We start from the raw sequence: 55,746 nt of genomic DNA, 5'->3' as shown, positions 1-55,746 counted from the left end.
CTAGGTAGTTTCCCGTAGGGACATAACCGAATTTCGCCACCCACGGATTCGCGCGATTGCTGTGTCGCGGATCAACCGGGAAAACAGCCATGCACACCTACACGACCTCGAGAATTGCACTGCCGTCACGGTCCCCCCAGCCTGCCCTGCCAGAGGCTTTCGAGCCCGCATTGCTGCAACCGCTCAGCTTCTTTCCCGCCGGCGCGGAAATCTATGCCCAGGGCGAGAAGGCCGGGCCCTTCTACCAGGTCGAGTTCGGCGCCGTCCGCATCTACCGCCTGCTGGCCGATGGCCGTCGCCAGATCAGCGCCTTTCACCTGGCCGGAGAAACATTCGGCTTCGAGGCCGACAGCACGCATCATTTCTTCGCCGAGGCAATCAACGCCACCGGCATCCGCGTCTTCCGCTTCGCCACGGGGGCGGACATCTCCCGTCAGTTGCTGCCGCTGGCGCTCAAAGGGCTGACCAGGGCGCAGGAACACCTGTTGGTCCTCGGCCGCCAGAATGCCATCGAACGCGTCGCCGCCTTCCTCCTCGACATGGCCGAGCGGCAGGGTGGATTGCAGCCGATCGAGCTGCCGATGTCGCGCATGGACATCGGCGATTATCTCGGCCTCACCATCGAGACCGTGTCGCGCGTGCTGACCCGGCTGAAGGACAAGGGCGTGATCCGCCTCACCAGCCTGCGCAGCATCGAAATCGTCAAGCAAGACGCGCTTCAAGACATGAGTGAATGAGACTGGACCTGGTGATTTGCGCGAGCGCCGCGGACTGGAGACGGTGACTGGTAGCGCCGTCGATCCGCCCCTCGGGATTTCTTTCCGGGGCAAGCGTCCGCTTCCACACCCGCCTCGCGTTTCAGGGCTTCCGGGCCGGCAGTGGTGGAGAGGGTTGGATTCGAACCAACGTAAGCTAAGCTAACGGATTTACAGTCCGTCCCCTTTAACCACTCGGGCACCTCTCCAATCTGCCGCCGGAGCCATGCAACGAGGCATTCGCGCCAATCCGGACCCGAGTTGTGTCTTCTCCGAAACCAGCGAAGCGCCTTATGGCGGCAAGGCTGGTGGGTGTCAACCGCGCAGCCAGGGTTTTTCAACCTTGTTCGCCGACTGCGGCGACGGGCCATATCCTTAGTCGGAGGAGACGGCTATAGAAGCCGGCCATGAGCAACAAGATCAACACTCCCAAAGACACCCACTACGCCAAGCTGCGCCGCGCTTATCGCGACGAGAAAAGCGGCGGCGCGCCGGCATTCCGGCCACGCCAGCCCGTGCCACCGGGCGAAAACGCCGCGGACGGCCTGGTACGACTCTACGGCCTGCACACGGTGCGGGCGGCACTCGACAATCCGCGCCGCAAGATCAGGAAGATGCTGGTGACGCGCAATGCGGCCGAGCGCCTGGAGATAGCCGATCTCGCCGCCCTGCCCTTCAAGGCGGAACTGGTCGAACCCAGGGATATCGACAAGATCACCGGCTCGGACGCCGTGCATCAGGGCGTGCTGATCGAAGCAGAGCCGCTGAAGCCCAAGCGACTTGATGCACTTGGGGACGCAAAGCTGGTTCTGGTGCTCGACCAGGTCACCGATCCGCACAATGTCGGCGCCATCCTGCGCTCGGCGGTCGCCTTCGGCGCTGGCGCGCTGATCACCACGGCTCGCCACAGCCCACAAGAATCGGGCGTGCTGGCAAAATCCGCCTCTGGTGCGCTGGAGCATATCGACCAGATCGAGGTGAAGAACCTGGCGGACGCGCTCGGCCAGTTGCACGAGGCCGGCTTCCGCACCATCGGGCTTGATTCGGATGGCCCAGCGGAACTCGAAAGGAGCTTTGCCGGAGAAAAGATCGCCCTGGTGCTGGGCGCCGAGGGCAAGGGCCTGCGCCAGAAGACGCGCGAGACGGTGACGACCTTGGCGCGGCTCGACATGCCGGGCGCGATCCGTTCGCTCAACGTGTCGAACGCCGCGGCGATCGGCCTCTACGCAGCGCGGGCATTCCTGAAGCGAGGCTGAGCCGGAGCGGGCAAACCGTTTGCCGAGAACCATCTCCAGACGAGAAACGGGTTCCGGCGACAGGCGCAGGAACCCGTTCTCCGACAGGGAAGAGTTGGCGGCTTGGGAACGTTGCGCCGCCTTCTCCTGACCTATGCCGCTTTGCCTTTGATCTCGGCTGCGTCGCCGCCGACCTCGAAATTGGCCATCCGCTCCAGGGCGCGAACCAGCGCGGAGTGATCTTCCTTCGCACCGCCATTGGCGGCGCAGGAATTGAACAGCTGCTGAGTGGTGGAGGTGTTGGGCAGCGACACGCCGAGCGCTTTCGCGCCCTCCAGCGCGAGATTGAGATCCTTCTGGTGCAGTTCGATGCGGAAGCCCGGCGCGAAGGTGCGCTTGACCATGCGCTCGCCATGCACTTCGAGAATGCGCGAGGCCGCCAGCCCCCCCATCAGCGCCTGCCTGACCTTGGCTGGATCGGCACCGGCTTTCGACGCAAAAACAAGAGCTTCGGCGACGGCTTCAATGGTGAGTGCAACGATGATCTGGTTGGCAACCTTGGTGGTCTGGCCAACGCCGTTCGGTCCGACCAGGGTGATGTTCTTGCCCATCTTCTCGAAGATGGGTTTGGCGCGCTCGAACGCCTTTTCCTCGCCGCCAACCATGATGGTCAGCGATGCCGCCTTGGCGCCGACTTCACCGCCCGAGACCGGCGCGTCGAGATAGTCGCAGCCCAGCTCATTGATCCTTTTGGCGAAGGTTTTGGTCTCGATCGGCGAGATGGAGCTCATGTCGATGACCAGCTTGCCCTTGGACAGACCGGACGCGGCGCCGTTGTCGCCGAACAGCACATCGGCCACCTGCGGTGTGTCCGGCACCATTGTAATGATGATGTCGGCGGCCTTGGCCACGGTGGCATGGCCGGCGACTGACTTCAGGCCCTTGGCGACGAGATCAGCCGGCGGCTTGGAGCGGTGATCGCTGGCGATGACATGATAGCCCGCGTCCAGCAAATTCTCCGCCATCGGCGCGCCCATGATGCCGAGACCGATGAAGCCGATGGTTTCCATAGTTTCTCTCCTGAAATTCATAGTTAGAACTCATCCAGAGGTAAGCGCTGAGCAATTCCCAGCAGCTACGCTGCAGCGCTCCCCTGCCCGGCCAGATCCCGGAACCAACCCAGTCCGGCCTCGGTGCCCGCCTTCGGCTTGTACTCCGCTCCGACCCAGCCGGAGTAACCGATGCGGTCGATGTGATCGTAGAGGAAGGGATAGTTGATCTCGCCCGTCCCCGGCTCGTGACGGCCGGGATTGTCCGCAAGCTGGATATGAGCGATGCGGCCGAGGTTTGCCTCGATGGTACGGGCGAGATCCCCCTCCATGATCTGCATGTGATAGATGTCGTATTGCAGGAACAGGTTCTTCGATCCGACACGATCGATAAGCGCCAGCGCCTGATCCGAATAGTTGAGGAAGAAGCCCGGAATATCGCGCGTGTTGATCGGCTCTATCAGCAGCCTGATCCCGGCCTGCTCCAGCTTCTCTGCCGCGAAGGCGAGGTTTTCGGCAAAGACATCCTCAAGCACCTTGCGGTCGGCACCCGCTGGCGCGATGCCGGCCAGGCAGTTGACCTGCTGGCAGCCGAGCGCCTGCGCATAGGTGATCGCCTTGGCGATGCCCTGGCGAAATTCCGGCACGCGATCCGGCAGCACGGCGATGCCACGCTCGCCCTTGCCCCAGTCGCCGGCGGGCAGATTGAACAGCACCTGCGTCAGGCCGCTCTTCTTCAACCGCGCGGCGACGACATCGGGCGCATGATCGTAAGGGCCGATATATTCGACGCCCTTGAAGCCGGCGCGGGCGGCGGCATCGAAACGGTCGAGGAAGTCATGCTCGCCAAAGAGCATGGAAAGATTGGCTGAAAACCGTGGCATAGTGCAATTTCCTCACGAGATGAATCAGTCGAGCATGACGATCGACGTCGGCGCGTCTTCGTGGCTTTCGGCAAGTTCCTCGAATTCGGTTACCTTGTCGATCTCGGTGCCCATGGAGATGTTGGTGACGCGTTCGAGGATGAATTCGAGCACGACCGGAACCTGGTGCTCTTTCATCAGCCGATGCGCCTCCTTGAAGGCGGCGGCGAATTCCTCGGGCTTGCGTACCCTGACCGCCTTGCAGCCCATGGCTTCGGCCACCGCAACGTGGTCGACGCCATAGCCGGCCTCGGGATCGTTGGCGCGGTTGATGTTCTCGAAGGCGAGGCTCACCTCATAATCCATCGAGAAGCCGCGCTGCGCCTGGCGGATCAGGCCGAGATAGGCGTTGTTCACGACAACGTGGAGGTAGGGCAGCTTGTGCTGCGCACCGACCGCCAGTTCCTCGATCATGAACTGGAAATCATAGTCGCCCGACAGCGCCACGATGGTGCGGTCGGGATCGGCGGCGCGAACGCCAAGCGCCGCCGGCAAGGTCCAGCCGAGCGGGCCGGCCTGGCCGCAATTGATCCAGTTGCGCGGCTTGTAGACATGCAGGAACTGCGCGCCGGCGATCTGCGACAGGCCGATGGTGGTGACATAGGTGACGTCGCGGCCGAATGCCTTGTTCATCTCCTCGTAGACACGCTGCGGCTTCAGCGGCACCTGGTCAAAATGCGTCTTGCGCTTCATCGTCCTCTTGCGGCCCTGGCATTCCTTCGCCCAGCCGGACCAGTCGCGCAGCTTGCCGGCCGTCTTCCACTCGGTGGCGACGTCGAGCAGCATCTTCAGTGCCGCACCCGCATCCGAAACCACGCCGAGGTCCGGCGCGAAGACACGACCAATCTGCGTGGGCTCGATGTCGACATGGATGAACTTCTTGCCCTTGGTGTAGACATCGACGGAACCTGTGTGGCGATTGGCCCAGCGGTTGCCGATGCCGAAGACGAAATCGGCTTCAAGCATCGTCGCATTGCCATAGCGATGCGAGGTCTGCAGCCCGCACATGCCGGCCATCAGCCGGTGGTCGTCGGGGATCGCGCCCCAACCCATCAAGGTCGGAATGACCGGCACGCCTGAGATTTCGGCGAATTCGATGAGTAGATCCGACGCATCGGCATTGATGATGCCGCCGCCCGCGACGATCAGCGGCTTTTCGGCCGCGTTGAGCATCGCAAGGGCCTTTTCGGCCTGCGCGCGCGTCATCGCCGGCTTGAACGGCACCATCGGCTCATAGGCGTCGATGTCGAACTCGATCTCGGCCAGTTGGACATCGACCGGCAGGTCGATCAGCACCGGCCCCGGCCGCGACGAGCGCATCAGATGGAACGCCTTCTGCAGCGCCATCGGCACCAGATAGGGTTCCATGACGGTGACCGCCCATTTGGCGACAGGCGAAGCGATGGTGGCGATGTCGACGGCCTGGAAATCCTCCTTGTTCAACCGCGCGCGCGGCGCCTGGCCGGTGATGCACAAGATCGGAATCGAATCCGCCGCGGCCGAGTAAAGCCCGGTGATCATGTCGGTGCCGGCCGGGCCTGAGGTGCCGATGCAGAGCCCGACATTGCCTGATTTGGCGCGGGTGTAGCCTTCAGCCATGTGCGAGGCGCCCTCGACATGACGGGCAAGGACATGGCGGATCGTGCCCCTCGCCTTCAGCGCCGAGTAGAGCGGATTGATCGCCGCGCCTGGCACGCCGAAAGCGCAGGAAATACCTTCCTTTTCAAGAACGAGAACCGCGGCATCGACAGCGCGCATCCTGGCCATTTTTCCGGCCCTCCACAGGGTTTGTCATTGTTGGATGGCCGATGATGTCAGCAAGCCGGCTATTTTTCAATTTTTTCAGAATATTTTTTCATTTCTAGAAAACGGCGCCTATGCTCTGATTTTATTCGATTTTTGGTTTTCCAAGAATTATTCCCATTGCCCGAGTGGAAAACTTTTTCATTGCGTGTTTGGTGAAATCAGCAAGAATGACGGCATGGAAACGACCGAGAAACGCCAGCGCGGCCGGCCGCGCGCCTTCAACGGGCCTTCCGAGGCCAATTCAGTGCAGTCGCTCGATCGGGCTTTGCGCATCCTTGCCATTGTCGCGGAGGGCAGCGGCCTGTCTCTGAGCGAGATTGCCGCGCAGAGCAGCCTAGCCGCCTCCACCGCCTACCGCATGCTGACGACGCTGGAAAACCACGGCATGGTCGAATTCGATACAAGCGACCAGCTGTGGTCGATCGGTGTCGAAACCTACCGCATGGGCGCGGCGTTCCTGCGCCGCCGCAAGCTGGTCGACCGCGCCCGTATCGTCATGCAGGAACTGATGGAGAGGACCGGCGAGACCGCCAATCTCGGCGTCGCCGAGGATGATTGCGTGGTGTTTGTCAGCCAGGTCGAGACGCACCAGGCGATCCGCGCCTTCTTCCGGCCGGGCACGCGCAGCCCGTTCCATGCGTCCGGCATCGGCAAGGCGGTGCTGGCGCATCTCGAGCCGGAGCGCGTCGGTACCATTTTGCGCAAGGCTGGCCTGCAGCGCTTCACCGACAAGACGCTGTCCGACATTTCCGCCCTCGCCCACGATTTGGCGACGATCAAGCTGCGCGGCTGGTCGGTGGACGACGAGGAGCGGCACCCAGGCATGCGCTGCGTGGCCGCCGCCATCTTCAACGAATTCGGCGAGCCGATCGGCGGCGTCTCGGTCTCGGGGCCGACCGTGCGGGTGACGCCGGAGCGGCTGGCCGAGATCGGGCCGATGGTGCGCAGCGCCGCGGCCGAAGTGACAAGGATGATCGGCGGCGTGCAAGCCGGCTGATCATCCTGCCCCGGGCAGCGCTCTTGGTCGCAATATCGAAGAAATCCAGCAGGATCGCCAGCCCTACTCCGCAGGCGGTCAGGATGATGCCGGCCATGAAGATGCGGTTGGCGCGTTCGTAGATCTGCCGGCGCAGCGAATCCACGTTGAGCAGCAGCGACAGCGCCCGCATCTGGAGCGCGATGCCGACCAGGATCGGCAGGACGGCGACAAGATGGTATCGGGTTGGCCGCCCAATGCGTGATGAAGCCCAGCGAGAACGCCAGCAAGATGCCGACGGTGGTGACCGTGCCATTGCGGAAAACCGGCTCGATCAGGTCTTCCTTCGGGTCCTGATTGTCGAAGCCACCCTCCTTCAGTTGGCCATCGGAGTAGACTAGACGCTCCGAAAATCGCTGTATAGCGCCCGCTACGTGGGATTTCACCGTCTTGCTGTGGCGTTCGAATGCATGCGAAAGGGCACGGATGAGGAATACGGCTCAGCTTCTGCTTGCCGCTTCACTTTGCGGATGCGTAACGACACCGCCCAAACCCGATCCCGGCGACCAGCGCGTGAAACCCATCCCGATCTCGCTCGCCTTGGAGGAGATCGTCACGACCGGCATTCGTCAGCGGCTGCAGGACCCTGCCTCCGCCAAGTTCGGAACGATGCTTGCCGGCGAGCGGACCCTCAGCGGACGCCGGGAGATCGTGGTCTGCGGCCATGTCATCGTCAAGAAATCTTCCGGCGGCTATGGAACCGACGCACCTTTCGCCGCCAGGATCTATCCAGATGCGGGAAGTACCTTCGATCTCGTCGCGATAGGTAATGAGTCGCCGAATACGAGTCTCATTGGTGACGCCTGCCGCGCGGCCGGATTGGCGATCCAGGACTCCAAGCCGAAGGCTGATCTTTAAGCGCGGTCTTCAGGCGCGTTCAAACGAGAGAAAAGGGGCTGCGTACAGCCCCTGTTTCCTGTGTTGGTGCCCCTCCGCTCAAAGCCGGCAGTAGTGGCGATAGCCATCGTAGCCGACATAGGTATCAGAGTCCGGATCGTAGCTCGAATAGCGATCGAAGCAGCGGCGGACATGCCATGAGCCGCCGTCTTCTTCGACATAGACGGTACGCGGCTGCTGCTGGGCGAGCAGGCTGCCCAGGACAAACCCGCCGACGCCGGCGGCGATGCCGACGCCAAGGTCGTGGTGATGCGAATGAGCCGCCGAGGGCTGGACGGTGCCGACCAACGTGGTGGCGGCGACGGAGGTGGCGATGAGGCCGGAAACGAGTGTGCGCTTGAACATGATGATCTCCTTGCTTCGTTGACCGAGGCGATCCATCCGCCTCTTGATCATCAGTCGTTGCCGCGATGAGAAAGGTTCGAATCTTTTTCCATTTTTTTTTGGAGCGCCCCCCTCACCCGGCGTTTCCAATGTCGCCCCCGTCGATCAAAGGCCCCACCAAACGCAAAAGGGCGGCCGAAGCCGCCCTCTCGGGAGAACTGGGTCCCTCAATCAAAGGAAAATGATCACCTTGCCATGGCCGTGGTGATGATGGTTGTGGTGCCACCACCAATGCTTCTTGAAATGGTGATGATGGTGATGATGGAAGCCGTGAGCCGAGGACGACTGGACAGTGCCGGCGAGCGCGCCGGTGGCGACGAAAATGGCGACGAGGCCCGATGTCAGAGTGCGCTTGAACATGATGATCTCCTGGATCCTTGATCGAGGCGACCCATTCGCCTCTGGAGATCAGTCGGCGCGGCACGGGAAAAGGTTCGAAAGGTCGAGGAGATTTATTCAGGGGGTGGGTAGGCAGTAGGCAGATGTGAAATGGCACCATGCAGATACGAACGATGCAATTCCCTATTCCCTACTGCCTCATCCCATGCCCGTGACATGGCGAAGCCAAAAGGCGAGCGCGATGAAGCCGATGATCGTGGTCACGCCGGTCCAGTCGACATTGGCCTTCTTCAGATCGTTGATGAGCTTCACCAGCAGCATCCAAGCGATGACGACGATAGGGAGAATGATGACAAATCTGATCATGCGACACCCCGGTTCGAAGCGATTGCACCTTTCTGATATGTAGGAAGCGGGTTTGCGGATTTCAGCATGCGCGTTCGCTCCGTCATCCACCACGGCGGGTAACCGAAAACGGAGTTTTGTCTTTACTGGCGCAACAAATATGCTAACCGGAGCGCCGTGCCCTTGTAGCTCAGCTGGTAGAGCAGCGGTTTTGTAAACCGAAGGTCGGCGGTTCGATTCCGTCCGGGGGCACCAGCGGCCCATTTGAGAGGGTCATAAGTTGCTGGTAGCCGTCGGCAGAATTGGCAAAGTCGGCGAGTGTGCGCAGCGGTGACAATGCCTGACCGATCGCCAGCAACATCAGCCAGCCGCCGAAGCCCACAAGAGCCTCAGGATTCTGTGACGGCTTCGCGGCTGATCGAACAGCAAGGAAAACAGGCACGCCGATCAACAGCAACACTATCGCCCAATGCCAGATTGAAAACGTTCCCATTTACCCCTCCCCTTTTTTATGCCCCTATAAGTTGTATCAGATTTCAAACTCAACTCAAGAGGCGGGTCTCGTGTGAAACGACGTCTGATGCCGAAGCGACGATTTCTCCTGTCTGCTCCTGACTCCCTCACACCCCGATCGCCGCCACCAGGATCCGGTTCTGCCGGCGTATCGCCGTGCGCAGTTCCGGTATCCTTGCCTCGTCACGTTTCACGAACTCGATGAACATCATGTTCATGTTGTTGAAAATCAGTTCGCCGAGCGCCTGTCCGTCGATATCCTGCTTCACAAGGCCGAGCGCCTGCAGGCGGGCGATCAGCGCGCGGATCTGTTCGGTCAATGAGCGGTCGAGCGCGGTGTAGGCCTGGCCGAACGGGCCGTCGGGCAGTTGCGTCGAGATCGCCATCGCCTGCCGCCACATCTCCTTGCTGAGATAGTGCAGCGAGTGCTCGATATAGATGCCGAGCAGCGTATCCAGCGCATCGCCGACATTGGCCGGCGGGTTGGCAACGACGCCGCGCCCGGCATTGAGCACCTCATTGACCTCCAGCGAGACGATGGCGCCGAGGATATCGCCCTTGTTCTCGTAGTAGTTGTAGATCGTGCCGACCGAGACCTCGGCCTGGGCAGCGATCGCCTCGATCTTGGCGCCCTCATAGCCGGCCTCGCGAAAAAGCTCCGCCGCCGCCTCGATGATGCGGCGGTGCCGGTCCGCCTTTTGCCTTGCCCGCAATCCGCTCATATCAGCCTCTTGCCATAAAAACAGAATTGACTCAATTTTAGAATTGGTTCAATTTTTTGCAAGAAGCCACAAAGGCAAGGGAGAACACTCGATGTCCATGAAATCCGCATCCAGGAATCCGCTTTCCATCCTGAAGAGCCATCTGCACGCCGCGTGCGCCGCCACGGCACTGCTGCTCGCTACGGGCGCCCAGGCCGCCGATCTCAACGCGCTGATCTGGTGTGACCACTCCGATCCGGCATTGCTGCAGCCCTTCGAGGAGGCCAACAACGTCAAGGTCAACGTCAAGGAGTTCGAGGGCACCGGCGCCGGCCTCGCCATCGTCGAGCAGTCACAGCCCGGTGACTGGGACGTGATGGTGATCGATAGCATCGACGTGCCGCGCGGCGTCGAGAAAGGCCTGTTCGAGCCGCTGCCGGAAGACAAATTGCCCCTCGCCGATCTCTTCCCTGAGGTGAAGATGGACGGCTCGACCGTGGTGAGCGGCAAGCGCTACGGCATCACCGAAAAATTCGGCTACAACACGATCGGTTACAACAAGACCAAGGTCGACCCGGCCGACATGCAGTCGATGGCCGCGCTCACCGGCGACAAGTACAAGGGCAAGGTCGCCATCTACGACTATTACCTGCCGGTCATCGGCATGGCCGCACTGGCCATCGGCAAGAAGACGGCCGACCTCACCGAAGCCGACCTGCCCGCCATCAAGGCCGAGCTTCTCAAGATGAAGGCCAATGCCAAGCTGGTCGGCGAAGTGACCGCCAGCCAGACAGCGCTGGCCACCGGCGAAGTCGACATCCTGGTCGGCGGCGGCGAATGGGTGACGGCGGGCCTGGCCAAGGAGAACCCGGCGCTGGATTTCTCGATCCCCAAAGAAGGTGCCGTGCTGTGGTCGCAGTCGCTGGCCATGTTCAAGGATTCCAAGAACAAGGACATGGCGCTGAAATTCATCCAGTACATCATGAGCCCGGAAGGCCAGGCGCGGCTTGCCACCTCGTCCTGCTACTGGGGCATGCCCGCCAACACCAAGGCGGCGCTGACCGACGACCAGAAGAAGATCCTGCGTTTCGATGAGCAGCCGGGCTTCCTCGCCCGCGCCCAGGCCTATCCGGCGCCGAATGCCGATCTCGACAAGAAGATGCAGGACATGTGGACCGAAATGCTGCAGGCGAAGTGAGCGACTGCCGCTCATGAGCTCCGCTGATAACAATGGACGTGCCCTGCCCCGGGCGGGCCGCGCCTTGCCCCGGGCGGGCCGCGCCCTGCCCTGGGCGCTGGTCACGCCGGCGCTCGGCTGGACGCTGCTGTTCTTTGTCCTGCCTTTCATCGCCATGGGGTTTTCCAGCCTCACGGCGCATGAGGGCGGCGGCTTCACGCTGACGAACTACAGCCAGTTCTTCACCAATCCCTCCTATTGGCAGGCGATGGTGAACTCGCTGCAGGTGACGGCGATCGTCACCGTGGTCTCGGTGCTGCTCGCCTATCCCTTCGCCTGGATCCTCGCCGAACAGGTGCCGGAACGCTGGCAGCGGCTGGCGCTGATGCTGGCCGTGCTGCCATTCTGGACCTCGTATGTCGTGCGCTCCTACTCCTGGCTGCTGGTGCTGGCGCAGAACGGCGTCATCAACCGGGCACTGATCGGCTCCGGCCTGTTCAGCGAACCTGTGCAACTCGCCAATACGCGTTTCGCCACCGTCACCGGCTTTGTGCATTTCTTCGTCATGCTTCTGACGCTGACGATCTTCGCCAATCTGAAGCAGTTGAGCCCGAGCTACCGCAAGGCCGCCGCCGATCTCGGCGCCGGGCCGGTGCGAACCTTCCTGCATGTGGTGCTGCCGCTGACCTTGCCCGGCATCATGGTCGGCGCCTTCCTCACCTTCGTGCTGTGCATCGGCGACTACATCACGCCGCAGATCCTCGGCGGCAACAACGAGCTTCTGATGCCGCAGCTGGTGATGATGCAGATCGGTCGGCGCGGCGACTTTCCGCTGGCCTCGGCGCTGTCGATCATCCTGATGGCGGTCGTCACCATCGCCTACCTCGCCTGCGCCCGCTGGCTCAAGATCGAGCGGGCTTGAAATGCGCCAGATCGTCCGCGTCGCTTCCTGGCTCTATGCACTTGCCGTCTACGGCTTCATCTTCCTGCCGGTGGTCGTGCTGGTGCTGTTCTCGCTGCAGGCGACGTCGTTTCCGATCCCGCCCTTCACCGGCCCGTCGTTGCGCTGGTACAACGCCGTTCTCTCAGACCCGCGACTGACTTCGGCGCTGGTCAATTCGCTGCTGGTGGCATCCATCTCGTCGCTCACCGCCGTCACGCTCGGCTTCCTCTCGGCCTGGGGCTTTGCGCGCTTTGTCCTGCCTGGCTCGGGCCTGCTGCGCGGCCTGATCACGTTGCCGCTGACGGTCAGCTATCTCATCATCGGCATGGGGCTTTTGGTGCTGTTCAACTGGGCCGGCGTGCCGAAGTCGCTGCTTGCCGCAGGGATCGGCCATGTCGTGATCAACCTGCCGCTCTGCTTCGCCATCATCTACAGCCAGATGGGCGACCACCAGATCAACATCGAACGCGCCGCGCGCGATCTCGGCGCGCCGGAATGGAAGGTGCTGCTCCTGATCACCGTGCCTGTCATGGCGCCGGCCATTTTCGCCGGCTTCTTCCTGTCGATGACATTCTCCTGGGACGAGTTCGTGATCTCGTTCCTGTTGACCCGCTTCGACACGACGCTGCCGGTGGAGATCTGGAACCTGCTGCGTTCCGGCCTTAACCCCAAGACCAATGCGGTCGGCTCTCTGGTCTTTGCCGTCTCCATCATTCTCGTCGTGCTGTTTGAACTGACATTGCTGCGCAGGAGAAAAGCATGACCGCCCCCCTGGTCGACATCAGCTCCGTCTCGCATCGCTTCGGCCACCAGACGGTGCTGAAGAACGTCTCGCTGCAGATCGAGCCCGGCAGCTACACGATCCTGCTCGGGCCATCCGGATCCGGCAAGACGACGCTGCTGTCCATTCTGGGCGGCTTCGTCACCCCGAGCGAAGGCAAGGTGTTCATCCGCGGCGAGGACTGCACATCGGTGCCGCCGGCAAAGCGGCCGACGACAACGGTGTTCCAGGACTATGCGCTGTTTCCGCATATGAGCGTCGGCAGCAATGTCGGCTTCGGCTTGCGCATGCAGGGCGTGGACGCAACCACACGCGCCGCACGGGCGCGCGAGGCGCTGGCCCTGGTTGGCCTCGCCGCCGCCTTCGACAAGAAGCCGCACCAGCTTTCCGGCGGCCAGCGGCAGCGCGTGGCGCTGGCGCGTGCGCTGGTCATCGAGCCGGCGGTGCTGCTGCTCGACGAGCCGCTCGGCGCACTCGACCTCAAGCTGCGCCGGCAAATGCAGGACGAGTTGAAGGCCATCCAGAAGCGCGTCGGTACCGCTTTCATCCATGTTACCCACGACCAAGAGGAGGCGATGGCGCTGGCCGACCACTGCGTGGTGATGAACGATGGGCGCATCGAGGATGAAGGACCGCCCGAGCGCGTTTATGCGCGGCCGGCGACGCGTTTTTCCGCGACCTTCATGGGCGAAAGCACGATTCTTCCAGGCACAGTCACGGAGGCCAAGAACAGGACAAGCGCTGTCGCGACGGCGGTTGGACAAGTGTCACTGCCCAGCGCGTTGGCGGTGGGGTCAGCCGTTGCGCTGGGCATCCGGCCGGAGCATCTCGTCCTCGGCGCGATCGGGGGCACGGCAAGGCTGGGTACGGCCAGGGTGAGCGACGTCGTCTTCCAGGGCAGCTTCAAGCGCGTGCTCGCGGTTTCCGTCGAAGACCCCTCGCTGCAGTTCATCGCCAGGCTGCCCGCGACAGCCACCGTCCAGCCGGGCGACATGGTCGCGGTTTCGTGCGATACCGATGAGATCATCCTGCTGACGGATTGAACATGGGCACGCTTCCGGTCATCGACGCTCCAGACTGGTACGAGACCATCCGCATGGCTGACGGCGTGACGCTGATCCACGAGCCGTGGATCAAGCCGTTCTTCCGCTGCAACATGTGGCATGTGCGCGGCCGAGACCGCGATCTTCTCTTCGACACCGGCCTCGGCCATTTCAGCCTCAGGCGACAGGTGACGCTGGTGAGCGAGCGAGAGCTCACCTGTATCGCCAGCCACACCCATTTCGACCATATCGGCTGCCATCACGAATTTCCCGACCGCTGCGTGCATCGCGCCGAGGCCGAAATCCTCGCCGATCCGCGCAACGAATGGACCGTTGCCGACCGCTATGCGAACGACGACATGTTCGATCGATTGCCGCAAGGCTGGGATACGGGGCGCTACCGGATTCTGCCGGCGCCCGCCGGCCGGCTGCTCGAGCATGGCGACGTCGTCGATCTCGGCGACCGTGCCTTCGAGGTGATCCACACGCCCGGCCATTCGCCCGGCGGCATCGCGCTCTACGAGAAGAAGACCGGCATCCTGCTCTCTGGCGACATCATCTATGACGGCCCGCTGATCGACGACGTCTATCACTCGGATATCTCTGACTATGTCGCGACATTGCTCGGCATGCGCGACCTCGATGTCTCGGTCGTGCATGGCGGCCATTTTCCGAGTTTCGGCAAGGTGCGCTATCGCCAGCTCGTCGACGAGTATCTGGCGCAAAAACGGCAGGCCGGCTGCCATCTGCGGCGGAGCCGGTAAGGGGCAGCTAATAAGCGTCCTGTCGCCGCCGACCTCGTCATGATATCGTCAAACACGAGACCGTTGATGAATTTGGGGCAAGTCGAGGCATGACCGCCGCGGCCTGCGGGGCTTGGATCAAGGTCATGCGCCTACTAGTGGCGGCCGTGCTGCTGATGACCATGGCGCTCTTCTCCGTCGCGCGCGGCGAGGAGCGCTTCGCGCTCGTCGTCGCCAACCCGACCTACGACAATGCGCCGGCCATCGCCAACGCCGGGATGAGCGCCGAACTCGTCGCGACTTGCCTGCGGTCGCTCGGCTTCACCGTCCGGCAAGTGACGGACGGCGACCGCGCCGATGTGGCGCGTGCCATGTATGATTTCGCCAAGTCGCTCGCCGCGCCCGATGCTGTCGGCATCTTCTACTATGTCGGCCATACGGCTCAGGCCAATGACAGGAACTATCTGCTGACGCGCGGCACACGGACCGATTCCAAGGAAGCGGTGGACCAGACGGCATTGCCTCTCGATCTGTTCACACAGGCGCTCGAGGCCACACCTACATTGAAATTGGTTTTGCTGGATAATCCCGGCGACGGGTACAACCCTTCCCCAGGCGTGATGCAAGGTTTGGCGGCAGTTGTTCCGCAATCCAATGCCATCGTCGCCTTTTCCGCCAAGCCGGGAAGCGTCGCGTTGAACGAAACCAGACCCGTCACGGTGTTTGCCGATGCGCTCACGGCTGCGCTAACCAGGCGGGGCGTGGACATCGGCACCATACTCGGCTCGGCCGCGCAGACCGTCACGGACAAGACATCCGGTGCGCAGCAGCCGTGGGTGGCATATGGCCCTTCGGCAGACAGAAATTTCGTGTTGATGGCGGATGCGCCGGCCCCTGCCACATCGGCGCCGACCGAAGCGCCGCCGGCGCCCGTCGAAGCACCGCCGGAGGCGGCTGCGCCCGAACCCACGCCGGTGCCACCGATGGCAAGCGGCGGCGGCTACGATTCCGGGAGTGCCGGCTGGGGTACCGGCGGCAGTGACTATGGCAGCTTCGATGGCAGCGGCCAGGAGCCACCTCCGATGGACGTCGCGCCAGGCTCCAGCAATCCGGATGCCTGGACTGGCGACAGCGCCGATGAGGCTGCCACATCCGAGGAATACAAGCGCCAGGAGTTGCAGCGCCAACAATATGAGGAACAGGCTCGACGACAGTACGAAGAGCAAAGGAAATATCAGGAAGACGCCGCCAAGGCCGCAGCCGCGGCGCAGAACAATCTTGGCGACACCTATCCGAAGGACGGCGACGCCGCCGACACGGAGCCCGCCCCACCGGCCACTCAGCCACCTTCCCTGTTGCCCGATGTGGCGGCCGATGCGCCGTTGGAGGCGCCTCCCGCCGCGATTTCCCCAACCGTCGACAACAATGCGATCAAGGTCGTGCGCCATCCCACCATCGATGCCCCCGACGACGTCGTGGCCGGCGAGACGGTGACCGTTTCGATCGCGCTGACCGAAGAGCAATTGACGCCGGAGGTGAAGGTGAAGGCCGCTCCGGGCTCGTCGGTGACGGCCGACGGCGCCTTGGCCATGGCAATGCCGGCCGGGGCCGAGCAATGGCCAATCGATATCGACCTCTTCGCTTCCGGCTTTGACCTTGCCGATGGCGGCAAATGGAGCCGGCGGACGACGCTCTACCGCGAAGGCGACAGCGACGTCGTCCGCTTCGACCTCAAGGCGCGGCCAATTGCGAAAGACAGCAAGCCCGGCCAGTTCATCGCCCGTATCTACAGCGCCGGACGGTTCCTGGGATCGGCATCGCGACCCGTCATTGTTCGCCGAACAGCGTCCGTTGAAGCCGGCGCCCAAGGTGCCACCGCCAATCGCGCTGCCGCATCGCTGATGGCCTCCGTGCCGCCGCAGCAGGCGGTGACAGGCACTGTGCAGCTCGACGCAGCAGCCTCCGACGCAGTGGCCGATCTCGATGTCACCATTCTTTATGATGACCCAAGCGGATTGGGTCCGGGCCAGATCATCATCCATTCGCCGCACCTGGCTGGCCCGGTGACCGATACCTTCTCGACGCCACCGCAGATGGCGGCATGGCTGGACTCCGAATACCGACGCCTGTTGCAGCTCGGCATGAGCCTGCGCGGCGCGGTGTCGCTCCAGCAGCCTGCCGCAAGCAGCGATCCGGAAGCGCAGAAACGTTTTGTCACGCTGGCCGCCGAAGGTTTTGGCGATGCGCTCTACCGGGATTATGTGCCCGAGGCGTTCAAGGATGTGTTCTGGTCGCTGCGCGACAAGGACGAATTGCATTCGATCCAGATCACCTCGAACAGCCCCACCCTGCCCTGGGAGCTGATCCGCCCGCAGAGCGCCGACGGAGCCACCCGCGACGGCTTCCTTGGCATGAGCTACCGGCTGGCGCGTTGGGCACCGCGCAGCACGTCCTCGCAGGTCGACAATCCGCTGGACCGGATGGCGTTCACAGGCGTCGCGGCCGTCGCGCCCTCCTATGTCGACAAGCAGTCGCTACCGTTCCAGGAGGTCGAGATCGACGCGCTGAGCAAGCTCGCCGGCTACCGCCGCTTCGATGGTGATTTCATCTCTTTCGAAAGGTTGGTCAGCGAGGTGTCGACCGGCTTCATCCATTTTTCCGGCCACGGCGAGGTCAATCAGCCAAGCAGCGGCCGGCCGGTCTTTGCCATCGATCTCGTCGACCATTCGCTCGATCCCGACACCTGGCGCGCGCTGGTAGCGGCCGCGCATGGCAAGGGCAATCCCTTCTATTTCTTCAATGCCTGCGACACAGGCAAGTCGCAGATGCTCGGCGGCTTCGTCCAGGGCTGGGGGCCGGCGGTGCTTGCTGGCGGCGCGTCCGGCTTCATCGGCGGCATGTGGCCGCTGACCGACCGTGCCGCGGCCGCCTTCTCGAGCGATTTCTACGGCGGCATCAGCGCCCGACTCAAGGATGGACCGGTTTATCTGGCCGACGTCCTTCAAGGTGTGCGCAAGCGCTTCTATGAAACCGGCGACCCGACCTACCTTGCCTACACATTCTACGGCAATGCCAACCTGGAGGTGGTAGCGCAGTGAGCCGCAGGTCGGCGGGAGGAACCGGGCCGAAGCTTGGACGTCAGCCGGAATTGGCTGCCGGAAGTGAGATTGTGTAGCGCGGTGGTGTTGATGCCCTCCGGCCTCTTCTCCACTGCTTAAACCTGTCTCTCAAGCGGATCGGAGGTTTCTCGTAGATTGGCGGAGCCAGGCCGGTGAGCCCATAGTAGCCGTCGAGAATATTGGTTCGCAGCAATTGGCGTTCCTGCGGATAGAAGCTGAAATGCGCAACGATCAGGTCGCCAAAAATCTTGCCCGGCCGATCCAGTTTCATCGGCAGCGTTGCCGACAGCCACTCTTCCTCATCGCCTGACGGCGGGTGAAAGCGTTCCCCCAGACTGACGATGTCTGATCCGAAAAACCCGAGGGCGTTGATCGAAAACCGCGACAGCCTGATCTCCCGGTCCGGCACGCGGAAGTCATCAAGCCGGTTGGTCCGGACCGCTTCGATGAAGACCGGATGAAGCGCCTGCGGGAAGCTGGCATGGGCCCAGGAGAATTCGCACGAGGCCTGACAGGTGAGCGGGCCGTCCACCAGAACCCGGGAAAGCTGCTTGATCAGTGAATTGCAGATGGCGTTGTTGATGATCAACGGCGCGTACCAGATCGCCGAGCCTCTTTCAGCCATGACCCTTGCCATGAACTTTTGAAAGAAGCCGTCCTCGACAAAAACCACATCGTCATCGAGGCGCAGGTAGAAAGCTTCGGCATCGTCGCAGAAACGATAGAAATCGCCGATGACATTGAACCCACCATCGGCATGTGGAAGTTTTTTGATCCTGCAGCGTGGATCGGAAGCGGCCAGTCGTTCGAGGTAAGCCCGATCGGCTTCGTTGCGACAATTGTCCCAGAGGTGCCATTCATGCACATCGGGGCTCTTCAGAACATGGTGGCTAAGCAAGCGAAGATATTTCTCGCGCCCAGCCGGCGTCACAACGATAAGCTTCATGGACATAGGACCCTGGGATGGCCGCGCTTTACTCGACCGATTGATCAACGATGAGCTAGATGCTCGAATTCCGAAGATTCGTCTAGGCTGTAAAAAAGACGATGTAAGTTACCAGGAGATATCTTCATCCATTCATCCTGACGCCTCGGTTTCCAAACACATCAGCCGGATGTCGTTTTTTCGCTTGAATCATGGCCAACAGCCGCGAATAAGGCACAGACGTGGACACTGAATGGATACGGCCCAATGGACAAGAACATGCTGACCGAGGCCGACATTCTCATCGTCGGCGCGGGCTTTTATGGCGCGACTCTCGCCGAGCGCATCGCCACGCAGCTCGGCCGGCGCGTGCTGGTGATCGACCGCCGCCAGCACATCGGCGGCAATGCCTATACCGAGCAAGACCCTGTCACCGGCGTCGAAATCCATCGCTACGGCCCGCACCTCTTCCACACGTCCAATGAAGAGGTCTGGAACTACCTGCGGAACTTCACCGGCTTTACGACCTATCGCCATCGTGCGTTCTCGTCCCATCGCGACAAGGTCTATCCGCTGCCGATCAACCTGGCCACGATCTGCCAGTTCTTCGGCAAGCGGCTGAGCCCGGACGAGGCGCGCGGCATGGTCACCGAGCAGGCGGCCGAACTCGGTGACCGACCGCCCGCCAATCTCGAAGAGAAGGCGATCTCTCTCGTCGGGCGTCCGCTCTACGAGGCCTTCATCAAGGGCTACACCGCCAAGCAGTGGCAGACCGACCCGCGCGAATTGCCGGCGCAGATCATCGCCCGCCTGCCGGTCCGCTACACATTCGAGGACGGCTATTTCAACGACCGTTTCCAGGGCCAGCCTCTGGACGGCTACACGGCGATCTTCGAAAAAATGCTCGCGCACGAGCTCATAGAAACGCGGCTCGGCATCGACTTCTTTGACATCAAGGCCTTGCTGCCAAAAGACTTGCCGGTCGTCTATACCGGTCCGATCGACCGTTATTTCGACTATTGCGAGGGCGAGCTTGGCTGGCGGACCATCGACATCGACCTCGAGGTCATCAACACGCCGGACTATCAGGGCACGGCGATCATGAACTATGCCGACGAGGCCGTGCCCTACACGCGCGTAGTCGAATACCGGCATTTCAATCCGGAACGCCAGCACAAGACAGACAAGACACTCATCGGCCGCGAGTACTCCCGTTTCGCGCGCCGTGCCGACGAGCCCTACTATCCGATCGACACACGCAACGATCAAGCGATCTACCGCCGTTACCTCGACCGGGCCGCCAACGAGAAAACGCTGCATCTCGGCGGCAGGCTGGGCACATACCGGTATCTCGACATGCACCAGGCGATCGCCGCGGCCCTCAAGGCCTTCGAAACCGTCTTTGAACCCCATTTCGCTGGCAAGCCGGATTCCCTTTCACGCTCGGCGTGACCGGTTGGTCCTGAAACGCGCCGAAGGCCTCCCGGTGCATCAGCCTGCGGAAGCCACGCTGCTCGCGGTGGCAATCTGCTGGCTTGCGGTGGCAATCTGCTGGCGAAACCATTCGAAAGTGCGCTGGATGCCGTCCTGATAGCTGGTCCTTGCTTCCCAACCTGGAAGAACACGTCTCGCCTGGGTCAGATCCGGACACCGGTTTGTCGGGTCCTGGGGAACCGGAGGATGATGCTGAATGCGGCTGCCCGGGACAAGCGAGCTGACGAACTTGGCGGTCTGCAGAACCGAAACCTCGTGATTGTTGCCGATGTTCAGGGGACCACGGTGCGTGATGCTGTCGCGCCAGAAGAAGCGTTCCAGTCCATCGACGATGTCGTCGACATAACCCCAGCTGCGCGATTGGGAGCCATCGCCGTAGACGGTGAGGACGCCTGTCGTCAGGGCCTGGCTGACAAAGTTCGAAATGGCGCGGCCGTCATCGATGCGGGTTCGCGGCCCATATGCGTTGAACAGCCTCACGACACGAACATCGAGCCCGCTGACGCGCTGCTGCTCGAACAGAAGCGCCTCGGTGCAGCGCTTGCTTTCATCATAGGAGGCGCGAGGACCGGTGCAGTCCACGGAACCCCTGTAGCTCTCGGGTTGCGGGGAAACCAGGGGGTCGCCGTAAACTTCCGAGGTCGAGGTAAAGCAGAAACGACCACCGGGCCTGAGCAACGCCAGAAGATTGAGCGCGCCTCCTATGTTGGCCTTGATCGTGCGCGCCGGCTCGCGCATGTACCATACCGGCGAAGCCGGCGATGCGAGATGTATGATCTCATCGAAGCGCTGACTGGATGCGAAGCTTTCGGCGTCGGCAATCTGCAGGCTGAAACGCGGGTCGGCGACATGCGCGATGTTGTCGCGCACCCCGGTCCACAGATTGTCGACGACGACCAGCTTCTCCACGTCGCTTCGCCGCAGCAGGCGGTCGACCAGATGCGAGCCCAGGAAACCGCAACCACCAGAAACCAACACGCTGCGCGACATGGAAAATTCCCCCTCCAGACACTCGGCCAGTCAACGAGCCGCGGGGCTTGTTTCCCAAGGACAGCGGATACGAGGCCATCGCCACCGAATCCCAGAACCTTTCCGCCAGTCAATGCGCTCATCTACCCCGCGAAGGGTCGCAAGCGCAACGAGCAAGCTTTGGCAATCCACACGGACGGGCGGCGGCCGATCGGCCTCTGCTTTGAGAAGAAAAGCTGCCGAGCGAAGAGCGGCTGGGTCCCGGCGCGGAGCGCCGCCGAAGCAATCATCGGGCAGACGATTGGTATCCTCAGGCGATCTACAGCGCCCTTTGCGGGCATGGCGTTCCGGCTGCATCACCGCAGCGCGACGCAGTGGGCTGAGGTCGGAAGCTCATCTCCTCGGACTGGCGCACCAACTCGGCGAAGACAAGAGCGAAACTTCCCAGCATCAGAAAGACGATGATCAGGCGTGTCACCGGCAACAGATTGGCCTCGACTGGCTAGGCCCCACGCCACCCGTCCAATGCCGGCTAACATGATCGATCCGCCTTTACGAGAGTTTAAGCTTCGCCTTAACCATCACTTTCGCCTGTCTCGCGACACGAAACGCGAGCCATCGAGATGGTGCCCTTGCCGCTTCACCCGAACAAGGAGGCGGTCTCTCTTTGCAGACTTGCCCCGCCCATGCTACCCCGGCGCTGGCGCGGCCCGGCAACCTGCCGCAGCCAATCGCTCGCCATCGGGGAACCATGAGCAAAGCCGCCAGCAGCATCGCCTTCGTCTCGTCCGACACAGCAGACGCCAAGGCGGCGCTGGAAAGCCTCTCGGCACGCTATGGCCAGTGCTCGGTCGCGGACGCCGAGGTTGTCGTTGCCTTGGGCGGCGACGGCTTCCTGCTGCAGACGTTGCGCGACACGATGGGAACGGGAAAGAAGGTCTACGGCATGAACCGTGGTACCATCGGGTTCCTGATGAACGAGTACCGTTACGGTGGCCTCACGGAGCGTATCGCGGCCGCGGTCGCCGAAACGATCCGCCCGCTGGAGATGCTCGCCGTCACCTCGGAAGGCGAAACGGTGTCGGCATTGGCGATCAACGAGGTGGCGCTGTGGCGCCAGTCCTATCAGACGGCCAAGATCCGCATCAGCGTCGATGAACAGATCCGGCTCGAGGAATTGAGCTGCGACGGCGTGATGATCGCGACGCCGGCGGGCTCCACGGCCTACAATCTTTCCGCGCACGGGCCGATCCTGCCGCTCGACGCGCCGCTGCTGGCGCTTACCCCGGTCAGCCCGTTTCGTCCGCGCCGCTGGCGCGGCGCCCTGCTCTCCAACAAGGCGACCGTCCGCTTGGACATCCTCGAGCCGGAAAAGCGGCCGGTGAACGCCGCCGCCGACCACACAGAAGTCAAGGCCGTGACCTCGGTAACGGTGCGGGAATCGCCGACGGCGACGGCGACGCTGCTGTTCGATCCCAATCATTCCTGGAATGAGCGCATCCTGGCCGAACAGTTCCGTTACTGAGCCGGCACGGAGACAAGCGGCCGAATTAAGCATCGCGATTAAGGTTACAACTTCACAATCGTGCCAATCCCGCCCGTTTGTGTTGACAAATCGCGGACTTGCGCCTAATCGCAATACCAATCTTGCAGGCGCGTGGCGCTTGCCGCGACAGACGCCGTTGCGCTTCCCCGAACCAGCCAAAGACAACAACACTTGTCCTCAGACACCACGACCGCTCAAGAAGCGTTGACCTTCGCAGACCTCGGCCTGTCGCCGAAGGTCCTTTCCGCAGTCACCGATGCCGGCTACACCCAGCCGACGCCGATCCAGGCCGGTGCCATCCCGCACGCCTTGCTCGGCAAGGATATTTTGGGCATAGCCCAGACCGGCACCGGCAAGACGGCGTCCTTTGTGCTGCCGATGCTGACCCGGCTGGAAAAAGGCCGGGCGCGCGCGCGCATGCCACGCACGCTGATCCTGGAGCCGACGCGCGAACTCGCGGCACAGGTCGAAGAGAATTTCATTCGATACGGCAAGAACCACAAGCTCAACATCGCGCTGTTGATCGGCGGCGTGTCCTTCGACGAACAGGACAAGAAGCTGGAGCGCGGCGCCGACGTGCTGATCGCGACGCCTGGCCGCCTGCTCGACCATCGCGAGCGCGGCAAGCTGCTTCTCAATGGCGTCGAGATTCTCGTCATCGACGAAGCCGACCGCATGCTCGACATGGGCTTCATCCCCGACATCGAGCGCATCTGCGAGATGATCCCGTTCACCCGGCAGACGCTGTTCTTCTCGGCGACGATGCCGCCGGAAATCACCAAGCTCACGGAAAAATTCCTGCACGCGCCGGTGCGCGTCGAGGTTTCGAAGGCGGCGTCCGCCGCAACCAACATCATCCAGAGACTGGTCAAGTCAGGCTCGAAGCCGTGGGACAAACGCGAGACGCTGCGTAACCTGATGAAGGCTGAAGACGCTGAGCTGAAGAACGCCATCATCTTCTGCAACCGCAAGGTCGAGGTGTCGGAGCTGTTCCGTTCGCTGCTGAAGTATGACTTCGACGCTGGTGCGCTGCATGGCGACATGGACCAGCGGGCGCGCATGCAGATGCTGGCCAATTTCCGCGATGGCAAACTTCGCTATCTGGTGGCCTCCGACGTCGCCGCGCGCGGCCTCGACATTCCCGACGTCAGCCATGTCTTCAATTATGACGTGCCGATCCATGCCGAGGACTATGTCCACCGCATCGGCCGTACTGGCCGGGCGGGGCGCTCGGGCAAATCCTTCACCATCGCGACCAAAACGGATACCAAGTATATCGACGCCATCGAGCGGCTGATCGGCAACAAGATCGAGTGGCATGACGGCGACCTGTCGACGGTGGTCGCCAGCGAAGGCGAGGATGATGCTCCGCGCCGTGGCAAAGGCGCGCCGCGCCGCGCCGGCCGCAAGGACGACGATCGCAAGGACAGGGGCGAGCGCAAGAGGGGCGGCGAACACCGCGCCGGACGCAGCGAGGACGTTGCACCAGTCGTCGTTGCACAGCAGCACGAGCAGCTCGACGTAGCTGAGACCGCCGTCGCCGAGAACGGTGAACGGCGCGCGCGCAAGGACGCGATCCGCTCGGACAACACCGAGCGCAAATCTTCCGATCGCAACGAGCAGCGCGCACCTGAACGTGGTGACACCAGGCCGCAGCGAGACAACAGCCGCCCTGCCCGCCAACGCCACCAGGAAGACAACGATTCCACCGTTGGCTTTGGTGACGACATGCCGGCCTTCATGCGGATCGTCGCCAAGGTCTGATCCCCGACCGCCTTCGCAGGCAAGCCGGCCATCCGGCTTGCCCTCTCGGCAAAGCCTCCCAAAGCACGTCGCGTTCGAACGGATTGAGGCGACGCGCTTTAGGTCTTTGTTTCATGCATGTCGTGCTCCCAAACCCAGGTCCACTTTTGGGCGACATGCATCAGCCTGGCTCGCCCGCTACATTGGCCCAGGCATCATCTTGGTCGGCTTCTCCAGCATCGGAAAATCGGCCTTGTTGCATTTCACGTTCGGGTTCGTCGGACTGAACATGCCGTTCGGATTGTTCCTGAACAACCAGGCGTGAAGATCGTAGTGGACGAACTCCCGCGGAATGAGCGGATAGTGTCCCTCCATCGGGCCCATGAAGGTTTGGCCAAACAACTTCGGCGGCGCTTTGACGTCGGGCGTTAGCGGCACCAGCCATTCCACCCCGACCAACTTCAGGCCTTTCTTGGTCGGCTCGTAGATCAGCACATTGGGCTTCATCGGGTCGAGTTTCTGGCCGACACTTGGAACGTTGACGAAATGGATACCCATGGCGCCTTTCGGGTATTCCATCGAGCCCGGTATCTTTTCTCCGCTGTAGTAGACGCAGCCTACCGTCGACAGATAGAGGTCGCGAACGGCGGCGGTGTAGTCTTCATATTTGGCGAGCGACTTTTTCAAGGCATCGATGTCGGCCTTGTTGGCGTCCTCGGCTTGAGCCGTAGCGACGCCCAACCATGCGCCTACAAGACTTGTTAAAGCGAGGACGCCGCAGCGCCCAAGGCTGGCTGTACTTGTCATGCATTCCTCCCAGATTTTCTGATCTGGCCGTGCAAGACCGAGGCGGAAAAATGCTGATTGCGCGGCCAGTTGTACCGCCTCATCCCCTCCGGAACGGCGACGATGCTATTCCTTTCCAGGGCTGCCGGAAAGTAGCTATTTAGAACTAGCTAATTCTATGGTGCACCAATGTGGAGAGCGCCGACGTCCGCTCTGCCGACGTCCGCTCAAACAAAAACGGCCCCAAATGGAGCCGTCTTTGCATTCGCTTGCCGAACAGATCAGGTGAGCGGCGACAGCTGGATCTCGACGCGGCGGTTCTGGGCGCGGCCTTCGGCCGTCGCGTTGGATGCGACCGGACGAGTCTCGCCGAAGCCCGTGACGGCGAAGCGGCGCTGATCGACGCCCTGACCGGACAGATAATTGGCGACCGCCAGCGCGCGACGCTGCGACAGATCGAAATTGTGCTGGTCGCCGCCGGTCGAATCGGTGTGGCCGAAGACATCGACCGTGGTCTGTTTGAACTTCTTCAGCACCAGCGCGACCGAGTTCAGCACCTGGTAGAAGCCGGGCTTCACAGCATCCTGATCCGTGTTGAAGGTAATGTCGGACGGCATGTTGAGGATGATCTGATCGCCGCTGCGGGTGACGCTGACACCGGTGCCTTCCAGCTGCCGGCGCAGTTCGGCCTCGTTCTGGTCCATTGTGGCGCCGATGGCGCCGCCGGCCAGCGCGCCGATGCCGGCGCCGATCAGCGCGTTGCGGCGGTCATTGCCACCGGCAAGCAGGCCAAGACTGGCACCGGCCAGCGCGCCGAGACCGGCACCGGCGGCCGTGTTGGAAATCTTCTGGTCGCCGGTATACGGATCGGTGGTGGTGCAGGCGGTCACCAACAGAGCCGTCGCCACAACGACGAGCACGGTCTTCTTCATAGGATGGTCCCTCTCCAAGTCGCGCCTTGACACGGCGCCAAATCAGCCCTTCCCGCGTCTTCTACATGAAATACGGCAAAAAGCGGAACGGCAAAAGCGCCACCCACGGCTTTTCCCGAGGGACCAGATTGATCCGCAAAGCGCAGCATTACCGTATTGGGCTACCAGAGATTCTTGCCGTCGATAATCACCACTTCGACCTTGTCGAGATCGAAATCGTCGAACAGCCGCGAATTGACGCTGATCTTGGAATTGTCAAAATCCGGCTCGCCAGTCGACCAGTCCGGTGTCTCCGTAAACGTGCCGCAGCCACAGGTGGCGCAAAAACCGTGCTTTACGGTTTTCGACCCCCACTCGTAGACCGAAACGTTTTCCGGCGGACTGGTGAGCTTGAATTGCGAGGGCGTGTAGTAGGCCCACAGCGAACCACGTTTCGAGCAGAATGAACAGGTGCATTGCGTCACCGTCTGCGGTGCCTGCGAAACCTCGAATGTCGTCGCCCTGCAGTGACAGCTTGCCTTGATGGTCATCAACGAACTTCCTCCTGTCGCCCGCCGCCTTGCGCGGCAAGGGCAGCATAAAGGGGCGCTCCTGACAACCGTCCGTCAGCAGATCTGGCTAGGCAGTGCGCACAACCTGGAAACGACGCACAGCCTGCCCTCCTCCGGCTTGGTCCAAACCAGAAGAGGCCTAGTAAGACGATGGCGGCACGAACAGGCAGATGGTCTTGCCGGCATCGAGCCCGGCCTGATGCGCGCACCAATGGAATTCGCCGTCGGGCGAATCCTTGATCCGCCTGTCGCTGTAGGCCACCACCTCCCCCGTGTCCTTGATGACATAGCCCTCCGGGCGCTCGCTGATCGAGGTCTGCGACACCTCGTGGCAATCGTAGTTCGCGCAGCAGGCGAACGGGTAGCTCCAGCCTTGCGGCTTCGCCGCGGTCGGCTTGGCGTCATGTGCCAAGGCCGGTGCCATCAGCGCCAAGACTGCAAAGGTTGCGCACAAGGAGAGGAGAAGCTGGCCAACCGATTGAACGGCAATGGCCGATCTGGACCTGGCGGCAAACATGGGAACGTTCCTTTCAAACGAGGTTCAAGCGTTTCGCTTGCCCGTTCCCAGAACGTGTCTTCCCAGCGGCCGATCGTCAGCTTGCAGATATGCCGCGCCCGGCCATAAATGCTTTTGTCTCCCCTCAATGCCGTAATGGTGAGCCGAAATGTGAGTCGGCGCAAGAAATTGCTGGTGGCCGGCCGACGCTATTCGTCGACGGCTCTGGCAGCCACGACATGCTCTTCATATTGCGGCAACTCATCGGTGATGGTGAACCAGCTTGCCTTCGAACCCACGAAGATGTGGGCGGACGGACGAATGGACGGCTCGTCGACCAGGGTCCCCATGGCGACATGGAAGAAGGTTCCGTCGCGGACCAGGGAATAGAGCAGTGAACCACACAGCCCGCAGTGCGCGTCATGGCCGCTTTGGTCGCCAAGGATCAGAAGGTTGTCCTCGCCCTCGGTCAAGACAAGCTTGTTGCGCTCGATGCCGGCGAACGGCTTGAAGGCCGAACCGGTGGTTCGTCGGCAATTGGAACAGTGGCAGTTGGCCGCGTAAGAAAATTCGTCCGTTACGGCGTATTGCAAAGCGCCGCAGAGGCATTTTCCGGCAAGCTTGCGAGCCATCGCTCAATCCAGGTCCATGTCAAGCCGCAGTCCCAAGGCCTGAAGCGCGCCGTGTTGAAGCGAAGTCACGCAACGCGCTTTAAGTCCTTGTTTTTATGCATTTCGTTACCCCAAAATCGCTGCGCGCATTTGGGCTACATGCATCAATCCAGGTCCGCCACAACCTCACCCGCACCGCCCTCGATACGCTGCGACAACGAGGCTTCCATGAAATCGTCGAGGTCGCCATCGAGCACGCTCGACGGGCTGGTGCTCTCGACGCCGGTGCGAAGATCCTTCACCAGCTGATATGGTTGCAACACATAGGAGCGGATCTGGTGACCCCAACCGATATCGCTCTTCGACGCTTCGGTGGCGTTTGCAACCGCTTCACGCTTCTTCAGCTCTTCTTCGTAGAGGCGCGAGCGCAACATCTCCCAGGCCTTGGCCTTGTTCTTGTGCTGCGAGCGTTCGGCCTGGCAAGCGACCGCGATGCCAGTGGCGAGATGGGTGATGCGCACTGCCGAATCGGTGGTGTTGACGTGCTGGCCGCCCGAGCCGGACGAGCGATAGGTGTCGATGCGGACATCGGATTCGGAAACATCGATCTCGATCGTGTCGTCGATGACCGGATAGACCCAGATGCTGGCAAATGAAGTGTGGCGGCGTGCATTGCTGTCGTAAGGCGAAATGCGCACCAGGCGATGGACGCCTGATTCCGTCTTCAGCCAGCCATAGGCATTGTGACCCTTGATCAGCAGCGTAGCGGACTTGATGCCGGCTTCTTCGCCGTCATGGACTTCCAGAACCTCGACCTTGAAGCGGCGGCGCTCGGCCCAGCGCGTGTACATGCGCAGCAGCATCGAGGCCCAGTCCTGGCTCTCGGTGCCACCGGCGCCTGCATGGACTTCGAGATAGGTGTCGTTGGCGTCGGCCTCACCCGACAGCAGCGTCTCGATCTGGCGGGCCTTTGCCTCGCCGCGCATCGAACGGATCGCGGCTTCCGCCTCGGCGACGACGCCTTCGTCGTGCTCTTCCTCACCGAGCTCAATCAGGCCGATATTGTCTTCCAGCGCCTGCGTCAGTCCCTTCACCGACGCGATGCCTTCCTCGAGACCCTGGCGTTCGCGCATCAGTTTCTGCGCTTCCAGCGGTTCGTTCCAGAGGCTGGCGTCCTCGGCGCGCACATTGAGGTATTCAAGCCGCTTTATGGCCTGATCCCAGTCAAAGATGCCTCCTCAGCAGGGTTATCGCCTGCCTGATCTCGTCGACGATGTTTTGCGTTTCCGCGCGCATGGCTGGCTGTTCGTCCTGTTTGCTGAAATGGCGATCGGTCGGCGCGATACATAGGGAGGCTGCCGCCGGCTGTAAAGCAAAATGGGCTGGCACAAGGCCAGCCCATCCGCTCATGAAAATCGTCAGTAAAGACCGCCGCCGCCGTCCTGGATGGCCTGGTTGGCCTGCGGCGACAGTGCGCCACCGGAACCATTGGAGCCGTCGGCGCCCATGCCGATCACCCAATAGCTGTCGGCGGGACCGGTCCCCGGCTTGAAGGCTTCGATGATGGTGCCCGGATCGCCCGACGCGGCACGCATGCCGGTCTTGCGATTGATGGCGACCAGATTCATGCCATCCGGAACCTTGAAGTCGACATTGGGTGTGCCGTCCAGCGCCACCCGCATGAAGTCCTTGAAGATCGGCGCGGCGAGGCCACCACCGGTGGCGCCATGGCCAAGGCCGCGCGGCGTGTCGTAGCCCATGTAGAGGCCGACGACGAGGTTGGGCGTGTAGCCGATGAACCAGGCGTCCTTTTCGTCGTTCGTCGTTCCGGTCTTGCCCGCGATGTGGCGGCCAAGTTCGCCGATGGTGGCGCCGGTGCCGCGCTGCACGACACCTTCCATCATTGAGGTGATCTGATAGGCCGTCATCGGATCGAGCACCTGCTCGGAATTGTCGACCAGTTCCGGCTCCGGCTGGTTTTGCCATTCGGGCGCGTTGCAGCCTTCGCAGCCGCGTTCGTCCTGCTTGAACACCGTCTTGCCGTAGCGATCCTGGATGCGGTCGATCAGCGACGGTTTGATCGACTTGCCGCCATTGGCCATGATCGAATAGGCCGATACCATGCGCATCACTGTCGTTTCGCCGGAGCCCAGCGCCATCGGCAGATACGGCGCAAGGTGATCGTAGACGCCGAAGCGCTCGGCGTATTCCACCACCAGCTTCATGCCCATGTCATTGGCAAGCCGCACCGTCATCAGGTTGCGCGACTTCTCGATGCCGGAGCGCAGGGTTGCCGGACCCGCCACCGTGCCGTCGTAGTTCTTCGGTGTCCAGGTGGTGTTGCCGCTCTGGATGGTGATTGGCCCGTCCATGATCACCGAGGCCGGCGTATAGCCATTGTCGAGCGCGGCCGAATAAACGATCGGCTTGAACGAAGAACCCGGCTGACGCATGGCTTGCGTCGCACGATTGAATTCCGACTGTGCGTAGGAGAAGCCGCCGACCATGGCCAGCACGCGACCGGTGTGGGGATCCATGGCGATCAGGCCGCCCTCGACCTCAGGAACCTGACGCAGGCTGTAGGCCCCATCGGCGCCGTCGTTCTTCTGCACAAAGATGACATCGCCCGGCTTCAACACCTCCGCCGGCGACTTGGCCTTGACGGTCTTGCCGCCGACCACATGGCGCATGGCAAAACCCATGTCCTCCTTGCTGACGGTGCCTTCGACGCGTTCCTTGACGATCTCGCCCGACGCCTGGCGCGCGGGCTGCAGGCCGATCGACAGACCGGACTCCGAACTGTCGAGCACGACGGCGAGCGACCATTCGGGAACATCCTCCAGCCCCTTGACGTTGCCCAGCGGAACGCCCCAGTCGCCGGATACGTCGATGGTCGTCACAGGGCCTCGATAGCCGCGCAGCGTGTCGTATTTGATCAACCCGCTCTGCATCGACTTGCGGGCAATGAGCTGGATCTTCGGATCGAGCGTCGTGCGGACGGAGAGGCCGCCCTCGTAGAGTGCATTCTCGCCATAGCGGGCGATGATCTGGCGGCGCACTTCCTCGGTGAAATACTCGCCGGCGAAAAGATAGGTGCCGTTGCGGCGCGGCGTCACGCCGAGCGGCTCGGCCTTGGCCTTGGCGCCTTCCTCACGCGTGACATAGCCATTCTCGACCATCTGATCGATGACCCAGTTGCGGCGCTCCAGCGCGCGGTCGGCATGCTTGAAGGGATGATAGTTGTTCGGCCCCTTCGGCAGGGAGGCCAGATAGGCGGCCTCGGCGACGGTCAGTTCGTTCACCGACTTGTCGAAATAGGTCAACGCCGCGCCGGCGACGCCGTAGGCGCCAAAGCCGAAGAAGATTTCATTGAGGTAGAGCTCGAGGATACGATCCTTGGGGTAGGCCTGCTCGATGCGAAAGGCGAGGATCATCTCCTTGATCTTGCGCTCATAGGTCTGGTCCGAGGACAACAGGAAGTTCTTCGCCACCTGCTGGGTGATCGTCGAGGCACCGACCTGACGCCTGCCTGAGCCAAAATTCTGCAGGTTGACGATGATGGCGCGGCCAAGGCCGGTCACGTCGATGCCGGGGTGGTTGTAGAAGTTCTTGTCTTCCGCCGAGAGAAAGGCCGCCTTGACGCGATCCGGTATGGCCTGGATCGGCAGGTACAGGCGCCGCTCGCGCGCGTATTCAGCCATCAGCGCGCCATCAGACGCATGGATGCGCGTCGTCACCGGCGGCTCGTATTTGGCCAGCACCTCGTAGTCGGGAAGATCTTTCGACAAATGGCCGATATAGATGGCAACGCCCGCCGCGACCAGAAGGGCCAGCGTCGTGCCGATGCCGAAAAAATAGCCAATGAGACGAATCATACCCGCTCCAGTCCTTGGTCCGGGAATTTCCTAAACGAAGCCGCCTTTCGCGCAAGCTTTCGAACCGGTCCCAAACCGCAATCGAAAACCCATGTCGCCACCATGTGGACAAAATACGGCAATGCCTGATTTCGTGACCGCAAGGCGGAAATAAAGGCACCAGGTGTTGTCGTCGCGCAACGCCGCCTCTGGTTGCAGGCGCCGCCGGGCATGTCAGCCTCCGGCACCTGCTCCGGTGCGGGCGGAGGCGAACAACGCGACGGCGTTGGTGATGCTTTGAGCCGCCTTGCCGCGCCAATCGGCGTCGAGCAGCTGCGCCTCGTCCTTGGCGTTGGAGAGATAACCGAGTTCGACCAGAACGGACGGCACGTCCGGTGCTTTCAAGACCTTGAATCCCGCGGAACGCTGCGGATTGTTGATGAGACCGACACTGGTCGAAAGCTGTCCGACCAGCGTGTGGGCGAAACTCATCGAGAAATTGTGCGTTTCGCGGCGGATCAGGTCGATCAGGATGTCGGTCACTTCCTTGTTGTCGTTCTTGATTTCCATGCCGGCGAACTGGTCGGAGAGGTTTTCGCGGTCGGCGAGCGCCTGCGCCTCCGGATCCGAAGCCTTGTCGGAGACGGTGTAGACGGTGGCGCCGCGGATGCCCTTGACGCTGATGGTGTCGGCATGGATGGAAATGAGCAGATCGGCCTCGTGCTGCCTGGCGATGCGCACGCGGTCGTCCAGGCGCAGGTACTCGTCGGTATCGCGAGTCATGAAGACATCGTATTTGTCGACGGCTGCGAGCTTGTCCCGCAACTCAGTGGCGAAGGCGAGCGTGACATTCTTCTCGATAGTGCCGTTCAGGCCCTCGGCGCCGCCGTCGATGCCGCCATGGCCAGGATCGATGACGACGGTGAAGCGGTGACCCGGATTGGAGACCGGCCCGGTGCCGACCCGCCCCCCCTTGTCCGTCGAAACCGTCGAGCCAGTGGTCAGCGCCTGATTGGCAAGTGCGGCGTCAAACTCCCGTTCGGAGGCCGCCGACATGTCGATGGCGATGCGGTAGCCGGTTCCATCCTCGTTCTTGAGCACATCGAGCTTGTCGACGGCGAACGGACCCTTGCCGGTGAGAATCAGTCGCGAAACGCCCTCGCCGAGCGCGCCCAAGCGTACGCCCCGGACCAAGCCGCGCGCCTTCAGGTCCTTGGCGCCAATCGCAAATCTCGTATTCGCAAGATCGATGACAAGCCGGTTGGGACCGCGCAGCAGGAACCATTTGACATCAGGTTCGCGATCGAAATTCATGACGATACGCATCTTGGTGGCATCGCCCGCCATCTTGTAGCCGGTTGCCACGAGCGGTGCGTCGGCGGCATTGGCAACGGCGGAAAAAGCGGAAGCGATCGCCACCAGCAGCAAAAGACAAAAGACGCCGAGAATCTGGCCGCCAACACGACATCCCTTGTCTGTGAAGTCCGCCAGTCCCATCTCTTTCCAGTCGCTCCCGGTTTGGCGCAGACGCCCGGTCGTTTCGTCGAAGTGCCGGTTAGGCCGCGAACTCGATTAACGATTGGTATCCAGAGAAGGTTAACCAAGCCTTTTCATGCAAGGGTCTGAGCTTGTTCTTACGTTACGGAACTGCTTTTTGCCGGCATCGGAAATCGGGGTTGCCATCCACCCCGCCAAATCATAAAAGCGATGGTGGATCACTGCAATCCTGGAACCGCCCTCCTCCTAAGCTTCCTGCTACAGGGTCAGACGAAGGGCGGCTCCTTTCGCTTCACGCGAAAAGGCTTCAGGTGATCGCGACGAATTTCGCAGGTGTGCGCCCGTGGCGGGGGAATCGCCTGCGTGAGGAAAACGGCCGGGTTTGCTCCCGCGCCGGCTCTGTATGAGCAAACAAGCTGGTCCGGTTTGCCGGGCTTTGGTTCAAAAGGTTCTGCTGGTGACGATGGCTTCAAGCGCAATCATGGAAAGGTCCGCATCAAACCGCGCCATTATGGCTGCGGGCGGCACCGCCATGGCGCTCAAGCGGCGGCCGGCGGACATTCAGACATCCGGCACCCACACTCCAGACACGCAGCAGCGGGCCTTGCCTTGCAAGCTGCGGCTGACGGCTGCCGGGAGGAAACGAAATAATGCCCAACAAAATGCTGATAGACGCCTCCCACCCGGAGGAAACACGAGTTGTCGTCGTACGGGGTAACCGTATCGAAGAATTCGACTTTGAATCCCAGGACAAGAAGCAGCTCAAAGGAAATATCTACCTCGCCCGCGTAACGCGCGTCGAACCCTCCCTTCAGGCAGCCTTTGTCGAATATGGCGGCAACCGTCACGGTTTTCTCGCCTTCAGTGAAATTCACCCCGACTACTACCAGATTCCGGTCGCCGACCGTCAGGCACTGCTGCGCGCGGAAGCGCAGGAGGCTGAGGACGAGGAGGACGAGGACGGCGAAGGCGACGATCGCCAGAGCCGCGATCGCGGGCGGCGCGGGCGCCGGCGTGGCGGCAAGAGCCGCGACCGCGGTGAACACAGGCGCGATGCGGGCGCAGCCGATTCCGGCGAGGCAGGCGAAGGCAACGACAACAGCGCCGATGCCGATGCTGTTGCTGAAGACGCCTCTCCCGCTTTCGAGACCATCGAACACACTGCCGATACTTCGGAACACGCCGATACGTCCGACCATGACGAGGATTCAGCCGACCAGGGCGAAACCGAACCCCGCGAAGGCGGTCCCACGTCGATCGCGGCCTCCATCGAGGCCGATGTGATTTCCGAAGCCGTCCCGCAAGCGGAACAGGGAAGCGAAGCGACGTCCGGCGACAACGATCGCGGCATGCTGGAGGAGGTGCAGTCCTCGCATCCGGACGATCACGAGATCGAATCGGTCGGCGCCGAGGATGCGCTGGAGGAAGTGCGCAACCGCCGCAAGCCGGTGCGCCGCCAGTACAAGATCCAGGAGGTGATCAAGCGCCGGCAGATCCTGCTGGTGCAGGTCGTCAAGGAAGAACGTGGCAACAAGGGCGCCGCACTGACCACCTATCTGTCGCTTGCCGGCCGCTATTCGGTGCTGATGCCGAACACGGCGCGCGGCGGCGGCATTTCGCGCAAGATCACCAGCGCGGTCGACCGCAAGCGCCTCAAGGAGGTGGTTGCCGATCTCGAAGTGCCGCAGGGCATGGGCGTCATCCTGCGCACCGCCGGCGAGAGCCGCACCAAGGCCGAGATCAAGCGCGATTACGAATACCTGATGCGGCTTTGGGAAAACGTCCGCAATCTTACCTTGCAATCCACGGCCCCTGCCCTGGTCTATGAGGAGGGCAGCCTGATCAAGCGTTCGGTACGCGACCTCTACAACAAGGATATCGACGAGATTCTCGTCTCCGGCGAGGAAGGCTACCGCGAGGCCAAGGACTTCATGCGCATGCTGATGCCCAGCCATGCCAAGGTCGTCCAGCCCTTCCGCGACACGACGCCGATCTTCGTGCGCAGCGGCATTGAGGCACAGCTCGACCGCATGCTGCAGCCGCAGGTGACGCTGAAAAGCGGCGGCTACATCATCATCAACCAGACCGAAGCGCTGGTCGCCATCGACGTCAATTCGGGCCGCTCCACCAAGGAGCACTCGATCGAGGACACGGCGCTTCACACCAATCTGGAAGCGGCGGAGGAAGTCGCCCGCCAGCTCAGGCTGCGCGATCTCGCCGGCCTGATCGTCATCGACTTCATCGACATGGAGGAGAACCGCAACAACCGCTCCGTCGAGAAGCGGTTGAAGGACCACCTCAAGAACGACCGCGCGCGCATCCAGGTCGGTCGCATCTCGCATTTCGGCCTGATGGAGATGTCGCGCCAGCGCATCCGCGCCAGCGTGCTGGAATCGACCATGAAGCCCTGCCCGCATTGCGGCGGCACCGGCCATGTGCGTTCCGATTCGTCCGTCGCGCTGATGGTGGTGCGGGCGATCGAGGAATTCCTGCTCAAGGATTCGCGCAGCCACATCACCGTGCGGACACCTGCGGCCACTGCGCTCTACGTGCTCAACCACAAGCGCGGTACATTGGTGGAACTCGAAAGCCGCTTCGGCCTGACCATCACCATCGAGGCCGACGATACGGTCGGTGCGCAGCACTATGCGATCTTCCGCGGCGCGCTGGCCGAAAAGCCGGAAGGCTTTGTCGAGGCGCGGAGTTTCCCGGCCTATGTCGAGCCGGACGAGCCCGAGGACGAGATTGTCGTCGTGGAGGAAGAGGACGAGGCACCGGCGCAGGCCGAGCAGCCCCGCCAGCAGCCGCAGCAACAACAGCCGCGACCTGCCAGCGCAGAAGAAGGCGAAGGCCGTGACCGCAAGCGTCGCAAACGCCGCAGGCGGCGCGGCGGCAAGGATCGCGATCGCGAACATGGCGCCGCTGCGGATGGTGCTTCTGTCTCCGCTCCGGCGGGCGATTTCTCTGAATCGGCGAACCCGACAGCCGACGACTCCGAAACGGACGAAACTGCTCCGCTCGGCGCCGCCGAAACGGATGAAACGCTCCAGGCTTCGGATGAGGGCCCGGGCAAGAAGCGCCGCCGCGGCAAGCGCGGCGGCAAGCGCAACCGCCGTGAAGACGGTGAAGGCGAGACCGAGGCAGGTGTCGGCGAAACCACCCAACCTTCCGAGGGCGACGGTTCCGCAAGCGAGGCTGCATCGATCGAGCCGGTTATCGCCGCGCCCGTCGAAGAGCCAGTGGCTGCGGTGAGCGACGAAGTGCCGAGCACCGAGAAGCCCAAGAAGCCGCGTCGTGCAGCCAAGCCGAAGAAAGCAGCGGCCGAAGCCGTCGCCGAGGCGACTTCTGTCGAAGTCGCCGAGGAAGCACCAATCGAGGCTCCGGTTGCGATTGTGGTTGCGAACGAACCGGTGGTCGCGGCTGTCGAGGAAAAGCCCTCGAAGGCCCGGCCGTCACGGCGCAGGCCGACGGTCGTCGATGCGCCGGTCGTGCCGGTGGTCTCTTCGACCGTTGCGGAAGAGCCGGCAGCCAAAACCGAGGACAAGCCGAAGCGCGCAGGCTGGTGGCAGCGGAAGGGCTTTTTCTAAGCCTTTCAGTCGCTTGAATTGATTTTTTGACAAAAGAGAATCCCGTGCCGTTCGAAAAACGGCGCGGGATTTTTCATATCTGGCGTTCTGGCAGATGGCGATATGCTATGGCGCGAAGATCGACCAGTTCATCATCCTGGCCAGCTTTTCCAGCGCGATCGAACCCAGCTTGGAATTGCCATTGGCGTTGAGGCCAGGCGACCAGACGGCAAGCGAGGCGACGCCCGGCACAATGCCCAGTATGCCGCCGCCGACGCCGCTCTTGCCGGGAATGCCGACGCGGAAGGCAAAGTCGCCTGAGCCGTCATAGTGGCCGCAGGTCAGCATCATCGCGCCAATGCGACGCGCGCGCTCGGCCGACACCACGGAATGCCCGGTCGCCGGGTTCTTGCCGCCATTGGCGAGGAAACGGCCGGCGAGCGCCAGTTGCCGGCAGCTCATGGCAATGGCGCAGTGGTGGAAATAGACGCCCAGCGCCAATTCCGGCTCGTGATGGAGATTACCGAAGGATTTCATGTAGTTGGCGAGCGCAAAATTACGATAGCCAGTAGCCCTTTCGGAAGCGGCGACCTCGCGGTCGATGATAACAGTCTCGTCATCGGCCAGAAACTGGATGAAGCGCAGGATTTCGCCGATCGCCTCGCGCGGCTGGTGGCCGGCAAGCAGGATGTCGGAAACGACAATGGCGCCGGCATTGATGAACGGATTGCGCGGGATGCCGTTCTCCTGCTCGAGTTGCACGATCGAGTTGAACGGATTGCCCGACGGCTCGCGTCCGACCCGCTGCCACAGCGCGTCGCCGACATTGCCGAGCGCCAAGGTCAGCGTGAACACTTTTGAGATGCTCTGGATCGAAAAAGCCTGATCGGCGTCGGCCGCCATCAGCACGCGGCCGTCATTGGTGACGGCGGCTATGCCGAACTTCTTGGGATCGACCTTGCCGAGCTGCGGAATGTAGGTGGCGACATCGCCACGATCGGTGCGTTCGGCCATTTCGGCGGCGATCTCGGCCAGTGCCTGCTCGAGTTCCGGCATGATGCTACCTCAACCAGCGTTCGATGCGCGCCATTGCCTCGACCATGTCGTCGTGGCTGCCGGCATAGGAGAAACGCATGGTGCGGTGCCCCGCCTGGGTATCGAAGTCGCGGCCGGGCGTTGCCGCCACATGCGCTTCCGCCAGCATCCTTCGCGCGAAGGCCATGCTGTCATTGGTGTGTCTGGTGACATCGCAAAAGGCATAGAAGGCGCCATCCATGGGTGCGGCCAGCGAAAAGCCGAGTTCCGGCAGACGTTTCATCAGGAGCTCACGATTCCAGGCGTAGCGGCCCTTGACCGCCTCCAGCTCCTCGGTTGCGGCGAAGGCCTCGATCGCGGCGATCTGCGACAACTCCGGCGGTGAAATGTAGAGGCTCTGGGCGATGCGCTCGACCGGCCGCACCAGCTCTTCCGGCAGCACCATCCAGCCGATGCGCCAGCCGGTCATGCAGTAATACTTCGAGAAGGAATTGATCACCGTCACGCTGCTTCCGTAGGCGAGAGTCGTGGTGTCGGGGGCAGCATAGGCCAGCCGGTGGTAGATCTCGTCGGAGATCACTGCGATGCCGAGGTCTTGCGCCGTCTTCACCAACGCCGACAGTTCGGCGGCGGGAATGACAGCGCCAGTTGGGTTAGCCGGGCTAGCAAACAGAACGCCCTTCAGCGGCTTCTCGCGATGCGCCGTCTCGAGATGGCCGGCATGCAGGTAGGCCTCTTCGCCAAGCTCGATCTCGACCACCTCGATGCCGAGCGCTGCCATGATGTTGCGATAGGCGGGATAGCCGGGCGCGGCGATGGCGACGCGGTCGCCAGGATCGAACATTGCCAGAAAGGCGAGGTTGAAAGCGGCCGACGATCCGGTGGTCACCGCGATCCGGCTGGGTGGAACATCGAGGCCATAGTGATCGGCATAGTGTTCGGCGATCGCCTTGCGCAGGGCGGCGAGGCCGAGCGTGTCGGTGTAGCCGATGCGTCCGTCCTGCAAGGCCTTGCCTGCCGCCGCGCGAACGCGGGCGGGCGCCGGATCGGAGGGCTGTCCGACGGCCATGGAAACAACCGGCACACCCTGGGCCTTCAGCCGGTTTGCCTCGGCCAGGATGTCCATCGCGTGGAACGGCTCGACATTGCCACGGCGTGAGAGCGAAACGACCATTTAACCAATATTCCCGATGGCTGAGGGCGCCAACTTCTGGCGCATGCGCCGCACAAATGCCCGATTGATGTGAGGATCACAAGTTGAGGAAGTTTCCGGTGCCGACTTTTCATCCTTCGCCCGCTCGTCTACCAGTGGACACGTCATGTTGAGCCGACCCAGATCGACGATTGCCCAGGCAGCGCGCGTCTTCGCGACGCTTTCGCTCGGGGCTGTCGTTGCGGTGACGAGTTCGGTCAGCGCCTTCGCCCAGAACGTGCCCGTGATACGCGATGCCGAGATCGAGGCGCTGGTGCGCGACTATGCGCGGCCGATCTTCAAGGCGGCGGGACTGGCGAATGACGGGATCGACATCGTCCTGGTCAACGATCAGAGCTTCAATGCCTTCGTCACCGGACGCCGGTTGTTCATCAACACCGGCGCGCTGATGACGGCCGAAACACCCAACGAGATCATCGGCGTCATCGCGCACGAAGCCGGCCATATCGCCGGCGGCCACCAGCAGAAACTGCGCGACCAGCTCGAACGCGCCAAGACGATGGCGATCATCGCCACATTGCTTGGCGCCGGTGCCATCGCCGCCGGCGCCGCCACCAACAGCCGCGGCCTTGCCGGCGCTGGCATGGGCGTGGCGGCCGGCGGCGGCGAGATGGCACAGCGCAGCATCCTCGCCTATCAGCGCACAGAGGAGATGACTGCCGACCGCTCGGCGATCACCTATCTCAACGCCACCGGCCAGTCCGGCATGGGCATGCTGAAGACTTTCCACCGTTTCCAGACGGCGCTGTCGCTATCGGGCGCGCAGGTCGATCCCTACCGTATCAGCCATCCGATGCCGCAGGATCGTATCGCCAATCTCGAAGTGCTGGTGAAGCAGAGCCCTTACGTCGACAAGATCGACCCGCCGGCGCTGCAGCAGCGGCACGACATGATGCGAGTGAAGATCGCCGTCTACATGGACGGCCAGGCGGCCGCGTCGCGGCTGATACGCAAGATGCCAGGCAGCCTCGCCGCGCAATATGGCGATGCCCAGGCCACCTACCTGTTCGGCGACATCGCCACCGCGCTCGCCAAGACCAATGCACTGATCAAGACCCAGCCGAAAAACGCCTATTTTCAGGAATTGCGTGGCGATATCCTGATGAAGGCGAACAGGCCCAAGGATGCCGCGGACGCCTATGCCAAGGCGGTCAGCCTCGATCCGGCGCGGTCGGGGCTGCTGCCGGTTTCCTGGGGCCAGGCGCTGATGGCCATCGGCACACCAGAATCCTTGAAAAAGGCAGTGGTGCAGATCAACAATGGTCTGGGGCGCGACAAAGAAAATTCCGCCGGATACCGTTACCTGGCGCAGGCCTATGGCGAACTGGGTGACATCCCGGGCGCCGAGCTTGCCACCGCCGAAGGTCACTTCTATTCCGGCAACTACAAGGATGCGAAGATTTTCGCCATGCGGGCGCAGCAGCAGATGAAGCGCGGCGAGCCGCGCTGGCTCCGCGCTCAAGACATTATAAACTACACACCGTCGAACAAGATCAAGATCAAGTGAACCTTCCGGCCACGCGCTGCGACATAGCCTGGCATACCGGGCCGGAAAACAGGCAAAAGGAACAGGAACGATGAAAAAAGCACTGCTGCTGGGCACCACGGGGATTGCGGTCGCCCTTGCCATGCTGGCTTTCGGATTCGTGGCCGGAAGCCCAGAGATTGCAAAGGCCGGCACGGCGCAGCCTGTCCAGATGGCGGGCGACACCAAGATCGACCGCGCCGAGGTGGAAGGCATCATCCGCGACTACCTCTTGAAGAACCCGGAAGTGCTTCTGGAGGTTCAGGACGCGCTTGAGGCCAAGCAGAAGGAAGAGCAGCGCATCGCCCATCTGGGCGTGATCAAGGACGCCAAGGACCAGATCTTCAACTCGGCTTTCGACGGCGTCGTCGGCAACCCGAACGGCAAGGTCACCATCGTCGAGTTCTATGACTACAATTGCGGCTTCTGCAAACGCGCCATCGACGACATGCGGGCGCTGACCAAGGCCGATCCGGACCTGCGCTTCGTGCTCAAGGAATTTCCCATCCTCGGACCGGATTCGCAGAAAGCGAGCGTCGTCTCGATGGCGTTCCACCTGATGATGCCGGAAAAGTACGGCGAATTCCACAATGCGCTGCTCGGCGGCCAGGGACGCGCCACGGAGGCAGCGGCCATCAAGATCGCGCTTTCGCTCGGCGCCGACGAAGCAACGCTACGCGAGAAAATGAAGGACCCGTCGATCCCCGAGGCTTTCTCCAAGACCTATGATCTTGCCAACAAGCTGGCGATCACCGGAACGCCATCCTATGTGGTCGGCAACGAGGTCGTGTTCGGGGCGCTCGGACAGGAAGTGCTCGCGGAAAAGATTCAGGCGGCGAAAGCCGCGCTTTGATCAACCTCGCTTTTCTTCACGGGCGCATTTCCGCCTGTTGTGGACAGTGAAAGAACGCACTTGCGCTCTTTTCGCGGACGTCTATGCCCATTATAGAGGGCCCAGCGCGCCGGCTTGATGTCGGCGCCGAAGAAGGTCGGCTTTTTTGAAAACGGTTTTCGTCCTGAACGGTCCCAATCTCAACGCGCTCGGCAAGCGCGAGCCAGGCATCTATGGCGGCAAGACGCTTGCCGCGATCGCCGACGACTGCAAGCAGGCCGGCGCTTCGCTTGGGTTCGAGATCGATTTCCGCCAGTCGAACCACGAGGGCGACCTTGTCGACTGGATTCAGGAAGCCGGAGACAAGGCTGTCGGCATCGTCATCAATCCGGGCGCCTACAGCCACACCTCGATCGCGATCCATGACGCCATCCGCGCCGTCGCGCCGCTGCCAGTCGCCGAAGTCCATCTTTCCAACATCCATGCGCGGGAATCATTCCGCCACGTCTCCATGGTCGCGCCGGTTGCCGTCGGCATGATCTGTGGCTTTGGGCCGCTCGGCTACACGCTGGCGCTGCAGGCGCTGGCCGCACGCCTATGACCGGCCAACAAACAGAAGGCTCGAAAATGTCGATAAAGAAGACCGGTGTTGACCAGCAACTGATCCGCGATCTGGCGGGCATACTGAACGACACCAACCTGACCGAGATCGAGGTTGAACTGGGCGACCTGAAGGTGCGCGTCTCGCGGCAGGCACCTGCCGTCCATGCGATCGCAGCGCCGCAACCGGCCTATGCGCCGGCAGCAGCCCAGCCTGCCGCCGCGGCCGGCCCGGCAACGGTCGACGTGTCGAAGAACGCGGTGGCCTCGCCGATGGTCGGCACCGCCTATCTGGCGCCGTCGCCCGACGCCAAGGCGTTCATCGAAGTCGGCCAGAAGGTCAAGGAAGGCCAGACACTGCTGATCATCGAGGCTATGAAGACGATGAACCAGATTCCCTCGCCCCGCGCCGGCACGGTGACGGCGATCCTGTTCGAGGACGCGCAGCCGGTCGAGTACGGCATGCCGCTCGTCGTGATCGAGTAGAGCGGGCCGGATGTTTCAGAAGATTCTCATCGCCAATCGCGGCGAAATCGCGCTTCGGGTGCTGCGCGCCTGCAAGGAACTCGGTATCCAGACGGTGGTGGTGCATTCGACCGCCGATGCCGACGCCATGCATGTGCGGCTGGCCGACGAGAGCGTCTGCATCGGGCCGCCGCCATCGCGCGACAGCTATCTCAACATCCATCAAATCGTTGCCGCCTGCGAGATCACCGGCGCCGACGCGGTGCATCCGGGCTACGGCTTCCTGTCGGAGAACGCCAAGTTCGCCGACATCCTGGCCGCGCACAATATCACCTTCATCGGTCCGTCCGGCGATCACATCCGCATCATGGGCGACAAGATCGAAGCCAAGCGAACCGCAAAGCGCCTCGGCATTCCGGTGGTGCCGGGCTCCGACGGCGCCGTGACCGATCAAAAGGAAGCCAGGCGCATCGCCGCCGAGATCGGCTATCCCGTGATCATCAAGGCATCGGCTGGCGGTGGCGGGCGCGGTATGAAGGTCGCCCTTACCGAGGCTGACCTTGAGATCGCCTTGCAGACAGCGAGCACGGAAGCGGGTGCGGCCTTCGGCGACGATGCCGTCTACATCGAGAAATACCTGGAAAAGCCGCGCCATATCGAGGTGCAGGTGTTCGGCGACGGTTTCGGCCGCGGCGTCCATTTCGGCGAGCGCGACTGCTCGCTGCAACGCCGCCACCAGAAAGTCTGGGAAGAGGCGCCCTCGCCGGCACTCAATGCCGAGGAACGCGCCCGCATCGGTGACATCTGCGCCAAGGCCATTGCCGACCTTGGCTATTCCGGCGCCGGCACGATCGAGTTTCTCTACGAGAATGGCGAATTCTACTTCATTGAGATGAACACGCGCCTGCAGGTCGAGCATCCGGTGACGGAAGCGATCACCGGCATCGATCTGGTGCATGAACAGATCCGCGTCGCCTCCGGCGGCGGGCTCTCGGTGAAACAGGAAGACATCAAGTTCAACGGCCACGCCATCGAATGCCGCATCAATGCCGAGGACCCGCGCACCTTCACCCCCTCGCCCGGCACCATCACCCACTTCCACACGCCTGGCGGCCTCGGCATCCGCGTCGATTCAGGCGTCTATTCCGGCTACAAGATCCCGCCCTATTACGACAGCCTGATCGGCAAGCTGATCGTGCACGGGCGCAACCGCGTCGAGTGCATGATGCGGCTGCGGCGGGCCCTGGATGAGTTCGTCGTCGACGGCATCAAGACGACGCTGCCGCTGTTTCGCGATCTCGTCGGCAATGCGGACATCGCCAATGGCGAGTACGATATCCACTGGCTGGAAAAATACCTGGCCAAAGGCGAATAGCGCGGGAACGCGATGACCCGTCCCTACGCGCCCGGCTATCGCATCCCCACCGACCTGCTGCTCAAGGCCTATGCCTCGGGCGTCTTTCCGATGGCCGAGAGCGCCAGCGATCCAGAAGTGTTCTGGGTGCGGCCGGAAACGCGCGGCATCATCCCGCTCGAAGGTTTTCACACGCCCAAGAGCTTGAAGAAGACGATCCGCAAGCACCCGTTCGACATCCGTTTCGATTTCGATTTCGAAGCGACGATCGATGGCTGCGCCGAAAAGCGCGAGGAGCGCCGGTCGACCTGGATCAATGCGCCGATCCGCGAAGCCTATGTGCAACTGCACCGGCTGGGCCATTGTCATTCGGTTGAGGCCTGGCGCGAGGACAGGATGGTCGGCGGCCTCTATGGCGTGTCGCTCGGCCGAGTGTTCTTTGGCGAGAGCATGTTCGCCAGGGAGACAGACGCCTCCAAGACCTGCCTGTTTTATCTGGTCGAGCGGTTGAAGGAACGGGGCTTCGCGTTGCTGGATACGCAGTTCACCACCGAGCACCTGAAGCGCTTCGGCGCGGTCGACGTGCCGCGCGGCAAATACGAGAAGATGCTGGCCGAAGCGCTGAAGGGTGAGGCGATCTTTTTTCCCTGACGTTCAAGCCTCTCACTTCCCGGTCGCGGTCTCCAACGGTGTCTGCGAATGGAACATCATCTTCCAGCCGTTGACGCGATGGACATAGCCGGTGCTGACCAACGCCGCGTAGGGTTCGCCGTTCTCGCGTGTCGCATGGGCCTCGTAGGTCAGCATGATGATATCGCTGCCCGGCTCGATTATTCCCTTGAGCTCGATATCGAGGTCGCGCCAGCGGTTGGGCTTGGTCGCGGTCTTGGCGAGATCGGCATTGTCCATCGCCTTTGCCATCTGCGGAAAGGCAACCAGGCATTCGGTGTCGGCATTAGCCGCGTAGTAGGCCGCGTCGCCCGTCCAGAACCCCTTTTCGAGTTCGAGCAGCTCTTTCTTGCTGGCGGTGATCCGCTTGTGGTCTGACATGGGAAACCGTCCTCCAGGCGCATTGATGCGCTGCCGTTCGTGGCCCTAACGCATGATGGCGGCGACGGTTCCGGAGGATCAGTTGGCGTCGGTGGCATCCGGTTGTGCGGGATCGGGCTGCGCCACATCCGGAGTGGGTGCAGTCTCCGGCTTGGCTGCAGCAGGCTTGGTAGCGTCGGCTTTGGTTCCGTCAGCCTTGGCGGCGTCTGGCGCAGGGACATCCGACTTCTGCTTGCAGGCCTTCAGCCAGACGTCATAGACGGCATGTTCGACAGCGTTGAGGCCTGGGCTTTCGGCGAACATCCAGCCGGTGAAGATACGGCGAATCTTGCGGTCGAGCGTGATCTCGTCGACTTCGACGAAGGAATCGGTCTTAGGCTCCTCGGTCTGCGGCCGCGAATAACAGACGCGCGGGGTCACCTGTAAAGCGCCGAACTGCACCGTCTCGTCGATATAGACGTCAAAGGTGATGATGCGGCCGGTGATCTTGTCGATGCCGGCGAATTCGGCAACCGGATTGGTGATGCGATCCGATCCTGCGGGCGCCGCCGGCGCGGGCGCGGCAGGTGCGGGCGAAGCGGCAAAGGCCGCGGTGCTGACGGCAAGGCCGGCGGCTACCGTCAGGCCGCCCATCGATGTCAGGCTGAAAAAGCTCATATAGGGATACCGGTGGTTCGCGCCCGGGTGATTCTGTCGATCGCCAAGGCTAGTCGCCGTTTTCTGATCAGCAAGCAGCTAAACACCAATTGTGGCGATAAAGGACCGGCCTGCCCTTGCGCCGTTACAAGCCGCGGCCGTTACGACCCGGGCGTCCAGGCGTCGTAGTCGCCAGTGACCTGCGGGCGATGCTGATTGGTCAGCACCGAGCCCTTCGGCCGATAGGCCGCCGGGCTGCCGGTCAAATTGGGCTGATGCGGCTTCTGCCAGTCGCGTGGCTTGTAGTCCTCGCTCGGCGGCGCGACATCGACACGGTGATGGATCCAACCGTGCCAGCCGGGCGGAATGGCCGACGCTTCCGAATAGTTGCGATAGATGACCCAGCGGCGCGTGCGGCCTTCCGAATCGATGCCACCCTCGTAGTAGACGTTGCCCGTCTCGTCCTGGCCGACCTTCCTGCCATGCCGCCAGGTGTGCAGGCGCGTTCCCAGCGTCTGGCTGTTCCACCAGGTGAAAAACTGCGTAAGGAAAGTCTTCATCTCAGAACCCTCGCGCCGACGGCGCCCGTTTCCTGCTTATGGCGTCAGGCCTTCGGGAAGGCAAGGCTTTTGCCGCAGGGAGCGCACAAATGGCTTGCCGGAGACCCGACAAAAGCCCGTGATCTTGTCCTTCGCCGGATGCGCGCTTGCCAAGCCTTTGCGGTCTTTCTAAAGCTCTGCGCGCACATGCGGGTATCCAACCCGGCTGCGGCCGAAGGAGGTGACGATTGGCCCACGAATTGCCGACCACCGACATTCGCATCAGCGCCGATCTGATTCGCCGCCGCAAGGGCGGCACGCCGATCGTCTGCCTGACCGCTTATACCTATCCCTTTGCCCGTTTGCTTGACGAGCATGTCGATCTGCTTCTGGTCGGCGACAGCGTCGCCATGGTCCTGCATGGCCTCCAGACGACGCTGGGTGCCTCGCTCGAGATGATGATCGCGCATGGGCAAGCGGTGATGCGCGGTTCGGCCAAGGCCTGCGTCGTCGTCGACCTGCCGGCCGGCAGCTATGAGGATTCAGCAGCGCAAGCCGTTGCCTCGGCGCGGCGGGTGGTCGACGAAACCGGCTGCCAGGCGGTGAAAATCGAAGGCGGCGTCGACATGGCCCGGCAGATCGCGGCGATCGTGGCCGCCGGCATTGCGGTCATGGGGCATATCGGCCTGCTGCCGCAATCGGTCGAGAAGGATGGCGGCTACAAGATCAAGGGCCGCACCGAGGAGAACGTCGAGGCATTGGTTCGCGACGCGCTCGCTGTAGAGGAAGCCGGTGCGTTCTCGGTGGTTATCGAAGGCACGGTCGAGACGGTTGCGGCCGATATTACCCACCGCATCGCCATTCCAACCATCGGCATCGGCGCCAGCCGCGATTGCGACGGCCAGATCCTAGTCATCGACGACATGGTCGGGCTGACCGTCGACCGGGTGCCGAAATTCGTCAAGGAATATGCCGATCTGCGCAGCGTGATCTCGCATGCCGCGGCAAGCTATGCATCGGAGGTGCGAAGCCGGACATTCCCCGGCTCCGACCATGTCTTCTCGGCCAAAAACCGTAGGGATGACTTATGAGCCGGCCCTTAGTCGTCGATAGCGTTGCCGCACTCCGCGCGCAGGTCCATGGCTGGCGGCGCGACGGCCTTCGCATCGCCATGGTGCCGACCATGGGCGCCTTGCATGACGGGCACATCTCGCTGATCAGGATCGCGCTCGAAAAAGCCGAACGCTGCGTCGTGTCGATCTTCGTCAACCCGACGCAGTTCGCACCGTCCGAAGACCTCGACAAATACCCGCGCCAGCTCGCCCGCGACCTCGACCGGCTGGGACTGGCTCGGGCCGACCTTGCCTTCACTCCAACGGTCGGCGAGATGTACCCCGCCGGCTTTGCCACCAAAGTCTCGGTCGGCGGGCCCGCCGCCGGGCTCGAATCGGACTTTCGCCCGACCTTTTTCGATGGCGTCGCCACAGTGGTGGCAAAGCTCTTCCTGCAGGCAACGCCCGACTGCGCGGTCTTTGGCGAGAAGGACTACCAGCAGCTTTGCGTCGTCAGGCAGCTCTGCCGCGACCTGGACCTGCCCGTCGAAATCATCGGCGCACCGACGATCCGCGACGCGCACGGCCTCGCCATGTCGTCACGCAACGCCTATCTCGGCGAAGCCGAACTCAACATCGCCCGCCAATTGAACGTTATCCTGCGAAAGGCGGCCGCGGAGATGGCGGCCGGTGCCGACCAAAAAGACGCGACCGCCGAAGCCAGCCGTACGCTCATCGCGGCCGGCTTCACGGAAGTCGACTATGTCGAGGCGCGCGAAAGCCTGACGCTCGCGCCATGGCGTCGCGACCGTCAAGGGCGCCTGCTCGCGGCAACCTGGCTCGGCAAGACCAGGCTGATCGACAATGTGGAAGTCCCCTCCATCTAGGGCACGCAGCTTCGATCAGTCGCATTTCGCTTCCTGCCGCGCCTAACTCTGTCTTTTTCGTACGCCAGTCCTGACGAACAGTTGCCCCACGGCGATCCCGATAACGCCGGCCGATGCTTTCACGAGTGCGTCGGCAAGGTGCGCGTGGCGGCCGGGATCAACGATCTGAAGCAGTTCCAGCATGCCAGCGGTCACGACAACAAAGATCAAGGCTTGATAGAGACGGTTGGGGAAGCCCAGCGCCAGGGCGAATCCCAACAGCACATAAGCCAGGGCGCGCTCAACATTCGCCTCCGCAATGTGGGGCCGCATCTGGATCGGCGACAAGGTCGCGAAGATGATGATGGCGAGCAGCGCCAACGCTGTGATGCGGGACAGTTTGGTCATGCCCTTGCATATCTGTCGTGAGCCGGCACAGCAAATGCGAGGATGACGCATGTCCGGACATGGAACCATCGGCCGGCCATGTCCCGACGATGACGATGATGCGCCAAGCGAAGCGCGATGCAGAGACACCGCCGCTTGCCGCGATGAAACAATCCTTGGGTGTGGCGGCATCAGCAAGTTACATGACGACACTATTGTGCAACCTTACGCAGCGCAGCTGTGGAACCTGACACTTACTTGAAGGCGACACGCGAGGGTCCATGTCTGCGTTGGCGAACACAGTTGACCGTGCTCTGCCGCGGATCGTCGAAGCGATCTACGATTCAGTTGCCGACGTCGACCGCTGGCAGTCGACGCTCGATGCCATCCGCCGATTGGCACTCGGCCAGCTTGCCATGCTGGCGGTCATCGACACGGTCGGCAACTCTGCCCGGTTTTCGGTTTCCTGCGGCGATCCGTCGATGCTCGAGCCGCTGCAGCGCGATTATGGGTCTGAGGTACCCTTCTTCACGGCCGTACCGAAGATGGACATCGACATGCCGTTCACGGTCGATTCCTTCTATGCGCTGCAAGGTCCCGACGCTCGACAGAACTGGATCGAAAGCCGCATCGTGCGCGAATGGGTGGAACCCAACCGGCTGGATGACTTCTTCTGGGTCGCGCTGATGAAAAGGCCAACCCGCATCGGTACGCTGATGGTGGTGACGGACAAGGACAGGCGACAGATTTCGGCCGACGATCTCGAACTGGTCTCGTCGCTTGCGCCGCACGTGCGGCGCGCCGTGACCATCGGCGACCTTTTCGAGGCGGAACGGCGCAAGGCGGAGATTTTCCGCACCGTCCTCGAGACCCTCGACCACCCGGTGATGATCGTTTCCGCCGACATGCAGATCATCTTCGCCAATCCGGCGGCCGAAGCGCTGCTTGTCGAGAACTCAGCCGTCCGTTCGGTGCGCGGCCAATTGTCGTTCGCCTATCCGCAGGCCAATGCCTCGATCAGTTGCGCGGTTGCACTCGGCACACGCGACGAATTCGCGCTCGGGCCGTCCGGCATCGACATTCCGCTCGCCATGGTCAGTGTTCCGGCGGTGGCGCATGTCATGCCGCTGGCAAGGCGGGAGATTTCGGCGCGAATGTCGCAGCGCGCTGCCGCCGCGATCTTCATCGCCGCCGCCGGCACCGCCCCGATCCCGGCGCTGGAGGCGATCGGCGCGCTGTTCGGCCTGACCGCGGCGGAAAAGCGCGTTGCCGGCCATGTCGCCGCCGGCAAGACGCGCAAGGAGATTGCCGCCGCCAGCGGCGTCTCGGATGGTACGATCAAGTCGCAGCTGGCGACGATCTACGACAAGACCGGAACCGGCGATCAACGCGAACTCGAACTGCTGATCCGCGAATTGTCGCCGCCCTTGCGTTCACGCAACGGGGCGTGACCTGACGCATCGGCGCCTATTCCTCGGTCGACATATGCAGATACATCGACTGGATGCCGACACGACCCGGCCCGGTGAACCGGTTGACGATGAAATTCATGTTGGCGCCGAAGAAGCCGCTCGACAGGCGGTCGATCTTCGTTTCCATCTTGACCGAGCTATCCTTGAACAGCCACCCGCCCGGCTCGATGTCGATGGTCTCGCCGGCGGCGAGCGTCTTTTCAAAGACGTTGCCGTAGCCATGCAGCCAGACGATGCCGTCGCCGGCATCGCCGCGAAAACGGTCGATGAAAAAGCCGCTTTGGCCGAACAGCATCGTCGCCAGGCCGCGCACGCGCTCGAAGGTGTAATCGACGTTGCCGGTGGCGGCGAGAAACTGGTGCTCGCGCACCTGGATCTCCTCGCCGCGCCTGAGGTGGATCGGTACGATATGGCCCGGCCCATCGCGGCTGAAGGCAATGACGCCTGCTCCTGACGCCTCGGTGACGAATATCTGCATGCCGGCCATCATGCGCTTCAGTGCGCCCTTCAGCGATTTCAGGCCGATGGTGATGGTGGAGTTCTTCCAAAGCAGGACGTGGTGCTCGAAATAGACTGGCATCCGCGTCACATCGACTGAAAGCACCGGCACAAGCTCGCCCGCGATATGATAGGTGACGCCACCAAAGTTTTCGTCCGACACCTGTGTCGGCATCAGTTCCGGTAAGCTCGGCATGAATTCCCCCCTCGCGCCGGCGCGTCATTGGTACGGGCGCAGGCCGAGGCAGCGTTGATGCGGCCGTGGGGGCCGGTCAAATCAAAAACGCGAGACAATTGCTGGCCGTGCATGCCGGCGGCGATCTATCCGAGCGGCTTCTCGAAACTCAGTGTTGCCGGCCTTGCGACGTCACGGGCTTCTGCAGCATTGCCGGAAGGTAAAAACCCGGCCGATCGGTAGAAAGCGATGGCGCCGCCGTTGGCTTCCTCGACCTCGACGCGCAGCGTTCGAGCTTCCGGGAAACTGGCCTCGATCTCGTCCAGCAGCGCTTGCCCGATCCCTCGCCGCTGGCAGTCCGGATGCACGTAGAGCTGGTTCAACATGATGACCTTCGCATCGGCGGTGGCGGCCGCGAAAGCCATGCCGCCGATCCGCTTGCCGTCATCGGCCACCAGGAATTCCGAGTTCGGCCGCGTCAGCCGCGACCGAAGCGAGACGATCGAGTGCCAGTCGTCGGTGATCTCGGTGACCTTGGCGGCGCCGTAGACAGCGTCATAGGTCGCATGCCAGGTTTCGACCAGCAGCGCCCGCACGGCAACAAGATCGCGCTCCCCGGCGGTGCGGACGAACACCGCCTTACTCGATACCGAGCTTGGCCTTGACCAGGTCGTTGACCGCCTGCGGGTTGGCCTTGCCGCCGGTCGCCTTCATCACCTGGCCAACGAACCAGCCCGCCATGCTCGGCTTGGCGCGCGCCTGCTCGACCTTGTCCGGGTTGGCGGCGATCACCTCGTCGACAGCCTTCTCTATGGCGCCGGTGTCGGTGACCTGCTTCATGCCGCGGCTCTCGACCAGCTGGCGCGGATCGCCGCCTTCGTTCCAGACGATCTCGAACAGATCCTTGGCGATCTTGCCGGAGATGGTGCCATCCTTGATCAGATCGACGACCGCGCCGAGCTGATCTGGCGAAACCGGAGCATTTTCAATATTCTTGCCGGCCTTGTTCAATTGCCCGAGCAGATCGTTGATGACCCAGTTGGCGGCGAGCTTGCCGTCGCGGCCGGCGGCCACCTTTTCGAAATAGTCGGCGATCGGCTTTTCCGACACCAGGATCGACGCATCATAGGTCGACAGGCCGAGCGACGAGATCAGTCGCGCCTTCTTGTCGTCGGGCAGTTCCGGCAATTCCTTCGCCAATGCGTCGACATAGGCCTGGTCGAATTCCAGCGGCAAGAGGTCGGGATCGGGGAAATAGCGGTAGTCGTGCGCCTCTTCCTTGGAGCGCATCGAGCGCGTCTCGCCCTTGACGGCGTCGAACAGCCGCGTCTCCTGGTCGATCTTGCCGCCATCCTCGAGGATGGCGATCTGCCGGCGGGCCTCATAGTCGATAGCCTGGCCGATGAAGCGGATCGAGTTGACGTTCTTGATCTCGCAGCGCGTGCCGAATTCGCCGCCGGGCTTGCGCACCGAAACGTTGACGTCGGCGCGCATCGAGCCTTCGTCCATGTTGCCGTCGCAGGTGCCGAGGTAGCGCACGATGGTGCGCAGCTTGGTGACGTAGGCCTTGGCCTCATCGGCCGAGCGCATGTCGGGTTTCGAGACGATCTCCATCAGCGCCACGCCGGAGCGGTTGAGGTCGACATAGGACATGGTGGGATGCTGGTCGTGCATCGACTTGCCGGCATCTTGTTCCAGATGCAGCCGCTCGATGCCGACCTCGATGTCCTCGAACTCGCCCTGGCGGTCGGGACCGACCGAGACGATCACGGTGCCCTCGCCGACGATCGGCTGCTTGAACTGCGAGATCTGGTAGCCCTGAGGCAGGTCGGGATAGAAGTAATTCTTCCGGTCGAAGACGGACTTGTGGTTGATCTGCGCCTTCAGTCCGAGGCCGGTGCGGATCGCCTGCTTGACGCATTCCTCGTTGATGACCGGCAGCATACCCGGCATTGCCGCGTCGACCAGGCTGACATTGGCGTTGGGCGCGGCGCCGAAGGCGGTCGAGGCGCCGGAAAACAGCTTTGCTTCCGAGGTCACCTGCGCATGGACCTCGAGGCCGATGATGATCTCCCAGTCGCCGGTTGCGCCAGGGATCAGGCGTTTCGCGTCGGGGGTACGGGTGTCGATGATGCTCATGGCGGCCTGCTGCGTATCGATTGGTGCCTTTGTTTGCAAAACGCAAACGGGGCAAGGTTGTCGACTTTCGCTAGTGCAAACCGCTTCGCGAGACAAGCGCAAAGCCGCGGACTGGCCTTTTCAGCCGCTTTCGCCTAAGGACGCTCATCCCCCAATGGAGAGTGGATGTCCACTTACGCTCAGTCCCGGTAAGGCCCTGACCTCCTAGCGAGGCAGGGCAGAAAACCTGAAACCCCGTGCCGCGAAGCTTTCGCGGCGGCGGTATTTTTTTGTTTTCCCGGAAACTCTCCCATGGATATTTCGCGCATTGAACAGCGCATCCTGCACCTGCTCGCGCAGGGCGGACGCATTGAAATCGAAAAGAACGACAAGAAGCGGATCGCCTCCGTCAAATGCCTGACCCGCGATGGCTGGCACTATCCGGGCGTCGATCTCGACCTGTTTCGAAAGCTGAAACGCAAGAAGGCGGTTTCATCGTCGGGTGGCGGCCCTTATCGCATAACCCGGCGCGGGCTCGAACTCGTCCGCTCCGAACTCGACAACAGATAGCATATGGTTCCGCCGGTCGGTTCTCCGGCCGGCGGTGCTTTCGCTGCTCAAGCGGTGGCGATGTAGGCCCTGATCTCGTCAGCCTCCCGCTCGACGTCCTCTATGCGGCGCTTGACCACGTCGCCGATGGAGATGATGCCATCGAGCATGCCGTCCTTCTCCACCGGCAGATGGCGGAAACGGTGCCTGGTCATGATTTCCATGACCTCGTTGACCGTATGGTTCTCGTTGCAGATCTTCACTTTCGGCGTCATCGCCGAACGCACGGCGATATCGAGCGCCGCCGCGCCTTCCTTGGCGACGACCCGCACGATGTCGCGTTCCGACAGAATGCCGACGATCTTGCGATCGCCATTGGTGATGACCAGCGCGCCGATCTTGTGTTCGGCCAGGATGCGGATCGCTTCGCTCAGTTTTTCGTTCGGCCCGAGCGTCAACACGTCATGGCCTTTTCTTTCGAGAATTGCCTTAACCGTCATGGCGTCCTCCTCTGCTTTGCCTGCCGGTTCCTGCCCTGACCGGCTTCACGTAAGAGTGAACATCGTGCGCCGTGATCGGTTGCATTTCAAGTGCGCGGGTCTGTGGTCTCCCACTCAGGCGCCTGCCATCGCCTGTCGAACCAGCGCAGGCCGAAGAAGCCCGCGACAAAGCCGCCAATATGGGCCTCCCAGGCGATCTGCCCGTCTGTTCCCGGGGCAACGCCGAGAAGGCCGGTTGCGAGATTGATGATCATCCACATGGCGAGGAAGATCACCACGCCGCGCGAGCGCAGTACAATTGCGATCGGCAACACAGGGCCAGCGAAGGCAGCCTTGCCGGCCGAGCGGTCGGTGCGGAAACCAAAACGCGCGGCAGCGCCCATCATGCCAGAAATAGCGCCCGATGCACCAACCAGAGGCGCCTCTCCGTACGGATGCATGGCCCAGAAAAGCACAACCGAAGCCAAGCCGGTCAGGGCGAAAAACAGCGCGAACCAGAGCGCGCCGAGACGGTTGGCCAACGGCGAGCCAAAGGCCGCGAGCCACACCATGTTGATGGCGATATGAGCAAAACCGCCATGCATGAAGGCGTAGGTGAAGGGGCGAGAGAACAGGAACCAGTCGAAGCCATATTGCCCGGTGTAGAGGGCGGGGATGAATGCTCCATCGTACAGCAGGGTCAGCTGTTGCGTTTCGGTCAGCACATACTGTTGCAACAGATAGACCACGACGCAGATTCCGATTACCGCCAGCACGACCGGCGGCAGGTTGAACACCGGCTCGCGACGCGGTTCGGGCTCGCGAAGCGTCTGTTCCATTTCCGGTGGGCTTACGGGCTCGTTCATGCGTGCTAGCACTCGGTCCAGGGTTTGAATCAGGTGAGCATCTAGACCACCGCCCGCCGACTCACAAACGGCGAATCGCCTCGGCGCGAATCAAAAAAAACCGTTCAAGGTTTCCCTTGAACGGTTGGTCGAGCCCCCTGCTCCCCTAAAACTCTTGACTGAAGTGCTGCCGATCGTCGCGAAACGACCGCTTCTGGAGTGGTTTTTATGTGCCACGGGCCTCGCCTCGGCGCAACGTAAACCATTTGTTAACCTTAACGGTCCCGACCCGTGAACAAGTGTTAACGACGCTGGCACGCTTCCTGCTCCGCAACGCATGTAAGTCATCGGAGGGCGCCCTTCTGTTCACCGATGGGACATCAGACGACAGATTGCGCGGAGCAGCATAGCATGAACCAGAACGGATCGATCACGCTGTTCCAATATTGGAATCGCCTGCGTGACGGACGCCCCGCCCCGAAGCGTTCGGAGGTCGAGCCGGCCGACATCAAGTCGCTTTTGGCCGATACGTTCATCCTGGAAAGGGACACCCGCGGGCAAGCGGTATTCCGGTTGGCTGGTACAAGGCTTTGCGCCTACTACGGCCGCGAGCTCAAGGGCTTTTCCTTTCCATCGCTGTGGCGCGAGAAGGACCAGCGGCTCGTCTCGCGGCTGATCCATGGCGTCTTCGACCAGAAATCCGTTGTTCTCATTGCCTTTGAGGGTTTCAGCCGTAGTGGCCGCTCCAACAGGTTCGAACTGCTTGCCTTGCCGCTTGACGGCGGTGTCGAAAGTCCGCGCTGCCTCGGCGTGATCAGCGCCGTGGAAAAGCCCTTCTGGCTGGGCGCTGACCCGATCACCGACGCATTGATCGATTCCATCCGCGTCGTCGATCCGGAGAAGGAGCTGCTGAACAACCGCCCGGCGATCAATGTTCCCTCGCTCGTTCCCGACGAACTCGAGGCACCCGAGACGATTTCGGCGCTCGGCCGGGTTCGTCGAATCCGCCATCTCGTCGTCTTCGATGGCGGGCGCGAGGAATAGTCCTCGATCTGGCGTCGTAGGGTGCCCGCTTTTCCCCTTTGTTAACCCGTTTTGTTGTACTTCAGCGATGAAGTTCCTCGCATCGACGCGTGGGATGCCAAACGGGGTGTAGGCAGTTATGAGGTCAGCGGCGGTCGACTACGCGCCGTCCCAAGCTGAAAGGCGTAACTTTCAGCGCGTCCGGGTCAAGATATACGGGCGCTTCATGCTGGAAGACCGCACCGAGCACCCCTGCCAGGTGGTCGACATGTCA

General features: G+C 62.2%; 55 protein-coding genes and 2 tRNA genes (1 of these 57 running past the window's edge). 28 read left to right on the top strand and 29 right to left on the bottom strand.

Translation table 11 applies throughout. The features are described from left to right. Positions 1-89 precede the first annotated feature (89 nt). On the top strand, positions 90-737 hold the full coding sequence (locus BLS48_RS14210) for a helix-turn-helix domain-containing protein (protein ID WP_091578489.1): 648 nt from the start codon (positions 90-92) through the stop codon (positions 735-737). Between the two features lie 142 nt (positions 738-879). Here BLS48_RS14210 and BLS48_RS14205 read toward each other — a convergent pair. Next, a tRNA-Tyr gene (locus BLS48_RS14205) sits at positions 880-964 on the bottom strand. Between the two features lie 198 nt (positions 965-1,162). On the opposite strand from BLS48_RS14205, the gene BLS48_RS14200 reads away from it, so the two are divergent. Then, entirely contained in the window at positions 1,163-2,011 is an 849-nt protein-coding gene (locus tag BLS48_RS14200) for a TrmH family RNA methyltransferase (protein WP_091578487.1), read from the top strand. Between the two features lie 131 nt (positions 2,012-2,142). On the opposite strand, the gene BLS48_RS14195 is transcribed toward BLS48_RS14200, so the two are convergent. The 3 genes from BLS48_RS14195 to gcl form a co-directional block, all read right to left on the bottom strand. Further along, positions 2,143-3,060, bottom strand: a complete 918-nt coding sequence (locus BLS48_RS14195) for a 2-hydroxy-3-oxopropionate reductase (protein WP_091578485.1) — start codon at positions 3,058-3,060, stop codon at positions 2,143-2,145. A gap of 65 nt (positions 3,061-3,125) precedes the next feature. Next, positions 3,126-3,923: a 2-oxo-tetronate isomerase gene (gene otnI, locus BLS48_RS14190; protein WP_091578483.1), complete on the bottom strand. Its 798-nt coding sequence runs from the start codon at positions 3,921-3,923 to the stop codon at positions 3,126-3,128. Positions 3,924-3,947: 24 nt separating this feature from the next. Beyond that, positions 3,948-5,729: a glyoxylate carboligase gene (gcl, locus tag BLS48_RS14185; RefSeq protein WP_091578482.1), complete on the bottom strand. Its 1,782-nt coding sequence runs from the start codon at positions 5,727-5,729 to the stop codon at positions 3,948-3,950. Between the two features lie 214 nt (positions 5,730-5,943). Between gcl and bhcR the strand changes: the two genes are divergently transcribed. The 3 genes from bhcR (at position 5,944) to BLS48_RS14170 (ending at position 7,662) form a co-directional block, all read left to right on the top strand. Beyond that, positions 5,944-6,765, top strand: a complete 822-nt coding sequence (gene bhcR, locus BLS48_RS14180; RefSeq protein WP_091578532.1) for an HTH-type transcriptional regulator BhcR — start codon at positions 5,944-5,946, stop codon at positions 6,763-6,765. 236 nt (positions 6,766-7,001) lie between these two features. Further along, positions 7,002-7,145 (top strand): hypothetical protein, encoded by a 144-nt coding sequence (locus BLS48_RS36780; protein WP_208604616.1) that lies wholly within the window; start codon positions 7,002-7,004, stop codon positions 7,143-7,145. Between the two features lie 199 nt (positions 7,146-7,344). Continuing rightward, on the top strand, positions 7,345-7,662 hold the full coding sequence (locus BLS48_RS14170; RefSeq protein WP_244529592.1) for a hypothetical protein: 318 nt from the start codon (positions 7,345-7,347) through the stop codon (positions 7,660-7,662). Between the two features lie 78 nt (positions 7,663-7,740). Here BLS48_RS14170 and BLS48_RS14165 read toward each other — a convergent pair whose 3' ends face one another. From BLS48_RS14165 to BLS48_RS14155, 3 genes are all read right to left on the bottom strand, one after another. Further along, complete coding sequence (locus tag BLS48_RS14165) at positions 7,741-8,046, bottom strand: BA14K family protein (RefSeq protein ID WP_091578531.1); 306 nt, start codon at positions 8,044-8,046, stop codon at positions 7,741-7,743. Between the two features lie 210 nt (positions 8,047-8,256). Continuing rightward, on the bottom strand, positions 8,257-8,445 hold the full coding sequence (locus BLS48_RS14160) for a hypothetical protein (protein WP_091578478.1): 189 nt from the start codon (positions 8,443-8,445) through the stop codon (positions 8,257-8,259). Between the two features lie 177 nt (positions 8,446-8,622). After that, positions 8,623-8,790, bottom strand: a complete 168-nt coding sequence (locus BLS48_RS14155; RefSeq protein WP_091578477.1) for a hypothetical protein — start codon at positions 8,788-8,790, stop codon at positions 8,623-8,625. A gap of 158 nt (positions 8,791-8,948) precedes the next feature. Between BLS48_RS14155 and BLS48_RS14150 the strand changes: the two genes are divergently transcribed. After that, positions 8,949-9,024 (top strand) — tRNA-Thr (locus BLS48_RS14150). A gap of 365 nt (positions 9,025-9,389) precedes the next feature. Here BLS48_RS14150 and BLS48_RS14140 read toward each other — a convergent pair. Continuing rightward, complete coding sequence (locus tag BLS48_RS14140; protein ID WP_091578475.1) at positions 9,390-10,004, bottom strand: TetR/AcrR family transcriptional regulator; 615 nt, start codon at positions 10,002-10,004, stop codon at positions 9,390-9,392. Between the two features lie 91 nt (positions 10,005-10,095). On the opposite strand from BLS48_RS14140, the gene BLS48_RS14135 reads away from it, so the two are divergent. The 6 genes from BLS48_RS14135 to BLS48_RS14110 all read left to right on the top strand — a co-directional run bounded on the left by BLS48_RS14135 (position 10,096) and on the right by BLS48_RS14110 (position 17,768). Next, complete coding sequence (locus tag BLS48_RS14135; RefSeq protein ID WP_091578473.1) at positions 10,096-11,181, top strand: polyamine ABC transporter substrate-binding protein; 1,086 nt, start codon at positions 10,096-10,098, stop codon at positions 11,179-11,181. Between the two features lie 13 nt (positions 11,182-11,194). Beyond that, the gene (locus BLS48_RS14130; RefSeq protein ID WP_091578471.1) at positions 11,195-12,082 is read left to right on the top strand and encodes an ABC transporter permease; all 888 of its coding nucleotides are present in this window, start codon (positions 11,195-11,197) and stop codon (positions 12,080-12,082) included. Position 12,083: 1 nt separating this feature from the next. Further along, positions 12,084-12,866 carry an ABC transporter permease gene (locus tag BLS48_RS14125; RefSeq protein ID WP_091578470.1) on the top strand — a complete coding sequence of 261 codons (783 nt, stop codon included), beginning with the start codon at positions 12,084-12,086 and terminating at the stop codon, positions 12,864-12,866. Further along, the gene (locus BLS48_RS14120; RefSeq protein WP_091578468.1) at positions 12,863-13,927 is read left to right on the top strand and encodes an ABC transporter ATP-binding protein; all 1,065 of its coding nucleotides are present in this window, start codon (positions 12,863-12,865) and stop codon (positions 13,925-13,927) included. The genes BLS48_RS14125 and BLS48_RS14120 overlap by 4 nt, the downstream gene beginning before the upstream one ends. Before the next feature lie 2 nt (positions 13,928-13,929). Next, on the top strand, positions 13,930-14,691 hold the full coding sequence (locus BLS48_RS14115; RefSeq protein WP_091578467.1) for an MBL fold metallo-hydrolase: 762 nt from the start codon (positions 13,930-13,932) through the stop codon (positions 14,689-14,691). A gap of 125 nt (positions 14,692-14,816) precedes the next feature. Next, positions 14,817-17,768 (top strand): caspase family protein, encoded by a 2,952-nt coding sequence (locus tag BLS48_RS14110; protein WP_167365079.1) that lies wholly within the window; start codon positions 14,817-14,819, stop codon positions 17,766-17,768. Between the two features lie 40 nt (positions 17,769-17,808). Here BLS48_RS14110 and BLS48_RS14105 read toward each other — a convergent pair whose 3' ends face one another. Continuing rightward, positions 17,809-18,720 carry a hypothetical protein gene (locus BLS48_RS14105; protein ID WP_244529591.1) on the bottom strand — a complete coding sequence of 304 codons (912 nt, stop codon included), beginning with the start codon at positions 18,718-18,720 and terminating at the stop codon, positions 17,809-17,811. A 261-nt stretch (positions 18,721-18,981) separates the two neighbouring features. Between BLS48_RS14105 and glf the strand changes: the two genes are divergently transcribed. Then, positions 18,982-20,166 (top strand): UDP-galactopyranose mutase, encoded by a 1,185-nt coding sequence (gene glf / locus BLS48_RS14100; protein ID WP_091578464.1) that lies wholly within the window; start codon positions 18,982-18,984, stop codon positions 20,164-20,166. A gap of 39 nt (positions 20,167-20,205) precedes the next feature. Here glf and BLS48_RS14095 read toward each other — a convergent pair whose 3' ends face one another. After that, positions 20,206-21,198, bottom strand: coding sequence for an NAD-dependent epimerase/dehydratase family protein (locus tag BLS48_RS14095; RefSeq protein WP_091578462.1), 993 nt, complete (start codon positions 21,196-21,198; stop codon positions 20,206-20,208). A gap of 730 nt (positions 21,199-21,928) precedes the next feature. Here BLS48_RS14095 and BLS48_RS14090 point away from each other — a divergent pair. Then, complete coding sequence (locus tag BLS48_RS14090; protein WP_091578460.1) at positions 21,929-22,702, top strand: NAD kinase; 774 nt, start codon at positions 21,929-21,931, stop codon at positions 22,700-22,702. Positions 22,703-22,894: 192 nt separating this feature from the next. Beyond that, on the top strand, positions 22,895-24,487 hold the full coding sequence (locus BLS48_RS14085; protein ID WP_167365078.1) for a DEAD/DEAH box helicase: 1,593 nt from the start codon (positions 22,895-22,897) through the stop codon (positions 24,485-24,487). 177 nt (positions 24,488-24,664) lie between these two features. On the opposite strand, the gene BLS48_RS14080 is transcribed toward BLS48_RS14085, so the two are convergent. The 8 genes from BLS48_RS14080 to BLS48_RS14045 all read right to left on the bottom strand — a co-directional run bounded on the left by BLS48_RS14080 (position 24,665) and on the right by BLS48_RS14045 (position 33,193). Further along, on the bottom strand, positions 24,665-25,273 hold the full coding sequence (locus tag BLS48_RS14080; RefSeq protein WP_091578457.1) for a hypothetical protein: 609 nt from the start codon (positions 25,271-25,273) through the stop codon (positions 24,665-24,667). Positions 25,274-25,533: 260 nt separating this feature from the next. Then, positions 25,534-26,184 (bottom strand): YiaD family glycine zipper/OmpA-like lipoprotein, encoded by a 651-nt coding sequence (locus tag BLS48_RS14075; protein ID WP_091578455.1) that lies wholly within the window; start codon positions 26,182-26,184, stop codon positions 25,534-25,536. 161 nt (positions 26,185-26,345) lie between these two features. Beyond that, on the bottom strand, positions 26,346-26,714 hold the full coding sequence (locus BLS48_RS14070; protein WP_091578454.1) for a GFA family protein: 369 nt from the start codon (positions 26,712-26,714) through the stop codon (positions 26,346-26,348). Between the two features lie 160 nt (positions 26,715-26,874). Beyond that, positions 26,875-27,252, bottom strand: a complete 378-nt coding sequence (locus BLS48_RS14065; RefSeq protein ID WP_091578452.1) for a hypothetical protein — start codon at positions 27,250-27,252, stop codon at positions 26,875-26,877. A gap of 188 nt (positions 27,253-27,440) precedes the next feature. Beyond that, positions 27,441-27,863 (bottom strand): GFA family protein, encoded by a 423-nt coding sequence (locus BLS48_RS14060; protein WP_091578450.1) that lies wholly within the window; start codon positions 27,861-27,863, stop codon positions 27,441-27,443. A 143-nt stretch (positions 27,864-28,006) separates the two neighbouring features. Beyond that, a protein-coding gene (gene prfB, locus BLS48_RS14055; protein WP_143019428.1) for a peptide chain release factor 2 occupies positions 28,007-29,138 on the bottom strand; the annotation gives its coding sequence in 2 pieces (ribosomal slippage) (positions 28,007-29,071 and positions 29,073-29,138; 1,131 coding nt in all). Between the two features lie 122 nt (positions 29,139-29,260). Further along, on the bottom strand, positions 29,261-31,717 hold the full coding sequence (locus BLS48_RS14050; protein ID WP_091578446.1) for a penicillin-binding protein 1A: 2,457 nt from the start codon (positions 31,715-31,717) through the stop codon (positions 29,261-29,263). Positions 31,718-31,930: 213 nt separating this feature from the next. Beyond that, entirely contained in the window at positions 31,931-33,193 is a 1,263-nt protein-coding gene (locus BLS48_RS14045) for an N-acetylmuramoyl-L-alanine amidase (protein ID WP_091578444.1), read from the bottom strand. Positions 33,194-33,843: 650 nt separating this feature from the next. Here BLS48_RS14045 and BLS48_RS14040 point away from each other — a divergent pair. Further along, complete coding sequence (locus BLS48_RS14040; protein ID WP_091578442.1) at positions 33,844-36,780, top strand: Rne/Rng family ribonuclease; 2,937 nt, start codon at positions 33,844-33,846, stop codon at positions 36,778-36,780. A 105-nt stretch (positions 36,781-36,885) separates the two neighbouring features. Here BLS48_RS14040 and BLS48_RS14035 read toward each other — a convergent pair whose 3' ends face one another. Next, complete coding sequence (locus tag BLS48_RS14035) at positions 36,886-37,815, bottom strand: glutaminase (RefSeq protein ID WP_091578441.1); 930 nt, start codon at positions 37,813-37,815, stop codon at positions 36,886-36,888. A gap of 4 nt (positions 37,816-37,819) precedes the next feature. Then, positions 37,820-38,968 (bottom strand): pyridoxal phosphate-dependent aminotransferase, encoded by a 1,149-nt coding sequence (locus BLS48_RS14030; protein ID WP_091578439.1) that lies wholly within the window; start codon positions 38,966-38,968, stop codon positions 37,820-37,822. A 145-nt stretch (positions 38,969-39,113) separates the two neighbouring features. Here BLS48_RS14030 and BLS48_RS14025 point away from each other — a divergent pair, with 145 nt between their 5' ends. The 6 genes from BLS48_RS14025 (at position 39,114) to aat (ending at position 44,434) form a co-directional block, all read left to right on the top strand. Continuing rightward, on the top strand, positions 39,114-40,514 hold the full coding sequence (locus tag BLS48_RS14025) for a M48 family metalloprotease (RefSeq protein ID WP_091578437.1): 1,401 nt from the start codon (positions 39,114-39,116) through the stop codon (positions 40,512-40,514). A 70-nt stretch (positions 40,515-40,584) separates the two neighbouring features. Next, complete coding sequence (locus BLS48_RS14020) at positions 40,585-41,385, top strand: DsbA family protein (RefSeq protein ID WP_091578436.1); 801 nt, start codon at positions 40,585-40,587, stop codon at positions 41,383-41,385. 145 nt (positions 41,386-41,530) lie between these two features. Beyond that, positions 41,531-41,965, top strand: coding sequence for a type II 3-dehydroquinate dehydratase (aroQ, locus tag BLS48_RS14015; protein WP_091578434.1), 435 nt, complete (start codon positions 41,531-41,533; stop codon positions 41,963-41,965). A gap of 26 nt (positions 41,966-41,991) precedes the next feature. After that, on the top strand, positions 41,992-42,450 hold the full coding sequence (gene accB, locus BLS48_RS14010) for an acetyl-CoA carboxylase biotin carboxyl carrier protein (protein WP_091578528.1): 459 nt from the start codon (positions 41,992-41,994) through the stop codon (positions 42,448-42,450). Positions 42,451-42,460: 10 nt separating this feature from the next. Further along, positions 42,461-43,804, top strand: a complete 1,344-nt coding sequence (gene accC / locus BLS48_RS14005; RefSeq protein WP_091578433.1) for an acetyl-CoA carboxylase biotin carboxylase subunit — start codon at positions 42,461-42,463, stop codon at positions 43,802-43,804. A gap of 12 nt (positions 43,805-43,816) precedes the next feature. Further along, a complete protein-coding gene (aat, locus tag BLS48_RS14000) occupies positions 43,817-44,434 on the top strand; it encodes a leucyl/phenylalanyl-tRNA--protein transferase (RefSeq protein WP_091578431.1) in 618 nt (205 codons plus the stop codon). 12 nt (positions 44,435-44,446) lie between these two features. Here aat and BLS48_RS13995 read toward each other — a convergent pair whose 3' ends face one another. The 3 genes from BLS48_RS13995 to BLS48_RS13985 form a co-directional block, all read right to left on the bottom strand. Next, the gene (locus tag BLS48_RS13995) at positions 44,447-44,833 is read right to left on the bottom strand and encodes a hypothetical protein (protein ID WP_091578430.1); all 387 of its coding nucleotides are present in this window, start codon (positions 44,831-44,833) and stop codon (positions 44,447-44,449) included. Between the two features lie 78 nt (positions 44,834-44,911). After that, positions 44,912-45,490 (bottom strand): DUF2155 domain-containing protein, encoded by a 579-nt coding sequence (locus tag BLS48_RS13990; protein ID WP_091578428.1) that lies wholly within the window; start codon positions 45,488-45,490, stop codon positions 44,912-44,914. 140 nt (positions 45,491-45,630) lie between these two features. Continuing rightward, on the bottom strand, positions 45,631-46,029 hold the full coding sequence (locus BLS48_RS13985) for an NADH:ubiquinone oxidoreductase subunit NDUFA12 (protein WP_091578427.1): 399 nt from the start codon (positions 46,027-46,029) through the stop codon (positions 45,631-45,633). Between the two features lie 227 nt (positions 46,030-46,256). Between BLS48_RS13985 and panB the strand changes: the two genes are divergently transcribed. Together panB and panC are read left to right on the top strand one after the other, a co-directional pair. Then, entirely contained in the window at positions 46,257-47,099 is an 843-nt protein-coding gene (panB, locus tag BLS48_RS13980; RefSeq protein WP_091578425.1) for a 3-methyl-2-oxobutanoate hydroxymethyltransferase, read from the top strand. Further along, positions 47,096-47,947, top strand: coding sequence for a pantoate--beta-alanine ligase (gene panC / locus BLS48_RS13975; protein ID WP_091578424.1), 852 nt, complete (start codon positions 47,096-47,098; stop codon positions 47,945-47,947). Before panB ends, panC begins: the two co-directional genes overlap by 4 nt. 42 nt (positions 47,948-47,989) lie before the next feature. Here the strand turns inward: panC and BLS48_RS13970 are convergent, their stop codons facing one another. After that, positions 47,990-48,334, bottom strand: coding sequence for a VanZ family protein (locus tag BLS48_RS13970; protein WP_167365077.1), 345 nt, complete (start codon positions 48,332-48,334; stop codon positions 47,990-47,992). A gap of 260 nt (positions 48,335-48,594) precedes the next feature. Here BLS48_RS13970 and BLS48_RS13965 point away from each other — a divergent pair, with 260 nt between their 5' ends. Then, complete coding sequence (locus tag BLS48_RS13965) at positions 48,595-49,764, top strand: helix-turn-helix transcriptional regulator (RefSeq protein ID WP_091578422.1); 1,170 nt, start codon at positions 48,595-48,597, stop codon at positions 49,762-49,764. Positions 49,765-49,780: 16 nt separating this feature from the next. On the opposite strand, the gene BLS48_RS13960 is transcribed toward BLS48_RS13965, so the two are convergent. The 3 genes from BLS48_RS13960 to gatB form a co-directional block, all read right to left on the bottom strand. After that, positions 49,781-50,479, bottom strand: coding sequence for an AIM24 family protein (locus BLS48_RS13960; protein WP_091578421.1), 699 nt, complete (start codon positions 50,477-50,479; stop codon positions 49,781-49,783). 125 nt (positions 50,480-50,604) lie between these two features. Next, positions 50,605-51,093 carry a GNAT family N-acetyltransferase gene (locus BLS48_RS13955; protein ID WP_091578419.1) on the bottom strand — a complete coding sequence of 163 codons (489 nt, stop codon included), beginning with the start codon at positions 51,091-51,093 and terminating at the stop codon, positions 50,605-50,607. 4 nt (positions 51,094-51,097) lie between these two features. Next, positions 51,098-52,597 (bottom strand): Asp-tRNA(Asn)/Glu-tRNA(Gln) amidotransferase subunit GatB, encoded by a 1,500-nt coding sequence (gene gatB, locus BLS48_RS13950; protein WP_091578418.1) that lies wholly within the window; start codon positions 52,595-52,597, stop codon positions 51,098-51,100. A 291-nt stretch (positions 52,598-52,888) separates the two neighbouring features. Between gatB and BLS48_RS13945 the strand changes: the two genes are divergently transcribed. After that, positions 52,889-53,146, top strand: a complete 258-nt coding sequence (locus BLS48_RS13945) for a YjhX family toxin (protein WP_091578416.1) — start codon at positions 52,889-52,891, stop codon at positions 53,144-53,146. 47 nt (positions 53,147-53,193) lie between these two features. Here BLS48_RS13945 and BLS48_RS13940 read toward each other — a convergent pair whose 3' ends face one another. Together BLS48_RS13940 and BLS48_RS13935 are read right to left on the bottom strand one after the other, a co-directional pair. Further along, a complete protein-coding gene (locus tag BLS48_RS13940; protein WP_091578414.1) occupies positions 53,194-53,625 on the bottom strand; it encodes a CBS domain-containing protein in 432 nt (143 codons plus the stop codon). A gap of 86 nt (positions 53,626-53,711) precedes the next feature. Continuing rightward, entirely contained in the window at positions 53,712-54,470 is a 759-nt protein-coding gene (locus BLS48_RS13935) for a rhomboid family intramembrane serine protease (RefSeq protein ID WP_091578412.1), read from the bottom strand. A gap of 390 nt (positions 54,471-54,860) precedes the next feature. Between BLS48_RS13935 and BLS48_RS13930 the strand changes: the two genes are divergently transcribed. Beyond that, positions 54,861-55,493: a PAS domain-containing protein gene (locus tag BLS48_RS13930; protein WP_091578410.1), complete on the top strand. Its 633-nt coding sequence runs from the start codon at positions 54,861-54,863 to the stop codon at positions 55,491-55,493. 118 nt (positions 55,494-55,611) lie between these two features. After that, positions 55,612-55,746, top strand: partial view of a PilZ domain-containing protein gene (locus tag BLS48_RS13925; protein WP_091578409.1) — the beginning only. The gene runs 483 nt beyond the window's last position; 135 of the gene's 618 nt are visible here — the first part of the coding sequence; its start codon is at positions 55,612-55,614; its stop codon lies off the right edge, out of view.

The organism is Mesorhizobium qingshengii (assembly GCF_900103325.1).
In the GTDB taxonomy this organism is placed as follows: Bacteria; Pseudomonadota; Alphaproteobacteria; order Rhizobiales; family Rhizobiaceae; genus Mesorhizobium; species Mesorhizobium qingshengii.
This window is presented reverse-complemented; position numbering and strand designations above follow the sequence as displayed.

What these genes read in the sequence shown, in the direction of transcription:
- BLS48_RS14050 (WP_091578446.1), bottom strand. Translation starts at nt 31,717, where the DNA reads ATGATTCGTCTCATTGGCTATTTTTTCGGCATCGGCACGACGCTGGCC.
- gatB (WP_091578418.1), bottom strand. Translation starts at nt 52,597, where the DNA reads ATGAGCATCATCGACACCCGTACCCCCGACGCGAAACGCCTGATCCCT.
- BLS48_RS14140 (WP_091578475.1), bottom strand. Translation starts at nt 10,004, where the DNA reads ATGAGCGGATTGCGGGCAAGGCAAAAGGCGGACCGGCACCGCCGCATC.
- accC (WP_091578433.1), top strand. Translation starts at nt 42,461, where the DNA reads ATGTTTCAGAAGATTCTCATCGCCAATCGCGGCGAAATCGCGCTTCGG.
- glf (WP_091578464.1), top strand. Translation starts at nt 18,982, where the DNA reads ATGGACAAGAACATGCTGACCGAGGCCGACATTCTCATCGTCGGCGCG.
- BLS48_RS13965 (WP_091578422.1), top strand. Translation starts at nt 48,595, where the DNA reads ATGTCTGCGTTGGCGAACACAGTTGACCGTGCTCTGCCGCGGATCGTC.
- accB (WP_091578528.1), top strand. Translation starts at nt 41,992, where the DNA reads ATGTCGATAAAGAAGACCGGTGTTGACCAGCAACTGATCCGCGATCTG.
- BLS48_RS14130 (WP_091578471.1), top strand. Translation starts at nt 11,195, where the DNA reads ATGAGCTCCGCTGATAACAATGGACGTGCCCTGCCCCGGGCGGGCCGC.
- BLS48_RS14125 (WP_091578470.1), top strand. Translation starts at nt 12,084, where the DNA reads ATGCGCCAGATCGTCCGCGTCGCTTCCTGGCTCTATGCACTTGCCGTC.
- BLS48_RS14110 (WP_167365079.1), top strand. Translation starts at nt 14,817, where the DNA reads ATGCGCCTACTAGTGGCGGCCGTGCTGCTGATGACCATGGCGCTCTTC.
- BLS48_RS14030 (WP_091578439.1), bottom strand. Translation starts at nt 38,968, where the DNA reads ATGGTCGTTTCGCTCTCACGCCGTGGCAATGTCGAGCCGTTCCACGCG.
- BLS48_RS13935 (WP_091578412.1), bottom strand. Translation starts at nt 54,470, where the DNA reads ATGAACGAGCCCGTAAGCCCACCGGAAATGGAACAGACGCTTCGCGAG.
- BLS48_RS14195 (WP_091578485.1), bottom strand. Translation starts at nt 3,060, where the DNA reads ATGGAAACCATCGGCTTCATCGGTCTCGGCATCATGGGCGCGCCGATG.
- BLS48_RS36780 (WP_208604616.1), top strand. Translation starts at nt 7,002, where the DNA reads ATGCGTGATGAAGCCCAGCGAGAACGCCAGCAAGATGCCGACGGTGGT.
- BLS48_RS13970 (WP_167365077.1), bottom strand. Translation starts at nt 48,334, where the DNA reads ATGACCAAACTGTCCCGCATCACAGCGTTGGCGCTGCTCGCCATCATC.
- BLS48_RS14065 (WP_091578452.1), bottom strand. Translation starts at nt 27,252, where the DNA reads ATGTTTGCCGCCAGGTCCAGATCGGCCATTGCCGTTCAATCGGTTGGC.
- bhcR (WP_091578532.1), top strand. Translation starts at nt 5,944, where the DNA reads ATGGAAACGACCGAGAAACGCCAGCGCGGCCGGCCGCGCGCCTTCAAC.
- BLS48_RS14080 (WP_091578457.1), bottom strand. Translation starts at nt 25,273, where the DNA reads ATGACAAGTACAGCCAGCCTTGGGCGCTGCGGCGTCCTCGCTTTAACA.
- BLS48_RS14020 (WP_091578436.1), top strand. Translation starts at nt 40,585, where the DNA reads ATGAAAAAAGCACTGCTGCTGGGCACCACGGGGATTGCGGTCGCCCTT.
- BLS48_RS14060 (WP_091578450.1), bottom strand. Translation starts at nt 27,863, where the DNA reads ATGGCTCGCAAGCTTGCCGGAAAATGCCTCTGCGGCGCTTTGCAATAC.
- panC (WP_091578424.1), top strand. Translation starts at nt 47,096, where the DNA reads ATGAGCCGGCCCTTAGTCGTCGATAGCGTTGCCGCACTCCGCGCGCAG.
- BLS48_RS13990 (WP_091578428.1), bottom strand. Translation starts at nt 45,490, where the DNA reads ATGAGCTTTTTCAGCCTGACATCGATGGGCGGCCTGACGGTAGCCGCC.
- gcl (WP_091578482.1), bottom strand. Translation starts at nt 5,729, where the DNA reads ATGGCCAGGATGCGCGCTGTCGATGCCGCGGTTCTCGTTCTTGAAAAG.
- BLS48_RS14035 (WP_091578441.1), bottom strand. Translation starts at nt 37,815, where the DNA reads ATGCCGGAACTCGAGCAGGCACTGGCCGAGATCGCCGCCGAAATGGCC.
- BLS48_RS13985 (WP_091578427.1), bottom strand. Translation starts at nt 46,029, where the DNA reads ATGAAGACTTTCCTTACGCAGTTTTTCACCTGGTGGAACAGCCAGACG.
- BLS48_RS14200 (WP_091578487.1), top strand. Translation starts at nt 1,163, where the DNA reads ATGAGCAACAAGATCAACACTCCCAAAGACACCCACTACGCCAAGCTG.
- aat (WP_091578431.1), top strand. Translation starts at nt 43,817, where the DNA reads ATGACCCGTCCCTACGCGCCCGGCTATCGCATCCCCACCGACCTGCTG.
- BLS48_RS14070 (WP_091578454.1), bottom strand. Translation starts at nt 26,714, where the DNA reads ATGACCATCAAGGCAAGCTGTCACTGCAGGGCGACGACATTCGAGGTT.
- BLS48_RS13995 (WP_091578430.1), bottom strand. Translation starts at nt 44,833, where the DNA reads ATGTCAGACCACAAGCGGATCACCGCCAGCAAGAAAGAGCTGCTCGAA.
- otnI (WP_091578483.1), bottom strand. Translation starts at nt 3,923, where the DNA reads ATGCCACGGTTTTCAGCCAATCTTTCCATGCTCTTTGGCGAGCATGAC.
- BLS48_RS14095 (WP_091578462.1), bottom strand. Translation starts at nt 21,198, where the DNA reads ATGTCGCGCAGCGTGTTGGTTTCTGGTGGTTGCGGTTTCCTGGGCTCG.
- BLS48_RS14155 (WP_091578477.1), bottom strand. Translation starts at nt 8,790, where the DNA reads ATGATCAGATTTGTCATCATTCTCCCTATCGTCGTCATCGCTTGGATG.
- BLS48_RS13930 (WP_091578410.1), top strand. Translation starts at nt 54,861, where the DNA reads ATGAACCAGAACGGATCGATCACGCTGTTCCAATATTGGAATCGCCTG.
- BLS48_RS14160 (WP_091578478.1), bottom strand. Translation starts at nt 8,445, where the DNA reads ATGTTCAAGCGCACTCTGACATCGGGCCTCGTCGCCATTTTCGTCGCC.
- BLS48_RS14120 (WP_091578468.1), top strand. Translation starts at nt 12,863, where the DNA reads ATGACCGCCCCCCTGGTCGACATCAGCTCCGTCTCGCATCGCTTCGGC.
- BLS48_RS14025 (WP_091578437.1), top strand. Translation starts at nt 39,114, where the DNA reads ATGTTGAGCCGACCCAGATCGACGATTGCCCAGGCAGCGCGCGTCTTC.
- BLS48_RS13945 (WP_091578416.1), top strand. Translation starts at nt 52,889, where the DNA reads ATGGATATTTCGCGCATTGAACAGCGCATCCTGCACCTGCTCGCGCAG.
- BLS48_RS14090 (WP_091578460.1), top strand. Translation starts at nt 21,929, where the DNA reads ATGAGCAAAGCCGCCAGCAGCATCGCCTTCGTCTCGTCCGACACAGCA.
- BLS48_RS14165 (WP_091578531.1), bottom strand. Translation starts at nt 8,046, where the DNA reads ATGTTCAAGCGCACACTCGTTTCCGGCCTCATCGCCACCTCCGTCGCC.
- BLS48_RS14045 (WP_091578444.1), bottom strand. Translation starts at nt 33,193, where the DNA reads ATGGGACTGGCGGACTTCACAGACAAGGGATGTCGTGTTGGCGGCCAG.
- BLS48_RS14115 (WP_091578467.1), top strand. Translation starts at nt 13,930, where the DNA reads ATGGGCACGCTTCCGGTCATCGACGCTCCAGACTGGTACGAGACCATC.
- BLS48_RS14040 (WP_091578442.1), top strand. Translation starts at nt 33,844, where the DNA reads ATGCCCAACAAAATGCTGATAGACGCCTCCCACCCGGAGGAAACACGA.
- BLS48_RS13940 (WP_091578414.1), bottom strand. Translation starts at nt 53,625, where the DNA reads ATGACGGTTAAGGCAATTCTCGAAAGAAAAGGCCATGACGTGTTGACG.
- BLS48_RS14075 (WP_091578455.1), bottom strand. Translation starts at nt 26,184, where the DNA reads ATGAAGAAGACCGTGCTCGTCGTTGTGGCGACGGCTCTGTTGGTGACC.
- BLS48_RS14135 (WP_091578473.1), top strand. Translation starts at nt 10,096, where the DNA reads ATGTCCATGAAATCCGCATCCAGGAATCCGCTTTCCATCCTGAAGAGC.
- BLS48_RS14210 (WP_091578489.1), top strand. Translation starts at nt 90, where the DNA reads ATGCACACCTACACGACCTCGAGAATTGCACTGCCGTCACGGTCCCCC.
- BLS48_RS13960 (WP_091578421.1), bottom strand. Translation starts at nt 50,479, where the DNA reads ATGCCGAGCTTACCGGAACTGATGCCGACACAGGTGTCGGACGAAAAC.